We start from the raw sequence: 56,528 nt of genomic DNA, 5'->3' as shown, positions 1-56,528 counted from the left end.
CCTCGGGAGTCAGCGGCCCTTCCTTGCGCAGCAACCGCGTGGGCACGCCCAGCTTCCCCACGTCGTGCAGGATCCCGGCGAAGCGCAGCACTTCCACCCGCGAGTCGTCCATGCCCAGCTCGCGCGCGATCATCATCGACGCCTGCCCCACCCGTTCACTGTGCCCGCGGGTGTACCCGTCCTTGATGTCGACGGCCTGGACGAGGGCACGGATCGTCGCCTGATGCGCGGCACGCTCCTGGTGGTACTGCGCGAACACCCACCAGGACACCCCCATCGGCAACAGCACGAGCAACGCGGCGACGGGGCCGTAGGGACTGCGCCACAGGACGGCCATCATCAGCCCGGCGAGCCCGTGCACGCCGATCGGCGCCAGGGACCGTAGGAACAGCCCTCGCCAGGCCCGTCGTACAGGCATCCGCTCGGCCAGCGCGAGGATCCCGCCGTCGAGGACGGTCAGGACCAGGCAGAAGGCGAGGACGGCGGCCAGAGCGGGCACCAGCGCATACGGGAAGTCGGACGCGACGACCGCGTTCCGGCCGCCCAGCGCCCAGTGCACCTGCCCGGCCGCCCAGACGCCGAGCGCGAGCTGCGCGGCCCGCCAGCTCCGCCGCAGCCAGGGCGAGCCCTGTTCGACGCGGGAGAGCAGCGCCCCCGGCAGCGGTACGAGCGCGGCGGCGGGCGGGGGCAGGAGAAAGGCCGCGGCGAGCAGCACCGGGTAGAAGGTGCCGGCGAACCGGCGCCGGGCGATCTGCTCGCAGCCGGCGTAGAGGGCGGCCAACAGCGCGACCGCCCACCAGGGTGCGTGGACGGTCGGCAGCGGAAGCAGGCAGAACAGTGCGCCGAGGGCGACACAGACGACGTACGCACGTGCCCGTGCCGGTGTCGCCTCCATGACTGACGCCCTTCCCCCCGACCATGCCTGTCCAGGCCGAGGAGCCTAGGGCGGTCGGGGGAGGGCTGCGGGCGTATCAGCCGCGGATTAGCACGTTCGAGTGACGACAGCCCGTTCCCCGAAGGGACTCGGGGGTTCCGGGGTCAGGACTCCTGCGGAGTGGCCGTCACGTCGTGCTCGGGCACGGCCTGTCCCGACCGGATCATCTCCAGTCGTCCCATGACCTTGGAGCGCAGGTCCGACGGCACGTCGTCCTGCCCGCAGCACCGCTTGACGAGCTTCTTCACGGCCTGCTCAAGGCCGTACTTCTCCAGGCACGGCGAGCACTCCTCGAAGTGCACCTCGAACTTGGTGCAGTCCGCGTCCGGCATCTCCCGGTCCAGGAACTCGTAGAGATGGTCGAGGACCTCACTGCAGTCCGTCTCGTGCGGCTCTCCGCAGCTCATGAGCCCGAGCCTTTCGCTTCGTCCGACTCTCCGGCACCGGCCGGGACCAGTCCGCGGTCACGCGCGTAGTCCTCAAGCATGCCGCGCAGTTGACGGCGGCCCCGGTGCAGTCGGGACATCACCGTGCCGATGGGTGTCCCCATGATGTCCGCGATCTCCTTGTACGCAAAGCCCTCTACGTCCGCGAGATAGACGGCGATGCGGAATTCCTCGGGGATCGCCTGGAGTGCTTCCTTCACGTCCGAGTCGGGCAGATGGTCGAGCGCCTGCGACTCCGCGGAGCGCAGACCGGTCGACATGTGCGACTCGGCACGGGCGAGCTGCCAGTCCTCGATCTCCTCGGCCGCGGAGCGCTGGGGTTCACGCTGCTTCTTGCGGTACGAGTTGATGAACGTGTTGGTGAGGATCCGGTACAGCCACGCCTTGAGGTTGGTGCCCTCGCGGAACTGGTGGAAGGACGCGTACGCCTTGGCGTACGTCTCCTGCACCAGGTCCTCGGCGTCGGCCGGATTGCGCGTCATACGCAGCGCGGCCGAATACATCTGGTCGAGGAATTCGAGCGCGTCCCGTTCGAAGCGCGCACTGCGCTCCGCCGTGGACTCCGTGCTCGTGCCCTGGCCCTCGGGCTGCTCCGCCTGGCCGTGTTCGGTCCCTGCGTCGGTACCGGGAACCGGACCCACCTCCTCAAGATTCCGGGCAGCACCGAAGCCGGTACCACCAGAATCGGAGGATAGACGACGATCCGGTCCGCCCGCCGCCCCAATAGGGGTGGCCTTGGCCGCGTGCAGCACCGACCAGTCCAGGTCGGAGCGGCTGCTACGGGCCGGGCAGAAGGTCGAACCCATGCGGAGGACTTCCTTTCTACGACTCTCTATGTCCGCCACAACAGTGGTACGGGCCCCGGCATTCCCCCCTTTACCCAAGTGTTCGAGTCCACTCGACCACGCTCCCCGTGATGATCTCCAGGGCCGCCTCCTGCCCGATCTCCGCCCGCTTCGGCACCGCGAACCCGTGATCGCCGTACGGCACCTCGACCAGCTCGTAGTCGCCCTGCGGGAACTCCGCCGGTTTCCCGAAGGGGTCGTTCCCGCCCTGCACGACGAGCGTGGGCACCCCGGCCCCGAGCAGTTCGTCGGCCCGCGACTTCTCCGGCTTGCCCGGCGGATGCAGCGGGAAACTCAGGGCGAGGACGGCGGCGGCACCCAGCTCCGTCGCCGTACGACAGGCCACGCGGGCTCCGGCGCTACGGCCCCCGGAGATCACCGGCAACCCCGGCTTCGCCACGGCCGCCCAGATCCCCCGCCACCCCACGTCGAGCGTCTTCGGCGCGGGCGCGACCTTCTTCCCTGCGACCCGCCAGGGCTGCTCGACGAGCGCGACGGAGACGCCGTGCCCGGGAAGTACGGCGGCAAGGGCCCGCAGATCCCGGGCGTCGATGCCGCCCCCGGCGCCATGGCTGACGGCGAGGACGAGCCGCGCCTTCTTGGCCGTGTGCCAGGCGATGCGGGCCGCACCCGCATCGGTCTCAATGATCTCGCTCACATCAGAAGCCACAACAGGAGTCACGTCAGAAGTCACATCAGAAAAGTGTGCCTTCTTCGGGACCTTCCAGTTCCTTCAGCAGCTCCGGTCCGTTGTTGCGGACGTTGCTGACGGCCGTGGACACCGGGTAGGCGCGCAACAGCCCGGCGGGCGGCGGGTCGAGTAGCTCGCGCAGGTCGTCGGGGTCCGTGCGGGAGGGGTCGAGCCAGGAGTCCCAGCGGTCCGGAGTGAGCATCAGGGGCATCCGCGGATGGATGTCGGCCAGCGCGTACGGCCCCTCGTCCGGCGCGACCGCCAGCGGGGTCGTCTCCGCCTCGGTCGTGATCACCGAGCAGGTGACCCACCAGGCCAGCGGATGGTCGTCGGGCAGCGTCCGGTCCCGCCAGAACTCGTACAGCCCGGCCATCGCGAACACCGACCCGTCGGCGGGAAGCACGAAATACGGCTGCTTGCGCTGCCGCTTCTTCTTCCCCTCGACCTCCAGCTCCCGCTCGTCCTTGGCGGTGACCCACTCGTAGTAGCCGTCGGCCGGGATGATGCAGCGCCGGGCGGCGAAGGCACGGCGGTACGACGGCTTCTCGTGCACGGTCTCGGCGCGGGCGTTGATCATCCGGGCGCCGCCCTCGGGGGTCTTCGACCAGCTCGGCACGAGCCCCCACTTGAGCTTGCGCAGCTGGCGAACCGGCTTCGCGCTGTCCGCGTCCTTAAGTGGACGGTCGAGGACTGCATAGACCTCTTTGGTCGGGGCCACGTTGTAGTCGGGAGCCAAAGCCTCCTCGGGCTCCCACTTCTCGATCTCAAAGACTCCTGCGAGATCCTCGGGTCCACGACTCGCTGCATACCGTCCGCACATACGTGTCACACTGCCAGATTCGACGACCACCACGGGAGCCTCCGCCACCAATGGACAGCACCGCAATCGCCTCGATACCCGCCCTCTGGGACGAGGTCTTCGGCAGCCAGCCCGACCCGGATCTCTGGGTGGTGATCGCCACCATGGTCGCCGCACTGGCCGTGGTGGTCCCGCACAACGTGTGGCGCCTCTCCCGCAACGCCATCACCATCGCCCACGAGGGCGGCCACGGCCTGGTGGCCCTCCTCACCGGCCGCCAGCTCACCGGCATCCGCCTGCACTCCGACACCAGCGGCCTCACGGTCAGCCGCGGCAAGCCGCACGGCCTCGGCATGATCCTCACGGCGGCCGCCGGCTACACCGCTCCCCCACTCCTGGGCCTGGGCGGCGCGGCCCTCCTGGGCGCCGGCCACATCACGCTCCTCCTCTGGCTGTCGACCGTCCTCCTGATAGCCATGCTGGTGATGATCCGCAACGCCTACGGCGCCCTCACGGTCATCCTCAGCGGCGCAGCCTTCCTGCTCGTGTCCTGGCTGACGGGCCCCCAGGTGCAGGCTGCGTTCGCGTACGCGGTGGTGTGGTTCTTGTTGCTGGGGGGAGTCCGCCCAGCGTTCGAACTCCAGGCGAAGAGGTCCAGGGGCGGCGCAGGCGACTCGGACGCAGACCAGTTGGCGCGACTGACGCACGTACCAGCGGGTCTATGGCTGTTCCTGTTCCACCTGGTATCCCTGTGCTCGCTCATAGGCGGCGGCAGGTGGCTACTGGAGCTATGACGCGCCCCGAAGGGGCAGGCGTCAGGGGCGCGGGGCTGTATCTATTTGCGGCTCCGCCGCGCGGGCGCGACCAGCCCCAACAGCGCGGCACTCGACAGACGGCCTACTTATACAGTGGGGCCATGGCCCCGAACGACTCACAAACCGCCCTCTGGCCCGCCCCCACCGCCGCCGGAGCCGTCGACGCGACGGTCCACGTCCCGGGGTCCAAGTCCGTCACCAACCGCGCCCTCGTCCTCGCCGCCCTCGCCAGCGAACCGGGTTGGCTGCGCCGTCCCCTCCGCTCCCGGGACACCCTCCTCATGGCCGGCGCCCTGCGCGCGATGGGCGTAGGCATCGAGGAGGGCGTAGGCACGGAGAAGGGCTCCGGAGAGTTCTGGCGGGTCATCCCGTCCGGCCTGCACGGCCCGGCCACGATCGACGTCGGCAACGCGGGCACCGTGATGCGCTTCCTGCCCCCCGTCGCCGCCCTGGCCGACGGCCCCATCCGGTTCGACGGCGACCCGCGGTCGTACGAACGCCCCCTGCACGGCGTGATCGACGCCCTGCGCGTCCTCGGTGCCCGGATCGACGACGACGGCCGGGGCGCGCTGCCCCTGACGGTGCACGGCGGGGGCGCGCTGGACGGCGGCCCGGTGGAGATCGACGCCTCGTCCTCGTCCCAGTTCGTGTCGGCCCTGCTCCTCTCCGGCCCGCGCTTCAACCAGGGCGTAGAGGTCCGCCACACCGGCTCCTCCCTCCCCTCCATGCCGCACATCCGCATGACGGTCGACATGCTGCGCGCGGTCGGCGCCCAGGTGGACACCCCGGAGTCGGGCGGCGAGCCCAACGTCTGGCGGGTGACCCCGGGCGCGCTGCTCGGCCGCGACCTGACCGTGGAGCCGGATCTGTCGAACGCCCAGCCCTTCCTCGCGGCAGCGCTCGTCGCCGGCGGCAAGGTCGTCGTACCGGACTGGCCGGCCCGTACCACCCAGCCCGGTGACCGGCTGCGGGAGATCTTCACCGAGATGGGCGGTTCCTGCGAACTGACCGAGTACGGGCTGGAGTTCACCGGTTCGGGTGCGATCCACGGCATCGACGTGGACCTGGGCGAGGTCGGCGAACTGACCCCCGGCATCGCGGCGGTCGCCGCCCTCGCGGACTCACCGTCCACCCTCCGGGGCGTCTCCCACCTGCGCCTGCACGAGACGGACCGGCTCGCCGCGCTCACCAAGGAGATCAACGAGCTGGGCGGTGACGTGACCGAGACCGCCGACGGTCTGCACATCCGCCCGCGCCGCCTGCACGGCGGGATCTTCCACACCTACGAGGACCACCGCATGGCCACCGCGGGCGCGATCATCGGCCTCGCGGTCGAGGGCGTGCAGATCGAGAACGTGGCGACGACGGCGAAAACCCTTCCGGACTTCCCCGACCTGTGGACCGGGATGCTCGGGAGCGACGGGGCGTAGGGGACACACGCCATGCGTCGCTACGGCAAGAACACCGACGAGGACGACATCCGCCAGCGCCCGAACCGCAAGGGCAACCGGCCGCGTACGAACATCCGCCCCAAGCACGAGGAAGCGGTCGAGGGCATGGTCCTCACCGTCGACCGGGGCCGGCTGACCTGTCTGGTCGAGGACCGGGTCGTGATGGCGGTCAAGGCCCGCGAACTGGGCCGGAAGGCGGCGGTGGTCGGCGACCGGGTCGGCATCATCGGCGACCTGTCCGGCGACAAGGACACCCTCGCCCGCATCATCCGCATCGAGCCACGCACCTCCGTACTGCGCCGCACGGCCGACGACGACGACCCGTACGAGCGCGTCGTCGTCGCCAACGCCGACCAGCTCGCCATCGTCACCGCCCTCGCCGACCCCGAGCCGCGCCCCCGCCTCATCGACCGCTGCCTGGTCGCCGCCTACGACGGCGGCCTCGACCCACTCCTCGTCCTGACCAAGTCAGACCTGGCGTCACCGGACCAACTCCTGGAGATGTACGGCGCGTTGGGCGTCCCCTACGTCGTCACGAGCCGCGAGGAGCTGGAGAACGGCACGGCGGTGGAGCGGGTCCGCAAGCAACTCGACGGCAAGATCACCGCGTTCGTCGGCCACTCCGGCGTCGGCAAGACGACCCTGGTCAACGCGCTGGTCTCGCTGGAGCGGCGGCGCAGCACCGGCATCGTCAACGCCGTCACCGGCCGCGGCCGGCACACCACGACCTCGGCACGCGCGATCCCGCTGCCGGACGACTCCGGCTGGGTCGTGGACACCCCGGGCGTCCGTTCCTTCGGCCTGCACCACGTGGACCCGTCCCGGGTGATCAAGGCCTTCCCCGACCTGGAGCCGGGCACGGAGAACTGCCCGCGCGCGTGCAGCCACGACGAGCCGGACTGCGCCCTGGACCAGTGGGTGGCCGACGGTCACGCCGACCCGCAGCGGCTGTACTCGCTACGGCGGCTGCTGGCCACCCGTGAGCGCACAGAAGGCGACTGATCATCGTCTGACCACCGCGTGTTTGTGGGGACTCAAGTTCGGTAAGTGCATAATCGCACCGAGCCGGACAAACGGGAGGACAGCACATGGCGTGGCTGCTGGTTGTCGTGGCCGGAATTCTGGAGACCGGGTTCGCCGTGTGCCTGAAGCTGTCCCACGGCTTCACGCGCCTGTGGCCCACGGTCGCCTTCTGCACCTTCGCCCTGGGCAGCTTCGGCCTGCTCACCCTCTCCCTGAAGAAACTCGACGTGGGTCCCGCCTACGCCGTGTGGACCGGCATCGGCGCGGCCGGCACCGCGATCTACGGGATGGCCTTCCTGGGCGACCTGGTGTCGACGCTGAAGCTCGTGTCGATCAGCTTCGTCATCGTCGGCGTGATCGGACTCCAACTGTCCGGTTCCGCACACTGACCACCCGTGTCATTTAGCTGGGCCCAGCGCGCCGCGCACCAGTTCGCCGACCCCGCCCTCCCCCGGCGGCGCCGCCACGCAGGACAGGGCGAGGCGGACGACGAGTTCGCAGGAGCGGGCCAGGTCGGCGGTGTCCGGCTTGACGGCACCGGGCCCGGCCAGCGCCGCTACGGCACGGTCGCGGACGACGGCCACGAAGTCGCCGGGCGAGGGCAGCGGCCCGTCGGCCCGGCGCTGTGCCGGTACGGCGGAGGAGGACGGCACCGCGGACAGGGTGGGTGAGGGCAGCCGTTCGCTCCAGCAGCCGGTGAGCATGGCTCGTACCAGCGCGTTCTCGCGGGCCGCTGACGTGGTCCACTCGGCGGTCGCGGTCAGCCGCTCGCGGGCGTCGGCATGGGCGCCGAGGGCCCGGTCGACGCCGACGAGATACCCGTCGGCCTCCCTTCTGACCAGCGCCCGCGCGAGCCCCTCCTTGCTCCCGAACTCGTTGTACAGCGTCTGCCGGGACACTCCGGCGGCAGCGGCCACGTCCACCATCCGTACGGTGGACCACGACCGGCGCGCCAGTGCCGTATAGGCGGCGTCCAGCAGGGATTCCCGCGCTGCAGGCATCATTCGCCTCCCGGGGCGAGCGGCTCTGCGCCCAGATTTGACGCGCACGGGAGCACTGTCAAGGGTTCGCGGCGGCGCCGGGGGGCGCACTTCGGCCATTGCGCGCGGGAGTTGACGGAAGAGTGCCGCTCAGGGAAGGGGCACGACGGTCCCCCACCTCACGTTTCGCCCACCGGACCCTGTAGCCCCGGCGCAACCCCTGAAGATACGGTTCACGCATGGCCGACTATCACGATGACCTGCGCCTCGCCCACGTCCTCGCGGACGCCGCCGACGCCGCGACGACCGCACGGTTCAAGGCGCTCGATCTCAAGGTCGAGACCAAGCCGGACATGACTCCGGTGACCGAGGCGGACAAGGCTGCCGAGGACCTGATCCGCGGCCATCTGCAGCGCGCCCGCCCGCGCGACGCGGTCCTCGGCGAGGAGTACGGCATCGAGGGCACCGGCCCCCGCCGCTGGGTGATCGACCCGATCGACGGCACCAAGAACTACGTACGCGGCGTTCCCGTCTGGGCCACGCTCATCTCCCTCACGGAGGCGGCGGAGGGCGGTTACCAGCCCGTCGTCGGCCTGGTCTCCGCGCCCGCGCTCGGCCGCCGCTGGTGGGCCGCGAAGGGCCACGGCGCCTACACCGGCCGCAGCCTCTCCTCCGCCTCCCGGCTGCGCGTCTCCCAGGTCTCGAAGCTGACCGACGCCTCCTTCGCGTACTCCTCGCTCACCGGCTGGGAGGACCAGGGCCGCCTGGGCGGCTTCCTCGACCTGACCCGCGAGGTGTGGCGCACACGCGCGTACGGCGACTTCTGGTCCTACATGATGGTCGCCGAGGGCTCGGTCGACATCTGCGCCGAACCGGAGCTTTCGCTCTGGGACATGGCGGCGACCGCGATCATCGTCACCGAGGCAGGCGGCACCTTCACGGGCCTCGACGGCCGCCCGGGCCCGCACAGCGGCAACGCGGCGGCGTCGAACGGCATCCTGCACGACGAGTTCCTGGGGTATCTCAACATGCGCTACTGAGCCCCACGAGACGCCCACACACGCCCCCAACCGGCCGTGCGCGCCCTCTTGTTGACCCGTGCTTTGCCTGCGACTCTGAGAGTCCCCCCACTTGTGAACTTGTGAATCCGGTAACTATCGGACCCGGATTCCCTAGGAGGTGGCCTCATCCCATGCTGGTCCGCGACGCCATGAGCACGGTGGTTCTCACCATCGGCCCCGCCCACACCCTCCGCCAGGCAGCCGCCCTGATGTCCTCACGCCGCGTCGGCGCGGCCGTGGTCCTCGATCCGGACGCCGGCGGCATCGGCATCCTCACCGAACGCGACATCCTCAACTCGCTCGGCCGGGGCCAGAACCCGGACACCGAGCGCGCCCACGCCCACACCACCACCGACGTCGTCTTCGCCACCCCGGACTGGACCCTGGAAGACGCGGCCAGCGCGATGACCCACGGCGGCTTCCGCCACCTCATCGTCCTCGACCGCGCCGAGCCCGCCGGCATCGTCTCGGTCCGCGACATCATCCGCTGCTGGGCACCCGCACGACAGCAGGTTCCCGCCTGACGGCCACCCGGGCAAACGGTTGGACTGAGTCCAATTCCAGCCCCCCTCCAAAGTCACACCTATTCGGAAACTGGTCACCCTGCTGTTAAGCTGGCTCGCATGAGTGACCTCCTGGAGCGGCTGCGCGGACGCGGATGGCGGATGACCGCACAGCGGCGCGTCGTGGCCGAAGTGCTCGACGGCGACCACGTCCACATGACCGCCGACGAGGTCCACTCCCGCGCCGTGGCCAAGCTGCCCGAGATCTCCCGGGCGACGGTCTACAACACGCTGGGCGAGCTGGTCTCGCTCGGCGAGGTCCTGGAAGTCTCCACGGACAAGCGAGCCAAGCGCTACGACCCGAACGCGCACCGGCCCCACCACCACCTGGTCTGCGCCCAGTGCGGCCAGATCCGCGACGTCCACCCGGGCGGCAACCCCCTCGCCGACCTCCCCGACTCGGAGCGCTTCGGCTTCACGGTCTCGGACGTCGAGGTGACGTACCGCGGACTGTGCCCGAACTGCACGAGCGCATAGCGGTCCTCCAACGACCCGTCCACAAAGCCCCGGCACCGCATCCCGCGGACGCCGGGGCTTTGTACTGCGCAAGCCCCTGGGAGGCATGCCCTGAAGATCGACGCGTCGGTTGCGTGTCACCGTAGAAACACCGAGGGCCGGAACCCTTTCGGATTCCGGCCCTCGGCCTTCAGTAGCGGGGACAGGATTTGAACCTGCGACCTCTGGGTTATGAGCCCAGCGAGCTACCGAGCTGCTCCACCCCGCGTCGATGAATGCAACATTACGTCAGGCGGGCGGAAAGAAGCAAATCGCTTATCAACCCAGGTCAGCTCCCGTCAGCCCGTCCGGCGTTTGAGGACGAGGCCCCTTCAGGGCCGAAGCGGGGGTCTGGGGGCGGCAGCCCCCAGGGACGGGACGGGTAGGGGCGGCGGGGGCGAAAAACCCCCACCGCTACGCCGTCAGCTCCTGCCGCAACGCATCCCGCAACCGAGCCGCCCGCTCAGAAACCTCCCCCGGCCCCAACGTCACCGCCCGATCAGCCCACCGCTGCCCCTCGGCCAGCTCGCCGCGACGCGCGTAAACCAGAGCCAGTCGCAACGCCGCCCGCCCATGCCCCGCATCCGCGGCCCGAGCCCACCACACCGCCGCCTCAGGCTCACTCCCCTCCCGAGCCAGCAACAGCCCGAGGTTGAAAGCACCGTTGCGGGACCCGGCCTCGGCAGCCTCCCGGTACCACCGAGCCGCCTCGACGACATCCCCGCGCGCGGCGGCGAGCATCCCGACCCGCACCTGAGCCCGCCGATGCCCCTGAGACGCCGCCCGCTCGTACCACTCCTCGCACTCGGTCTTCTCGTGCACCTGCTCGCCCAACTCGTGCGCGGGCGCGGGCGGTCGCCGCGCGTCGAGCACCGAGGCCAGCCGGTACGCCGCCTCCGCGCTCCCCCCGCCGGCGGCGCACCGCAGATGCCGTTCGGCCTCCCGCTCGTCCCCGTCCCGCAGCCGGGCGATCCCGACCTGCAACGCCGCTTCCGTGTGCCCGGCAGCCGCCGCCCGCTCGTACCAGGGCAGCGCGACCGTCTCCTCGCCGCGCCCGGCGAAGAGAATCCCCAGGTTGAAGGCGGCGTCCACGCTGCCCGCCTCCGCGGCCTTGGAGAACCACGGCTCGGCACCGGTCGCGTCGCCGCCCTGGAGCAGCAGCACGGCCAGCGCGTTCGCCGCCTCGCGGTGTCCGGCGTAGGCCGCCCGCCGGTACCACTGCTCGGCCTGCGCGGTACGCGTCTGCTCGGCGCAGAGCAGCCCGAGGTTGTACGCGCCGTTCACGTCACCGGCGTCCATCGCAGCTCGGTACCACCGCTCGGCGGTCTGTGTCTCGCCGCGCTCGGCGTGCAGCGCGCCCAGCGCGTTGGCCGCGTTGCCGTCGCCGTCCTGGGCGGCGCGGAGCCACCACACGGCGGCGCTCTCGGTGTCGCCGGCGTCGCGCAGCAGGAACCCGAGCGCGCAGGCGGCCCGCGCCTCCCCGTCCTTGGCGGACGTCAGATACCAGCGCCCGGCCTCCTTGAGCTCGCCCCGCTTCTCCAGGATCGCCCCGAGTTGCAGCGCGGCCCGCTGGTGCCCGCGCGCGGCGGCCTGCCGGTACCACTGCTCGGCCTCGTTCCCGGGGTCCCCCGACGCGTCGGGGGCTCCAGGCGCCGATGCGACACCGTTGTCAGTCCCGCCCTCGTCCTCGTGCGGCGCCCGGCGATCAAGCGCCCGCGCCAGCCGGTACGCGGCCTCGCGGTGCCCGCGCTCGGCGGCGGAGCGCATCCACTGCTCGGCCGCGGTGTCCCCGCGGTGCTCCAGCAGATCGGCGAGCGCGTAGGCGCCCAGCGCGTGGCCCTGTTCGGCGGACTGGCGCAGCCAGTACTCGGCGGCGGGCTCGTCGCCGCGCTCGCGGTGGTACCGGCCGAGCGCGTGCGCGGCCGCGGCGGAGCCGGCCACTGCGGCGATCCGCCACCATCCGGCGGCCTCGTCGGTGTAGCCGCGCTGGTGCAGGAGGACACCCAGGTTGTTGGCCGCGGCCCGGTCGCCCTCGGCGGTGGCGGCACGCAGCAGAGGCTCGGCTCCGTCGAGATCACCGCGGCGCAGCAGCATCGCTCCGAGGACACTCGTCGCCTCGACGTCGCCGGCCTGCGCGGCGAGCCGTGTACGTGCCTCGTCGACAGCCTCCCCGTCACCGGTCTCGTCCCGGTCGGAAGGCTGCACAAAACGCCCTGTATCCAACAGAGTTGCCTTGTCCCCCATAACGTCCATCGTCGCACCACCTGCAACCTGGGTACACCTGGTATACCGCAGCCAGTGAGGTCTCTACAGCGTTTTGTCGACATGCCCACAGAGAGACAAGCGAAACACGGTTTCACCAAGTCCCCCCGGCGGCACGGCCGTCACCCTCGTCGGCACATGCGTTCGCACAGCGCGAAGGCCCGGATCCTTGGAGGATCCGGGCCTTCGCGATCAGTAGCGGGGACAGGATTTGAACCTGCGACCTCTGGGTTATGAGCCCAGCGAGCTACCGAGCTGCTCCACCCCGCGCCGTTGTGTTGCAACCGTACCACGGGCGCGAGGTGGGCTTTTACCTATCCGCTGCTGGGGCTGCTGCTCGGACTCGGACTACTGGTGCTCTTGCCGCTGCCCTTGCTCTTGTCGGCCGCGGCCTGCGCGTCCTCGGCCCGCTTGAGCGCGGACTGGAGATCCTTCTGCGCCTGCCCGTACGCCACCCAGTCGCCCTTCTTCAGGGCCGCCTGCCCTGCGTCGAAGGCCTTCTGGGCGTCGCTCAACGCCGCCTGGACCGTTGGATTACTGGACGTCGGCGGACTCGTGCTCGTATCCGGTGGCTGGGTCGTCGTACTCTCCGCCCCGAAGACCTTGTTGAGACCCTCGTCCAGCGTGTCCTCGAAGGCGGTCTTGTTCCCGTAGGCCACCAACACCTTGCGCAGGAGCGGGTACTTGAGTCCACCACCGCGTACGTAGACCGGCTCCACGTAGAGCAGTCCTCCGTCGAGCGGCACCGTCAGCAGGTTGCCGTACTCGATGTCGGAGTCGCCGCCCTTGAGCAGCTTGATGGACTCGGCGATGTCCTGTTGCGAGTTGAAGGCGCTCTGCACCTGTTTAGGCCCGCCGACGGTCGTGCTGGTCGGCAGCTTCAGGATTCTGATCTTGCCGTAATCGCTCGTGCCGGCCTCGGAGTCGACCGCCATGAAGGCGCTGAGGTTGTCTCTTCCGTTCGGTGTGAACGTCGTCGTCAGCGAGAACGCCTGCGCGGACTGGTCCGGCATCTTCATGCTCAGGTAGTACGGCGGCACCGCGCTGCCCGACTTGTTGGTCGGGTCGTCCGGCACCTGCCACACCTCGCTGCCGCTGAGGAACGTCTGCGCGTCCGTCACGTGGTAGCGGGTGAGCAGCTCGCGCTGGACCTTGAACAGGTCCTGCGGGTACCGGAGATGGGCCATCAGCGAGGACGAGATGTCCTTCCTCGGCTCGACCGTGTTCGGGAACGCCTTCATCCAGGTCTTCAGGACCGGGTCCTCGGTGTCCCACTGGTAGAGCTTGACGGCACCGGTGTACGCGTCGACGGTCGCCTTCACCGAGTTGCGGATGTAGTTGACCTGGTTCTGCTGGGCCACCACCGCACGGTTGTTGTTCGTCGCCGTCAGCGAGTCGGCCGTCGTATCGCCGAGGGTCGTACGTGAGGCGTACGGGTATCCGTTGCTCGTCGTGTACGCGTCGACGATCCACTGGATACGGCCGTCCACGACCGCCGGGTAGGCGTCGCCGTCGATGGTCAGCCAGGGCGCCACCGCTTCGACGCGCTCCTTGGGCGTGCGGTTGTACAGGATCCGCGAACCCTCGCCGATCGCACCGGAGTAGAGGATCTGCGGCTCGTTGAACGCCACCGCGTACGCGGCCCGGTTGAGCGGGTTGGAGAGGTTGACCCCGCTCTTGCCCGTGTAGCTGGTGGTCTTCTCGCCGCTGTCGTCGGAGTAGTCGATCTCCTTCTGGGGACCGCCGACGATCGAGTACGTGGTGGTCTTCTCGCCGTAGTAGATCTGCTGCTCGTACGTCCCGAGGTCACCCGTGGACGGCAGGTCGGACTCGGTGAAGACCGGGCGGCCCTCGGAGTCGACCTCGGTGCCCTTGGCGGCGACCACGCCGTAGCCGTGGGTGTAGCGGAAGTGGTCGTTGATCCAGTTGTTCTTCGGAATGCCGTTGAGGTTCAGCTCACGCAGACCGATGACCGTGTCCTGGTCCTTGCCGTCCTTGCTGTAGCGGTCGACATCCAGGTTGGTCGGGAACGCGTAGTAGTTCCTGATCTGCTGGAGCTGCTGGAACGTGGGCGACACGACGTTCGGGTCCACGATCCGGATGCTCGCCGTGGAGTCGACGTCGGAACGCAGCTTGGTCTTGTCCTTGGTCGTACTCGTCCCCGAGTACTCGGTGACCTTGGTGTCGTCGATCCCGTAGGCCTCGCGCGTCGCCTTGAGGTTCTTCTGGACGTACGGGGCTTCCTTGGCCTGTTCGTTCGGCTGGACCGTGAACTTCTGGACGATCGCCGGGTACAGGCCGCCGATGAGGATCGCGGAGAGCACCATCAGGCCGAAGCCGATGACGGGCAGCTGCCAGGTGCGCCGCCAGAGGGTGGCGAAGAACAGCAGCGCGCAGATGACGGCGATGCAGAACAGGATCGTCTTGGCCGGCAGATACGCGTTCGCGTCGACGTACCGAAGGCCCGTCCAGTCGCCCGTCGCCTTGAAGTCGCTGGATTTCACGGCGAGTCCGTACCGGTCGAGCCAGTAGGCCACCGCCTTGAGCGCGACGAAGATGCCGAGCAGCACCGACAGATGCCCGGTGGCCGCGGCCGTGGCGCGCGCGCCCGGGCTGGTGATGCGCAGGCCGCCGTACAGGTAGTGCGTCAGTGCGGCGGCGAGCAGCGAGAGGATCGCGGCGGCGAAGCCGAAGCCGAGCAGGAAGCGGTACCAGGGCAGGTCGAACGCGTAGAAGGAGACGTCTAGGTGGAACTGCGGGTCCTTCTGGTGGAAGGGCACGCCGTTGACCCACATCAGCCAGACCCGCCACTGACTGGACGCCGAGGCGCCCGCGATCAGCCCGACCAGGGCGGTGATCGCCAGAAGCAGCCACTTCTTGTACGGCGCGATGCCCATCCGGTACCGGTCGAGGCTCTGCTGCTCCATCGACATGGCGCTCAGCGGTGGGCGCAAGCGGTGCGCCAGCCAGATGTTCACACCGACCGCGGCCGCCATCAGCAGACCGAAGACGAAGAACAGCCCGATCTTGGTCGACAGGGTGGTGGTGAACACGGACGAGTAATGCACCGACCGGTACCAGAGCCAGTCCGTCCAGAAGCCCGCGAACATCGTGAACGCCATGCCGAGTACGGCAAGGACGCCCAGTGTCATGAGCAAAGTCCGGACTCGCCGGGACGGGCGGCCCACTCTGATCCGCGGCCCTGTCGGGCCTCCGCCGCGGTCCGGCATCTGGAAAGCCAAGGTGCGCACCTCGAAGTTCGCTGTTGGTCGCTGTCGTTGCGTCAGGTCCCCGGTTTCGGGGACCCTCCGTAGCCCCGCGTGATCACGGGCCCACACCTATGCAACTTACTCACCGTTTACTCGGTTCCCGATTCCGGCCATGAACGAGGCAGGATTGTGACCATGTCCAACACTCCCATGGCAGCGAACCCCCTCACCCGGGCCGTACTCGAGATCGACGAGTACGCCGCCGGGCTCGGCTGGGACCAGCCCGCTCGCCTCTTCGCCCTGGTAGACACCGCGCGACTGCGGGCCCAGGAACCCGGTCTCGCGGCCCAACTCGGCCTGCGGGACGAGCCCGAGACCACCGGTCTCACCCCGATCGAGCAGGAGGAGATCCCGGCCGGAAAGCCGCTGGACGAGTTCCTCGGCACGATCGCCTGGCCCGACGCGGTGGCCGGCTGCGCGCTCACCGTCGAGCGCCTGATGCTGCCGCCGTCCGCCGAGGCCTCGGTCCCGGACGGGCTGAGCGAGAAGAAGCTCACCCAGTGGGTGGCCCAGCACCCGGACCGCCAGGAGGTCCGGATGACGGTCGCGGTCCTGCGCGACGGCACCCGCGACTCGGCCCTGCGCCTGCGCGAGAAGGACTCCCCCACGGAGGTCCTCACGGGCGGCGCCCTGGTCCCCGGCCTGGCGGAGGCCCTGTCGGCGACCTTCGAGGACTGACGCCGTCTGCTACAACTCCGGTCCTCAGGTACGACTCCGGGGGCGCCCTCTGCCTGAGGGCGCCCCCGGAGTCGTACCTGAGGTCTTCTTAAGAAGGGGCTTGTTCAGCTCTTGGTGCTGCACTTCGGGAGGTCGTCGGTCTTGCCGCTGTTGATCAGCTTGAGGGAGCTGATCGCGTCCTTGATGGTGTTGACCTTGACGAGCCTGAGGCCCCCGGGGGTGTCCTTGGCGGCCTCGGCGCAGTTGTCGGCGGGGGTCAGGAAGTACTGGGCGCCCTTGCTGCGCGCGCCGACCGTCTTCATCGAGATGCCGCCGATCGGGCCGACCTTGCCGTTGTCGTCGATCGTGCCGGTGCCGGCGACGAACTTGCCGCCGGTGAGGTCGCCCGGGGTGAGCTTGTCGTAGATGCCGAGCGCGAACATCAGGCCGGCACTCGGTCCGCCGACGTCGGCGAGCTTGATGTCGATGGTGAACGGGAACGTGTGATCGGTTCCGGCCGAGATACCGACGATGGCGCGCTTCGCACCGGTGTCGTCGGAGGTCGCGGTGGTGATCGTGATCTTCTGCGTCGCGGTCGCCGTCCTGTTCGCCTTCACGGCGGCGGCCTGCTCCTTGGCGGGCACGATCGTGAACACGACGTTCTCGCCGGGCTTGTGCTTGGTGACCAGCTTCGCGACGTCGTCGGGCTGCTTCACCGTCGTGCCGTCGACGGCCTTGATCACGTCCCCGGCGTGCAGCTTGCCCTCGGCCGGGGAGTCCTTGACGACCGTCGAGACGATCACCCAGGACTTCACCGGGACGCCCAACTGGTCCAGGGCGGCGACCTTGGCGCTCTCCTGGGACTGGCTGAACTCCTCGGCGTTCTCCTGGGTCGACTGCTGCTCCGTCTTGCCGTCGGGGTACAGCGTGTCGTGCGGGACGACCTTGTCGTCGTGGGCCAGCCAGCCGTACACGGCCTCGATGAGGTTCATGTTGTAGTCGGCACTGGTGACCCGGACCGTCGTCATGTTCAGGTGACCGGTCGTCGGGTAGATCTTGCGCCCGGTGATCTGCAGCACCGGCTCGCCGTCGTGGTCCCCGAGGGTGTTCACCGTGGGGCCCGGTGACATCTCCGCATACGGGACGTTGATGAAGACTCCCGCGCACAGGAGCGCGATCAGCATCAGGGTGGAGGCGAGCATCGTCGCGGTGCGGCGTGGCATGGCACGACAGTACGGGACGCTTCTGTCAGCGCACCGTCAGGGCCGCCTTCCGATCACGTGCCGGAGTGGGACTTCTCCATGGCCTCGCGGAAGCGGGCATAGCCGTCCAGTTCCGGACCGTCGCTGCGTACCTTGCGGGTCCGGTTGGCCCAACTGCCCCACAGGCCGGCACCTATCGCAGCCACCAGCGGAATCAACAACCAGGCGAGTGCCGCCATGCCGACCTCCCAACCCCAGAGTCACCTCAACTGACTCATCAGCAGATTAGCCAGCCCCACTGACAACGCTCATGGCAGGGGGGCGGTTACGCAACCGGAGGGCGGGTGAGAAGTACGTGAGTGCGCATCAACAGGCGCAGTGAGTAGGCATCAGCAAGCGCCGACCCACTCCTCGGTGCCGTCGGAGAACTTCTGATGCTTCCAGATCGGCACCTCGTGCTTGAGGTCGTCGATCAGCTTCCGGCATGCCTCGAAGGCCTCGCCCCGGTGCGGACACGACACGCCGACGACGACCGCCAGGTCCCCGATGCTGAGATCCCCCACACGGTGGACGGCGGCCAGCGCCCGCACGGGATACTCCGCGACGACCTTCTCGGCGATGCGCCGCATCTCCGCCTCGGCACTGGGGTGGCACGAGTACCCCAGCTCGTCGACATCGGCCCCGCCGTCGTGATTCCGCACGGTCCCGACGAACAGCGCCATCCCACCGGCCGCGTCGTCCCCGACGGCCCGGAAGACCTCGTCCACGGACAGCGGCGTCTCCCGGATCCCGATCAGCTTGATGGGATCCTGCGCGGCCTGCTCACCGGGATGGTCGATCGTGGGTGCCATGCCTCCATCGTGCCCCACCCCGCCGACAGCGCGGAATAGCACTTTCACCAGGCACACGCGCGTGGAGACTTGGAGCCTTCTACAGGACGGCCGCGTCCCGACCGGGTCAGATCCGCCGCCGGGCCTTCCGTGCCCGCCGTACGACCGCCGCCGCGCCCAGCAGCGCGACCGTCGCGCCCGCGGCACCGGCCGCCGTCGCGTCCTTGCGGCCGAGCCGTCGCCCGACGACCGTGTGCCGCCCGGCGACCTCCTCCAGCAGCTCGGCAAGGACCTCCTCGTTGGTCCACTGCGGCCGCCAGCCCGCGTCGTGCAGCCGGCTTCCGCTCACGACCCAGGGGTACATCGTGTACGCGAGGTCGCCGGCCGGGGACGGGGTGAGCCCGATCCGGTGCAGCCGGGCCGCCGCGCCGAGCGCGACCGCGGACGGCAGCTCCATGCGGCGGATACCGCTGAGCTCCTCGACCTCCTCCTGCTCCAGCCATCCGTCACAGCCGACGGCCAGCTCCCCCTCGACCTTCTCCAGGACGGCGTACTCCAGGGCGCTGCACAGGTCCTCGACGTGGCAGAACTGCCAGGCGGGCCGCGACCCGGCCACCACCAGCAGCCGGGGCGACTCGAAGTACCTGGTCAGCGCGGTGTCGGTACCTCCGACGAGCACTCCGGGGCGGACGACGGTGACGTTCAGTCCGGGGTGCGCCCGGGGTGCGCGGCGCGCGAGGCGCTCGACCTCCAGGAGGTCGCCGACGCCGGTGGCCTCCGCCGTGGCGCGCAGTTCGGCGTCCTCCGAGAGCGGCAGTTCGTTGTCGGGCAGTGCTCCGTAGACCATCGCCGAGGTGCAGAGCACGACCCGGTGCACACCGGCGGCCGCGGCGGCGGTCAGCACGGTCTGCGTCCCCCGCACGTTGTACGCCGAACGGGCGGCCGGGTCGGTCTCCAGGTAGAGATCGAGCGCCAGATGGACGACGACGTCCGCGCCGCGCAGCTTCTCCGCGATGGCCGGATCCCGTACGTCGAGGATGTGCCACTGCGCCGCGGCGCACTCGCCGCGCCGCTCGTCGATGGCGATGACCTGCTTGATCTCCTCGGAGGCGGCGAGCCGCTCGGTGAGGAGCGCCCCGATCCCGGACGCGGCGCCGGTGACCGCGACGACGGGCCCGCGCACGGCGGGACTGGTTGAGTGGTTTCGCGCTGCGCGAACCTGCGGATCTGGGGAACTCACCGGGCGTCTCCAGCGGTTGTCTTCAGTACGGATGCGCGTGACGCGTCCGGACCAGGTGGCATCCATCCTGCCGCAGGCCGGGTCTCGGCGAAGCACTGAGGCCCGATCGGCCCGCGGTGTCTACGCTGGGTGGTGTTGAAGGGCAGTCGCGCCGTCGGAGAGAACCGGCGGCCTTAACAGCCGAGGAATCCCGTGAGTGACACCCCATTCGGATTCGGCCTTCCGCCGGAGGAGCCGGACGACGGCGACGAGGGCAAGAAGAAGGACCAGGAGAGCGGTGGTGGTCAGGGACCGGCCAACCCGTTCGGTTTTGGCGGGCTGCCCGGTGCCGGAGGCTTTGGCGGCCCCGGTGCGGACAATCCGCTCGCAGCCATGTTCGGCTCCCTGAACCCCAACGACCTGGGCGCCGCCTTCCAGCAGCTGGGCCAGATGCTCTCTTATGAGGGCGGCCCGGTGAACTGGGACATGGCCAAGCAGATCGCCCGCCAGACGGTCTCCCAGGGGACGCAGGACGGCACGAAGGACGCGAGTATCGGCCCCGCCGACCGCAGCGCGGTCGAGGAGGCCGTGCGGCTGGCGGACCTGTGGCTGGACGACGCGACCTCGCTGCCGTCCGGTGCCGGCTCCGCCGTGGCGTGGTCCCGCGCGGAGTGGGTCGAGGCGACCCTGCCTGCGTGGAAGGAGCTCGTGGACCCGGTCGCCGAGCGCGTCGGCGCGGCCATGGGTGACGTCCTGCCGGAGGAGATGCAGGCCATGGCGGGCCCGCTGATCGGCATGATGCGCTCGATGGGCGGCGCCATGTTCGGCACGCAGATCGGGCAGGCCGTGGGCGTGCTCGCGGGTGAGGTCGTCGGTTCGACGGACATCGGTCTGCCGCTCGGCCCGGTCGGCAAGGCCGCGCTGCTGCCGCTGAACATCGAGGCGTTCGGCAAGGACCTGGGCGTCCCGCAGGAGGAGGTGCGGCTCTACCTCGCCCTGCGCGAGGCCGCCCACCAGCGCCTGTTCGCCCACGTGCCGTGGCTGCGCTCGCACCTGTACGGCGCGGTCGACGGGTACGCGCGCGGGATCAAGGTCGACACCGCCAAGCTGGAGGACGTGGTCGGCCAGTTCGACCCGCAGAACCCGGAGCAGCTGCAGGACGCCCTCCAGCAGGGCATGTTCCAGCCGGAGGACACCCCGGAGCAGAAGGCCGCGCTGGCCCGTCTGGAGACGGCTCTGGCGCTCGTCGAGGGCTGGGTGGACGCGGTGGTCCACGCCGCGGCGAAGCCGCGTCTGACGTCCGCGGACGCGCTCCGTGAGACCCTGCGCCGCCGTCGCGCGACGGGCGGTCCCGCCGAGCAGACGTTCGCGACGCTGATCGGCCTGGAGCTGCGTCCGCGCCGGCTGCGCGACGCCTCCCGCCTCTGGGCCTCGCTCACGGACGCGCGCGGTGTCGACGGCCGTGACGGCCTGTGGGCCCACCCGGACATGCTGCCGACGGCCTCCGACCTGGACGACCCGGACGGCTTCGTGCACCGCGAGCAGCTGGACTTCTCCGAGCTGGACAAGATGCTCGGCGAGGCGGCGAACGGCACCGCGGAGAAGCCGAACCTGACGAAGGACGAGGACTCCAAGGACGACGACACCGAGTGAGCCTGTACGACGACGCGGTCCTCGTACTGAAGAGCTACGAGGACCAGACGGACCTGCGCCAGACCTACCTGGATCACCTGGCCGCCCATCCGGACGGCATGTGGAAGTCCTGCCATGCCGGCCACGTGACGGCGAGCGCCCTGGTGATCGACCCGGAGCACGGCAGGGTCCTGCTGACCCTGCACAAGAAGCTGCGGATGTGGCTCCAGATGGGCGGCCACTGCGAGCCGGAGGACACCTCCCTGAAGGTGGCTGCCCTGCGCGAGGCCACGGAGGAGTCCGGCATCACCGGACTGACCCTGCTCCCGGGCGGCCCGGTCCGCCTCGACCTCCATCCCATCCCGGCACCGTGCCACTTCCACTACGACGTCCAGTACGCCGTCGTGGCACCTCCCGGCGCCGTCCAGGAGATCAGCGACGAGTCCCTCGACCTGCGCTGGTTCGCCTACGACGAGGTGACGGGCGTAGCGGACGAGTCGGTCGTGCGGCTGCTGGAGGCGACGCGCGCCAGGCTGTGAGCCCTGGGCACTGGTAAGGGGCGCTCGCAATGGCGGGCGCCCCTTACGTTCGTTTTCCGGACGTTCAGCTCCAGACGTTGCCCTGGTTCTGTACGTGTGCGCCGTGCTGGCCCATGCCGAACTGGGCGGCGACGCCCTGGCCGATCGCGGCGTTCTGCGGGGGCAGCAGCTCGCTGGGCTGGACGAGCGCGTAGCCGCTGCCCATGAAGCTCAGCTCCCAGCCCTCACCGGTGTTGCCGCGACGGCGCCACACCCCGGAGGAGTGCGTCTGGGCCTGCATCTGAACGCGCAGGCCGGTGGACCAGGCGACGATCGCGTCGGCGTCGCAGTTGACGTACTTGTCGGGCGTGACCTGCATCATCAGCGGCGCGCCCGAGGTCATCAGGGCGACCTTGCCGCGGCCGGTGATGTTGAGCTGGTACTTCCCCGAGCCGGAGATGCCGTACAGGCTGTCGACGGCGATGACCTCGTGATGCAGCGAGGAGTCCATCGCCAGGACGTAGCTGCTGTCGACGGTCAGGCCGTCCTGTTCCACGTCCACCACATGGACGTGCTGGGCGAGGTTGGCGAGGAAGACCGTGCCCTGCCCGTGGCAGCGCATCAGGTTGAGGCCCTCGCCGGTGTAGGCACGCGCGCGTCCCTGCTGGTTGCTCTGGTACTCGGCGTCGAACTCGACGAGCCCCTGGTAGGCGACCATGGTGCCCTTGCGGGCGAGGATGTCGTCGTGGCCCTCCAGGACGACGCGCAGCATCTGCTTGTTCTGCAGGCTGTAGCGGTCCTGGGACTGCGAGTCGTTGAACGCGAAAAGCGGGCTCTGCATGGTGTCGTGTTCCCCCTCAGCCCCGGAACCGGAGTCGGTCGGTGCTGTCCTCGCTGGGCTGGACGACGACGATGCCCGTCCCGGAGAAGGCCATCTGGTAGGCCTCGCCGCTGCCGCGGCCGATCAGCGACTGCGCCTTGAAGCTGCGCTTGCCCTTCACCTTGAGGTTCGGGGACCAGGCGACGAGCGCGTCCGGGTCGACGTAGGTCTCGTCGTCGCCGCCACCGCAGTCGACGACGATCGGCTTGCCGCGGGAGGTGAGCGCGACCCAGCCCTGGCCGGTGATCTTGGTGTTCCACAGGCCCTGTCCGGCGAACTTCGCCAGCCCCTTGACCCGCTCCACGCCCCAGGTGAGGTGGGCGTCGAAGGCGAGCAGGTTGGTGGCGTTGACGGAGATCCCGTCGCCGTTGAGGTTGATGACGACGACGTCCGCGCCGTAGTCGGCGAGGTAGAGCAGTCCGTCCCCGGAGCACTTCATCAGGGGCGCGCCCTCGCCGGTCATCCAGTCGCGCGCGATCTGGCGCACGGCCGGCGGGTTGGGTTCGTACTGGATGAAGCCCTCGTAGGCGATCATCGAGCCCACGCGCGCGAAGAGGTCGCTTCCGGTCTGCATGGCGACCTTCAGCATGTTGTTGCCGTGGTTCTCCATGCGGGCGGCGACGGGTACGGGGGCGTAGCCCGCGAGCGGCTGGTTCATGACGGGCTCCCTCAGACCTCGTACGGCTGGACGACGATGAAGTTGCCGGGGGCGGCCCGGAACTGCAGGTTGACGCTCTCCCCGGTGTCGCCCGGGTAGGCGTTGCGGCGCATCCGGACCTGGCTGGAGACGATCACCTGGGCGGCGGCGGACCAGGCGACGACCGCGTTGCAGTCGGCGAACGTGGTCGGCGTGACCGGCAGGACGACGGGCGAACCGTGGGTCTTCACGACGATGGTGCCGGTCCCCTGGAACTGCATCGTGAACAGCGCGCCCCCGGGGATGCCGTGTCCCTCGATGCGCCGGACCTCGTACTGGAGGCTCTCGTCGAAGGCGAGGACATTCTCCGCGGAGACACAGATCGCGTCCCCCTGGAGCTCGACGGGGTGGAGGTGCGTGGAGTTCTCGGCGAGGAACACCTGGCCCTGGCCGGTGCAGCGCATCAACTGCATCTCCTGGCCGGTCGCGTTGCCCACGATCCGACCGGCGAACCCGGCGCCCTTGTAGCCGAAGTCGACCTTGCCCTGGTAGAGCACCATGCTGCCCTGGCGGGCCAGCACGGGCTGGCCGCCGATGCCGAGGTCGACGCGGACGAGCTTCTTGTTCTGCTGCGTCCAGCGCTGCCCGGTGGGCGTCTCCTTGAACTTCTCCAGCGCGGCCGACACACCGGCGCCCTGGGGAGCGCCCGAGGGCACCCCGTAGGCGGCCGCCTGGCCGGGGACCTGCCCGAAAGGAGGCTGCTGCTGCCCGTAGCCGGGAGGCGTGGGCGGCTGGCCGTAGCCGGGCGGGGGCGGCGGTGCCTGGGGCGGTTGGCCGTAGCCCGGAGGCAGCGGCGCGGTCTGGCCCGGGGCCTGCTGTCCGTACGGCTGCTGCGGCTGGCCGTAGGGCGCGGGGGCGGGTGCCGGGGGCGGCACGGTGCCACCGCCGGGCGGGGTCATCGGCGCGATGATGGTCGGCGCGGCGTGCACGGAGGGTGCGGGCGCCGGGGCCGGCGGGGGTGTGAAGCCCTGCGCGGCGGGCTGAGGGGCCGGCGCGGACGGGGCGCCGAACGCGGGCGGCGCGGAGGTCTGCGGGGGCGGGGCGAAGCCCGGGGCGGCGCCGGACTGCGGCTGCTGCGCCGCGGGCGCCTCCTCTTCCGCGACCTCGCCGCCGAAGTTCTTCAGCAGCGCTTCGAGGCCGCCGTCGAAGCCCTGGCCGACGGCGGCGAACCGCCAGACGTCCTTCAGGTAGAAGTCACCCAGCATCACGGCCCGCTCGGTGGTGAACTCCGAACCGTTGAACGAGTAGCGGGCCACCTCCTCGCCACCCGCGACGATACGGACGTATCCGGGGGCGATCTGCGACATCTGCCCGGCGCCGTCGAGCGTCGCTGTGAAGGCCAGTTTGTGGATCTGCGGCGGGATCCTGTCGAGCGTGATCCGGAAGGACTCCGAGTCGCCCGCCTGGGCACCCAGGAGCTGGATGGACTCTTCCGGGGACTTCGGCTGGTTGAAGAACACGAAGTACCGGTCGTCCGAAAGCCGTTCCTCGGCGTCGAGTCCGAAGCAGCTGATGTCGAAGGTCAGTCCGGGGCCGGTGATCTGCACACCTACGTACAGATCCGTGCCCGCGGTGAGGTCACTGATCCTGGCCTTGTGGCCGCGTTGGAATTCCCTGGCCATGCGTAACGACCGTCCCCCATCCCGATGCGAGTGCGTCGCGCAAGGCTAACGGCAATCTCTGACACCGGAGGAAGTCGGTACAGACCCGGTACACAATTCCCCGCAAGGGGTCGTCATTCGTCGTGGGCGCCCGGAAGATGGGGCAGCCGGTCCGCCGCGACGACACCTTCGAGGTAGCCCTTGGCACGCTCGGTACGCGGGTAGGCCTCCAGGAGCCGCCAGAAACGCGGCCCGTGTCCGGGCACCAGGAGATGCGCGAGTTCGTGCAGCAGCACGTAGTCGACGACGTACTCGGGCATGCCCTGCAGCCGGTGGGAGAGGCGGATGCTGCCCTCGGAGGGCGTGCACGAGCCCCAGCGCGTGTTCTGGTTGGTGACCCAGCGCACGGAGGTGGGCCGGGCGCGGCCGTCGAAGTACTGGGCCGACAGGCGCTCGGCGCGCTCGGCCAACTCTGTGTCACCGAGCACGCGTTTGCTTTCCTGGGCGGCCAGCTTGTCGAGCATGACGGTGACCCAGCGCTTCTCCTCCGCCTCGGACATGCGGGCGGGGATGAGCACGACGGTGCGATCGCCCTCGCGGTACGCGGAGACCGTTCTGCGCCGACGCGCACTCCTGCGGACCTCGATCGCGCTCGCCCCCGAGCCGCTTGGCGGCTGGCTCGTCGTACTGCGCTGTGGTTTTCCGGCGCTGTGCAGTGGGTCGGCGGGCACGCCCCGACGTTACCCTCTGCACACGCGGGAAGTCCCGACTCCGGGACGGTTCGGTGTCGATACCCCACCGTCCGTTTGATTTGTACGACGAATCCCCACCGCCTGTGGACAACTTTCGGCACCCGACGGCCGGGCCGGGCAGGCTTGCATTGCCGACGGAGCACCGACCCGTTCCACCGGCACACGGGACGTACTTCCTAGGGCTACGGGGGCCTGTCATGCATCCGATGGTGAAGCCCGCGCTGCGGCGCGGCTGGCGCGATCTCAACACCGTGCAGTTCGGGATGACACCGGCGCACGCGATGACGCTCGGCCCGATGGACAGGGCGACGGACAGTTTCCTGGAGCTCCTCAACGGCACGCGCGGGCTGCCGCTCCTGCGTGAAGAGGGTCACCGGATGGATCTGCCCGAGGGCCATGTCGACCGGTTGGTGGAGGGGCTGACGCACGCGGGCCTGCTCGACGACGCGAAAGGGGGCGGACCCGCGGCCGACGCCCTCCGTGCGAAGAAGGACGTCCTCGACCGGCTGCGCCCGGACCTCGCATCGCTCTCTCTGATCACCGGCGAGCCGGGCGCGGCGATGGGCCGTCTGGCGGCGCGTCGCGGACTGCGTGTCCAGGTGAGAGGTGCGGGCCGGGTGGGCGCGGTGCTGGCCACGCTGCTGTCGGGCGCGGGCGTCGGTGAGATCGACGTACGCGACGGCGGTCACACCGAGCCCTGGGACGTCGCGCCGGGCGGGCTGCCCGGCGAGGCCGTCGGTGAGCGCAGGGACGAGGCGGCGCGCCGCGCGGTACGCCGGGCGGCACCGGGCCGCCCACCGCGCCGGACCTCACGGGCCGCGCCGGAGGAGAGCGACCCCGGCTTCTCCCTGGTGATCCTCGCCCCGCGCGACGACGTCGCCGTGCACGCGCCCGACCCGACCGCCGCCGCTGACCTGATCGCCTCGGGAACCCCTCATCTGTACGCGGGTGTCGTGGAGGGCACGGGAGTCGTGGGCCCGCTGGTCCTGCCCGGCGAGTCGGCCTGCGCGGGCTGTCTGCACCATGGGCGCACCGACCGGGACCCGACCTGGCCCCGTCTGGTCGCGCAGTGGCGCTCCGGCAAGCAGCCCCCGGTGCGGCCGTGCGACCTGACGCTGGCCACGACCGTCGCCGGGCTGGGGGCCGCGCACGCGCTGGCCTTCCTGGACGGGCAGTCGCCGTCGAGCGCGGGCGCGCGGTGGGAGGTCTCGCTACCCGGTCTGCACTGGCACGCGCGGCCGGTCTGGGCGCATTCCGCCTGCCCGTGCGGAGCCGCGGAGAAGGGTACGAAGAAAGGTAAGGAGGGACACACCTCTACGGACGAGGATCGACACGCGACAATGGGAGGGGACCGGCCGTCGAGGGATGTGCGCCGTAAGGCAGACTCGGCCCGGCCGGCCGGGACTTGGAGGGCGCATGTCTGATCTTCCCCGCAAGGCGGTCACCCGCACCGCCAAGCTCGCCGCGCTCCCGCTCGGCTTCGCCGGGAGAGCGACGTGGGGGCTCGGGAAACGGATCGTGGGCGAGTCCGCGGAGATCGTCGGCCGCGAGCTGCAGCAGCGCACGGCGGAGCAGCTGTTCAAGGTGCTCGGCGAGCTCAAGGGCGGTGCGATGAAGTTCGGGCAGGCGCTGTCCGTCTTCGAATCGGCGCTGCCCGAGGAGGTCGCCGGCCCCTACCGTGTCGCGCTGACCAAGCTCCAGGAGGCGGCGCCACCGATGCCGACGCGCACCGTGCACGGTGTGCTGACGGAGCGGCTCGGCGAGGACTGGCGCGAGCTGTTCCTGGAGTTCGAGGACAAGCCGTCGGCCGCGGCGTCGATCGGCCAGGTGCACCGGGCTGTGTGGCACGACGGCCGCGAGGTCGCGGTCAAGGTGCAGTACCCGGGCGCCGGTGAGGCCCTTCTGTCCGACCTGACCCAACTGAGCCGTTTCGCCCGCCTGTTGGGCCCGCTCATCCCTGGGATGGACATCAAGCCCCTCATCGCCGAGCTCCGCGACCGGGTCTCCGAGGAGCTGGACTACGGCCTGGAGGCGCAGGCCCAGCAGGCGCACGCGGAGGAGTTCGAGGACGACCCTGACGTCGTGGTGCCCGCCGTGGTCCACCAGTGCGACCAGGTCCTGGTCACGGAGTGGATCGACGGGATTCCGCTGTCGGAAGTGATCGCCGACGGCACCCAGGAACAGCGCGACCGGGCAGGCCAGCTCCTGGCCCGCTTCCTCTTCTCCGGACCGGCCCGCACCGGCCTTCTCCACGCCGACCCGCATCCGGGCAACTTCCGCCTGCTGCCCGCCGACCCGGACGGCAAGGGCGACTGGCGCCTGGGTGTCCTGGACTTCGGCACGGTCGACCGGCTCCCCGGCGGCCTGCCGACCCCCATCGGCGACTCCCTGCGTATGACGCTCGACGGCGACGCCGAGGCGGTCTACGAGCTGCTGTGCACGGAGGGCTTCGTCAAGGAGTCGATAGAGCTGGACCCGGACGCCGTCCTCGACTACCTCGTGCCGATCATCGAGCCGGCCCAGGTCGACGCGTTCACCTTCAGCCGCGGCTGGATGCGCAGCCAGGCCGCCCGCATCGCCGACCCCCGCTCCCCCGCCCACCAGTTGGGCAAGCAGCTCAACCTGCCTCCGGCGTATCTCCTGATACATCGAGTGACATTGAGCACAATCGGCGTCCTGTGCCAGTTGGGCGCGACGGTACGGCTGCGCGAGGAGCTGGAGGAGTGGCTGCCGGGGTTCCTGCCGGAGGAGTACGAGGAGTTCCTGGACGAGGAGGAACCCGCGGCGGAGGCGTGAGCCGGGCCTCGGCCGGCGCGGACGGCACTACCACCAGGCCGAGTCCAGCCGTCCCTCGATCGCCCTGAGGTTCTCCCTGGAACAACTGTCGCAGAAGTAGTGGCGGGTTCCGTTCTCGACGGAGCAGATCCAGGTGGGCTGTGGGCCTTCGGACCGAGTGCCGCAGCGGGCGCACACGAGGGGCTGGGGCTCCGCGGTGGAGGCGCTGTTGTCGCTGCCTCCGGGAAGACTCGTCACGCCGCGACGATATCGCCGGGGCCGGGAATCGGCGGGCAGAACGCACCGCGGGGGCCGGTCCGTTCGGACGGACCGGCCCCCGCGGGGAGCTTTCGCCTCCCGAGGTAGGGAGGCCACCGCTTCAGGTGTGATCGATTACTGCATGACGGCCAGGGCGAGCGCACGGCGGGCGCGCATCGAGGCGCGCTCGGCCCGGCGCTGCATCCGGCGGGCGGCCGCCAGGCTCAAGGCCCGGCGTTCCCGCTCGGCCTCGTGCAGGCGCTCGTGCATATGCGCACGGGCCAGGGCTTCTGGGATGAGTTGCATCTCTCGGGTCCTGTTCTGGCGCGACTCGGTCGCACCCGGGGTGGTGAAGTCTGGGATCGCTGAGCCCACGGGCTCGCTGGGAGTGGACGGCTTCATCGGGGCCTGCTTCTTGGGGTCGAGCGTGAGGGGGCGGTCGATCGTTCCGAGGGTGATGTTCATGCCGTGACCGGGTTCTTGCGCGGACGGCCACGCGGCCGCTTGCGGGCCACGACGACACCCTGGACGAAGAGCTCGCCACCCCAGACGCCCCAGGGCTCACGCCGCTCCTTGGCGCCGGCGAGGCAGGCCTCGATCAGCGGGCAGGTGCGGCAGAGGGACTTGGCGTACTCGACATCGGCCGGCGACTCGGCGAAGAAGACCTCCGGGTCGTAGGAACGGCAGGGGACGGGCACGCCGAGGTTCTCGATGGCGTCGTCGAGCGCGGTGAGCGCAGTGAGCGGAGTCAAGGTGGAGTCCTCCGTGAGGCCGGGCGGGGGGATCGTTTCGGAAGGCGGTACGGACGGGGCGTGCGCTTCGAGTTGCACGGTTGTTCTTCCTCGTCTGGTCGGTCCGGCCCTGTTGGGCCGGGTGTCGGCTTGGTACCGGGTTCTGTTCTTGTCCCGAGGCCCCTTCGCTCCGTCATCCCCGTTCGGGGAAAACAGAAGGGCCGCGGATCCCGGGTGGGGTTCCGCGGCCCTGAAGGCGCCGGCCTGATCGATCAGGCTGGATCACTCCAGGGTTCTGGCCCACGGAAGGCCCACATCTGGTGGTGCTGCGTCGTCGTCTGCTTCCGGCCTCCGGCACCGGCCGCAAAGGCATAGGCCTGCGCCTGTGCCGCTACTGCTTCCAGTGCCTTGGTCGGTCGCTCATTGCGCTCACGGACGGGAAGGACCGCGAGAGACACGGGGGACGCCGGACGGGCGGCAGAAATGCCGGACAGACCGGTGCCCAGGTTCGAAACGCCGAGCATGCACAGGGAGACGACCGAGGGATCGGTCATTTTCACGGTGCTGGTGGAGCTGGTGTTGATGCTGATCACTGGAATCGCCTCCTCTCGGCGTCTCGGGGGACCGGGGGTGAACCCGGTCCTTCGGATATGCAAGTACAACACGGAATCAGGGCCTCCGAGAAGGCCCCCTGTTCCCGTGCCTAAGAACCTATGGGGATTGCTGGGGCATGCGCAAACTATTTTCTCGACGAGTTTCCATCAGTCCCCCGCGTCCCCCTCCGCAGGCTCCTGACCGCCGCAGATGGCCAGCACATCGGCCCCGTAGCGGTTGAGCTTGCGCACTCCGACGCCGGGGATCCGCGCGAGTTCGCCGTCGTCGTCGGGGACGGTCTCGGCGATGGCCATCAGCGTCTTGTCGGTGAAGACGCAGAAGGCGGGCTGGCCGCTGCGCTGCGCCTGGATCTCCCGCCACTCGCGCAACCGCTCGTAGAGACCCTCGTCCATGTCGGAGGGGCAGTCCTCGCAGCGCATCAGCTTCATCTCGCCGGCGTCGGTGAGCGTGCGGCCGCAGACCCGGCAGCGGGCCACGGTGCGTTGCGTCCGGCGCGGTACGGCTTTGGGCGTGCCCGTGAAGCCGCGCTCGATGCCTCCAGGAGCCACCGTGCCGGGTCTGCCCGCGACGCCGGTCGAGCCGGGACGCAGGCCGTCCAGGAAACGGCTGGGGCGGCGGTTGGGGCGGCCGCCGGGCGAGCGGGAGAGGGCCCAGGAGACGTAGAGCCGCTCTCTGGCGCGGGTGACTCCGACGTAGAGGAGGCGGCGCTCCTCCTCGATCTGTTCGTCGGTCTTCGCGTAGGTGATCGGCATCATGCCCTCGGCGACGCCGACCAGGAAGACGACGTCCCACTCCAGGCCCTTGGACAAGTGCAGGGAGGCGAGGGTGACGCCCTGGACGGTCGGGGCGTGCTGGGCGTTGGCCCGCTCGTCGAGTTCGGCGACCAGGTCGGCGAGGGTGGCTCCGGGTCTGGCCGCGGCGAAGTCCTGGGCGAGGTTGACCAGGGCCGCGAGGGACTCCCAGCGCTCTCTGACGGCGCCGGAGCCGGCCGGGGGCTCGGTGGTCCACCCCTCGCCCGAGAGGACGGCACGGACCTGGGAGGGCAGGTCGATGACGTCGTCGAGGAGGGAGTCGTTGCCGCCGAAGCGGGCCGCGCCGCGCAGGGCGACGCCGGCCTTGCGGACCTCGGGGCGGTCGAAGAACCGCTCGGCGCCGCGCAGTTGGTAGGGGACTCCGGCGTCTGCGAGGGCCTGTTCGTAGGTCTCGGACTGGGAGTTCGTGCGGACCAGGATCGCGATCTCGCTCGCCGGGACGCCCGCGTCCATGAGGTGACGGATGCGTCGGGCGGCGCCCTCGGCCTCGGCGGGTTCGTCGGTGTAATCGGCGTAGACGGGCTCGGGCCCCGCGGCGCGCTGGGAGATCAGCTCCAGTCGGTGGTCGGCGGCCCGGCCGCGGGCTTGGGAGAGCAGCCCATTGGCGAGGTGGACGACCTGGGGTGTGGAGCGGTAGTCCCGGACCAGCTTGACGACGGTGGCGCCGGGGTGGCGGGTGCGGAAGTCGAGGAGGTGGTCCGGTGTCGCTCCGGTGAAGGAGTAGATCGTCTGGCTGGCGTCCCCGACGACGCACAGGCTGTCGCGGTCGCCCAGCCACAGCTCCAGGAGGCGCTGCTGGAGCGGGCTGACGTCCTGGTACTCGTCGACCACGAAGTGCTGGTACTGCGAGCGGACCTGTTCGGCGATGTCGTGCCGGTCCTGGAGGACGGCGACGGTCAGCAGGAGGACGTCCTCGAAGTCGATGACCGCGCGGTCGCGTTTGACGTCCTCGTAGGTGGCGTAGAGCTGGGCGATCTCGGCGGGGGCGCGGGGGACGTCACGGCCTGCTTTGGCCGCCGCCGCCGCGTAGTCGGAGGGAACGGTCTGGGTGACCTTGGACCACTCGATCTCCGCGGTGACGTCCCGCAGTTCGCCGCGGTCGAGGCGGATGCGGCAGGCGGCCGCCGCGTCGGCGACGAGCTGGATCTTGCGGTCGACGAGCCGGGGCATGCTGCCGCCGATCGCTTTCGGCCAGAAGTACTGGAGCTGGCGCAGGGCGGCCGAGTGGAACGTGCGTGCCTGGACTCCGGTGGCGCCGAGCTGGCGCAGCCGGCCGCGCATCTCGCCGGCGGCGCGGTTGGTGAAGGTGACGGCCAGCACGCTGGAGGACTGCAGGACCCCGGCGCGCACTCCGTAGGCGATGCGGTGGGTGATCGCCCGAGTCTTGCCCGTGCCGGCGCCCGCCAGCACGCACACCGGACCGCGCAGGGCGGTCGCCACCTCGCGTTGCTCGGGGTCGAGCCCTTCGAGCACCGCGTCGGCCGAGTCCGGTACCTGCGGGAAGAGGGTGGAGTGCGTTGCTGCTGTCACACAGCCATGCTGCCAGGTCGCCGGAGACGGGTGAGCCGGTTGTCCACAGGGAGGCGCCTGCAGTCGTACTAATGCGGCAGGCGTCACGTGCGGTGGCATACCCCCGGCGGGAATGGCCGCTGCGTCGCGTACGTTTCCACTTCTGCGAGGACCCATCCCCTGAGCTGTTGAGGAGCGCGAGAGAATGTCGGGCACTGTGACGATGTACAGCACGACCTGGTGCGGTTACTGCCGTCGGCTGAAGAGCCAGATGGACCGCGAGGGCATCGCGTACAACGAGGTCAACATCGAGCACGACCCGGATTCCGCGGCGTTCGTCGAGAAGGCGAATGGCGGGAATCAGACGGTCCCGACTTTGCTCTTCGCGGATGGTTCGACGCTCACGAACCCTTCGCTGGCGCAGGTCAAGCAGAAGGTCGGCGCCTGAACGACGGTCGGCGCGCGCAGCTCTGCGGAAGGCGGTCCCTGATGTGTCAGGGGCCGCCTTCTTGTCGTTCGCCGCACGCTTGTCGTTCGCCGCACGCGACCGGCTTGTCCCACACGGCTACGTAGCGCCACAGAAGCCGTCGCCGGAACCGGGCCCCGGGCAGGAGGCGCCGGACGTCCCTGCGGACCTCTCCCCAGCACATGGCCGAGTCCTCGACAGGCATGCCGACCGGTCCGAGTTTCCCGCCGTGTCGTCGCGCCAGGAACCGGCTCACGGGCAGCCCGCAGCCGCTGATCACCCAGTCCAGGAACGTGCGGTTGTACGCCAGGCCGACGATCACCAGTCGGCCGCCGGGTGCCAGCAGACTCACGAGCCGTCTCACGGCGTCCTCGAACTCCGTGTGGTGGACGACGGCGACCGCGCTGACGAAGTCGTACTTGCCTTCGTCGAGTGAGGTGCCGTCGAGGTAGTCCGCCTCCACGAAGGTGACGTTCTCCGGCACGTCGGCTCGGGCGAGCCGGATCATCTGCGGCGAGCGGTCCACGCCCGTCACCGATCCGGCCCTGCTCGCCAGCTTGCGAGCGAGCAGGCCGTCCCCGCAGCCGATGTCGAGGGCCGCACGGCAGCCGTCGGGCACAACGTCCACCACCACGGGGTGGTAGTGGACGTTGTGGTTCCAGTACGGGTCGGTCATCCGCGAACCCCCACCCACGTCCCCCCGGTCGCCTCAGACGAAGGTCCGCGTCGGCAGCGGCTTGCCATACCAGAGCTCGATCAGACGGGCCGCGATCGAGATGCCGTACGGGGGCAGCACCTCTTCGGACTCGAAGGCCGCCCGCAGTTCCTCGCGGGAAAACCAGCGGGCCTCGTGGATCTCGTCGCCGTCGACGTTGATGTCGGTCGAGGTGGCGCGGGCCATGAAGCCCAGCATCAAGCTGGACGGGAAGGGCCAGGGCTGGCTGGCCACGTATTCGACGTGCCCGACGGTGATGCCGGCCTCTTCGAAGACCTCGCGGCGCACCGACTGCTCGATGGACTCGCCGGGCTCCACGAAGCCGGCGAGCGTCGAGAAGCGGCCCTCGGGCCAGTGGACCTGGCGGCCGAGCAGGATGCGGTCCTCGTCGTCGGTGACCGCCATGATCACGGCGGGGTCGGTGCGCGGGTAGTGCTCGGCGCCACAGGCAGGGCAGCGGCGGATGTGGCCGGCCGCGGCGATCACCGTGCGCTCGCCGCAGCGGGAGCAGAAGCGGTGCAGGCGCTGCCAGTTCTCCAGGGCGACCGCGTGCACCATCAGGCCCACGTCCCGGGGCGACAGCAGCAGGCCGGCCTCGCGCAGTCCCGCGGCGCGCGCCGACTGGTCGATACGGCCGGGGAGGGCGTCCTTCTGGAGGGCGAAGTAGCTGACGCCGTCGTCGTCGGTGCCCAAGAAGTAGCGGTGCGCCTCGGTGAGGGGGGCCTCGAAGGACGGGGTCATGACGAGTTCGGTCTTGCCGTCGGGTGTCTCGTCGATGAGGACCTGGCCGCCGGAGACCACGAAGCAGCGGGTGGTGGGGTGGCTCCACGCCGCCGCGAGCCAGGCCTCGTCGAGCCGGTGGTGGGCGGCTCGATCGATGCCGCTCGGGGCGGTGAGTGAGATGGGTCGGTCGGCTGTGTGGTCGGTCCAGGTGGTCACGGGTGCTTCCAACTCCCCCGGCAATGCGGATTGTTTCGGCGGGCGGTTCAGCGGGACGTACGGGCAGGAGGCGACCGGGTCCGGCGGGGACGGGGTGTGCGGGGCGGTTCTTCCAGTGTGCCCCGCGCGCGTGGCCGTTCCGGTTCGCACGGGTTCGTCAGGGCGCGTGGCGCCAGGTGTCGGCGAGGTCTCCCCACAGGTGAGCGGTGGTTTCGACGCCCTTCAGGAGGAGGTCCAGTTCGACCTTCTCGTTCGGGGCGTGCCAGCCGTCGGAGGGGACGGAGATGCCCAGGAAGAGGACGGGTGCCCCGAGGACTTCCTGGAGGTCGGCGGCCGGTCCCGAGCCGCCCTCGCGGGTGAAGAGGACCGGCTTGTCGAAGGCGCGGCCCATGGCGCGGACGACGGACTGCAGGGCCGGGTGGTCCAGGGGCGTCAGGCACGGGCGCGTGGCCGCGCTGAAGGTGATCTCCTGCCGGATTCCTTCGGGTACCTGCTGGGCGGCCCAGGCTCGGACGGCCTTCTCGATGTGGTCGGGGTCCTGTCCCGCGACCAGCCGGAAGGAGAGCTTCACCATGGCCGAGGACGGGATGATCGTCTTGCTGCCGGGGCCCTGGTAACCACCGCCGATGCCGTTGACCTCGGCGGTGGGGCGGGCCCAGATGCGCTCCAGGGTCGTGTGTCCGGCCTCTCCGTGGGTGGCGTACGACTTGGCTGTGCGCAGCCACTCCTTCTCGTCGAAGGGCAGCTCCGCGAGAAGCTCACGCTCCTGGTCGGTGAGTTCGACGATGCCGTCGTAGAAGCCCGGGACGGCCACGCGTGCGTGCTCGTCGTGGAGTGCGGCGACGAGGCGGGCGGCGGCGGTCGCCGGGTTCGGCACGGCGCCGCCGAAGGAGCCGGAGTGGATGTCCTGGTCGGGGCCCTGCAGCCGGATCTCGCACTCGGCGAGACCACGCATACCGGTGCACACCGTGGGGGTGTCCTCGGACCACATGCCGGTGTCGGAGACGATCACGGCGTCGGCGGCGAGCCGGTCGGCGTGCTGCTCGACGAGCGCCCGGAAGTGCGGGGAGCCGGACTCCTCCTCGCCCTCGACGAGCAGCTTCAGGTGCACGGCCGGGGCGGTGCGGCCGGTGGCGGCGAGGTGGGCGCGGACGCCGAGTGTGTGGAAGAACACCTGGCCCTTGTCGTCGGCCGCCCCGCGCGCATAGAGGCGGTTCTCGCGGACGACGGGCTCGAAGGGCTCGCTGTCCCAGCCGTCCTCGCGGGCGGCGGGCTGTACGTCGTGATGGCCGTAGACGAGGACCGTGGGTGCCTCGGGGTCGTCGGAGGGCCACTCGGCGAAGACGGCGGGGGCGCCCGGGGTCGGCCAGACCTCGGCGGTCGGGAAGCCGGTCTCCCGGAGCTTGGCGGCGAGCCAGTCCGCGCTGCGTCGGACGTCGGGCGCGTGGTCGGGCTGCGCCGACACGGACGGGATGCGCAGCCACTCGGCGAGGTCGTCGAGGAAGGCGGCGCGGTGCTGCTCGATGTACGTGCGGACCGCGCTGACGGCACTGTCAACGGTGTGGCTCATGGTCACGAGCCTATCGGCCCGCACTGACATCCTCGGTGGGCGGTTCCTCACAGTTTGCTTGCGCGCCCGGCTCTTCCAGGAGCAGCCGCTCCAGTGCGGCCCGGTCGGGGAGGCCCTCCGGCCGTACGACCTCGCCGCCGCGCACGTACAGGAACGCGGCCGTGACCGCCTCCAGGGGCACGCCCTGCCGCTCGGCCCAGGCGAGCCGGTAGATCGCGAGCTGGAGCGGGTCGGCGGTGCGGGTGCGGCTGGTCTTCCAGTCGAGGATCTCGTACGTCGCCCCGTCGCCCTCGCCCTGCTTGTAGACGGCGTCGATACGGCCCCGTACGACGCGGCCGGCGATCACGAGCTGGAAGGGGCTCTCGACGCGGTAGGGCGTGCGCCGGGCGTACTCGGTGCGTTCGAAAGCGTCCTTGAGGGCTTCCAGGTCGCGTTCGTCGGCGATCTCTGCCTCGCTGCCGGGCAGTTCGTCCGGTTCCAGCATGGGCAGGGTCAGCTCTTCGAAGCGTGATTCCACCCAGGCGTGGAAGCGGGTGCCTCGGCGTGCGGCGGGTTGCGGGGGGCGTGGCATGGGGCGGGCGAGTTCCTGCGCGAGCCCGTCCGGGTCGGCGGCCAGGAGCATCAGCTGGGTGGCGGTCAGGGAGGCCGGCAGGGGGACGTCGGTGACGCTCCGGCGGGCGCGCAGGAGTTCGCCGGTGAGGGCGTCGAGGTCGCGGTCCCAGGAGGCGATGGCGCGGGCTTCCTCGGGGGTGAGGGGCGTGCCGGGCGGTTCCGTGGGGTGCGGGCGTGCGCCCCCTGGCGCACTGGAGTGTTCGGCGGGGTCCGGGGGCGCCGCCTGGTGCGGGACGGTCGGTCGGTCCGTGGTCCAGGCGTCCCAGTCGGCGGGGTCGTCCTCCGGGAGGCCGCCTTCGGCGTCGGGGGGGGCTGCTTCCTCATGAGGAGGCTCGTCGTAGGGAGGTTCGTCGTCCTCCGGTGGCGGGGGCCAGTCCGGGTCGTCGTGGGCGTTCGGGTCGTGGGTGGCCGCGGGGTGGCCCTCGTCGTGGGAGGCGAGGTACTCCAAGTGGTTCATGACCAGCTTGGCGGCCTTGTGGCGGTGGGCCATCGCCGTGTCGTCCAGGGGCAGCGGCCAGGCCTGGTCGGCGGTGGCCGTGTGCAGGGCGGGGTTCTCCTCGTCCGGCTCGGGTGGGTCCGCCCAGGCCTCGATCTCGCCGTACCCGGCCGCGCAGTGGTCGTACAGGGCCTGCAGGAAGTCGGAGGGGCCGCGGGGCTTCTTCTGGGTGGGGCCCCACCAGTGGCCGGAGCCGAGGAGCAAGGAGCGGGGGCGGGTGAAGGTGACGTAGCCGAGGCGGAGTTCCTCGGTGTGCTGGTGGTCCTTCATCGCCTCGTTGAAGGCCTTCATGCCTTTGGCGTCCCAGGAGGCGATGTCGGGCAGGGTGGCCGTGTCGCCGCGCAGCGCGTGCGGCAGGACCTTGCCCTGGGCGGTCCACTTCTCGCGGCCCTGGCTGCTGGGAAAGGTCCCGGTGACCAGACCGGGGACGGCCACGACGTCCCACTCAAGGCCCTTGGACTTGTGCGCGGTGAGCACCTTGACGGTGTTCTCGCCGCCGGGCAGGGCGTTGTCGAGGCCCTTCTCGTACTGGGCGGCGGTGCGCAGGAAGCCGAGGAAGGCGAGGAGGGTCGCCTCGCCGTCTCCCGCGGCGAAGGAGGCGGCGACGTCCAGGAAGTTCGACAGGGTCTCGCGGCGGCGGGCGGCCAGGGCGTGCGGGGATGCCGCGAGTTCGACCTCCAGGCCGGTGACGGCGAGGACGCGGTGCAGGACGTCCATCAGGGGGTCGGACAGCGAGCGGCGCAGGTCGCGCAGTTCGGTGGCCAGGCGGGCGAAGCGCACGCGTGCGTCCGGTGAGAAGGGCAGCCCGTCGTCGTCCCTGTCGCGGTCGGCGCCGTACAGGGGTGTCTCCAGGAACGTGTCGAGGGCATCGGCGAGCGATATCACCTCGGAGGGGTCGACCCCCTCGACGGCCTCGGCGAGCCGGCGGTCGGGGTCGTCGTCGGCCCCCACGCGCGTGTGGGACACCAGGAGCCGGGCTCGCCGTCCCAGGAGGGCGAGGTCGCGCGGGCCGATGCGCCAGCGCGGGCCGGTCAGCAGCCGGACCAGGGAGGCGTTGGCGCCGGGGTCCTGGAGGACTTCGCAGACGGCGACGAGGTCGGCGACCTCGGGCAGGTGCAGCAGCCCGGAGAGCCCGACCACCTCGACCGGGACGTCGCGGGCGACGAGGGCGCCCTGGATCTCGGCGAAGTCGGTGGCCGTGCGGCACAGGACGGCGATCTCGCCGGGCGCCTTCCCGGTCCGTACGAGGTGGGCGATGGAGTCGGCGAGCCAGTCGATCTCCTCGGTGTGGGTGGGCAGCAGCGCGCAGCGCACCATGCCGTCGCGCTCGGCGCCGGGGGCCGGGCGGAGGGCTTCCACGCCCGCGTGCATGGCGCGCAGGGGTTCCGCGAGGTTGTTGGCGAGGTCGAGGAGGCGGCCGCCGCTGCGGCGGTTCTCGCTGAGCGACTGGCGGGCGGCGAGGCGGCCGTCGGCGTGCGCGAAGTGCTCCGGGAAGTCGTCGAGGTTGGCGACGGACGCGCCGCGCCAGCCGTAGATCGCCTGGCAGGGGTCGCCGACGGCGGTCACCGGGTGGCCCGTGCCGGCGCCGAACAGGCCTGCCAGGAGGATGCGTTGGGCGACCGAGGTGTCCTGGTACTCGTCGAGCAGCACCACCCGGAACTCGTCGCGCAGGATGTCACCGACCTCGGGGCGGGTGCGGGCCAGGGTCGCGGAGAGGGCGATCTGGTCGCCGAAGTCGAGCAGGTCGCGCTCGCGCTTGGCGGTGCGGTAGCGGCTCACCAGCTCCGTGAGTTCACGGCGGGCGGCGGCCGCCTCGGGGACCTTGCGGAGCTCGGGGTTGCTGAGCTTGCGGCCCTCCAGGTCGCGCAGCAGCTCGGCGTCGTACGCGCGCAACTCCTCGGGGCGTACGAGGTGCTCGGACAGCTCGCCGTCGAGGGTGAGGAGGTCGCTGACGAGGTCCGGGAAGGAACGGGTGAGTGCCGGGTAGGGGCCGGGGGCCTCGCGCAGCACGCGCGCGGCGAGCTGGAAGCGGGTGGCGTCGGCGAGCAGACGGGCAGTCGGTTCGAGCCCGATGCGCAGACCGTGGTCGGTCAGGAGGCGGCCGGCGAAGGCGTGGTACGTCGAGATCACGGGCTCGCCCGGGGGGTTGTCCGGGTCGATGACGTCGGGGTCGGTGACGCCCGCCTTGATCAGCGCCTTGCGGACGCGCTCGGCGAGTTCACCGGCGGCCTTGTTGGTGAACGTCAGACCGAGGACCTGCTCGGGGGCGACCTGGCCGGTGCCGACCAGCCACACCACGCGGGCCGCCATCACCGTCGTCTTGCCCGATCCGGCTCCGGCCACGATCACCTGCGGGGCGGGCGGCGCGATGATGCAGGCCGTCTGCTCCGGGGTGAAGGGGATGCCGAGGAGCTCCTTGAGCTGATCGGGATCGGTGATACGGGCGGGCATGTCGGAGAGGCTAGCGGCGGCCACTGACAGTCGAGGACCAATCGCCCTCAGGGGCAGAAGAAGCGCAGGTCAGCACATGTGGTGCGATACGTCACGCGGGTTACTCGACGACGTGTCGTCCCTCGGGCCGCGCGCTGCACGAGGCCCGGAACGCGCAGTGCGTGCAGTGCTGCCCGGCCGTGGGCGTGAACCGTTCGTCGAGGACCTTGCCCGCGGCCGTGGCCAGCAGTTCACCGGCCCACTCCCCCTCCAGGGGCTTCTGGGCCTGCACCTTGGGCAGGGTCTCGCCGCCGTCCCGTTGGGCGGCGCCCTGGCGCAGCTGGACGAGTTCGGCGCCACCCGGCTCGGGGCGCACTCCGTCGAAGGCCTCGTCGACCGCACCCTCATGGACAGCCAACTGGTAGACGGCGAGCTGAGGATGGCGCTCCACCTCGCGGGCGGTCGGCGTCTGCTTGCCGGTCTTGAAGTCGACGACGTAGGCGCGTCCCTCGCCGTCCGTCTCGACGCGGTCCATGGAGCCGCGGATGCGCACTTCGTAGTCGCCCGCTTCGAGGGTGACGTCGAAGTCGTGCTCACTGGCGACGGATGTGCGGCCTGCACGGAGGCTGTTGGAGTCGACGTGCCACTTCAGGAAGCGTTCGAGCGCCACGCGCGCGTTGTCCTTCTCCTGGGCCGACTTCCAGGGCGCGTCGAAGGCCAGGGCGTTCCACACGGTGTCGAGGCGCTCCATGAGGACGGCGAGGTCGGCGGGGGTGCGTCCGGAGGCGACCTCGTCGGCCAGGACGTGCACCACGTTCCCGAAGCCCTGGGCGGCGGTCGAGGGCGCGTCGGCCTTCACCTCGCGGCCCAGGAACCATTGCAGGGCACAGGTGTTGGCGAGCTGGTCGAGGGCGCTTCCGGAGAGCACGACGGGCTGGTCGCGGTCGCGCAGCGGCACCTTGCTCTCGGTCGGGTCGTACATGCCCCACCAGCGGTACGGGTGCGCGGACGGGACCAGCGGGCGGCCGTCCTCGTCGCCGAGCGCGGCCAGCCGGGCCAGCCTGCGCGCGGCGGCCTCCCTGAGGGTGTCGGACACGCGCGGGTCGACGGTCGTGGCGCGCAGCTCGGCGACCAGCGCGGCGACCGACAGCGGGCGGCGCGGGCGGCCGGTGACGTCCTTGGGCTCGACGCCGAGTTCGGTGAGGAAGCGGGACGGCTGATCGCCGTCGTCCGCGGGTGCCTTCACCGCGGTGACGACGAGGCGCTCACGCGCGCGTGTCGCGGCGACGTAGAACAGGCGGCGTTCCTCGGCGAGCAGAGCCCCCGGGGTGAGTGGTTCGGCGAGTCCGTCGCGGCCGATGCGGTCGGCCTCCAGGAGGGAGCCGCGTCGACGCAGGTCCGGCCACAGGCCCTCCTGGACGCCTGCCACGACGACCAGGCGCCACTCCAGGCCCTTGGAGCGGTGCGCGGTCATCAGGCGTACGGCGTCGGGGCGTACCGCACGCCGCGTGAGCGTGTCCGCGGCGATGTCCTCGGCGTCGATCTCCTCCAGGAAGTTCAGGGCGCCCCGGCCGCCGGTGCGTTCCTCGGCGCGGGCCGCGGTCGCGAACAGTGCGCAGACGGCATCCAGGTCACGGTCCGCGTTGCGCCCGGCCGCGCCGCCGCGCCGGGCGGCCCGTTCCAGGCGCCCGGGCCACGGTGTGCCCTGCCAGAGGTCCCACAGCGCCTCCTCGGCCGTACCGCCGCCCGCCAGGCGCTCCCGTGCCTTGCGCAGCAGCGCGCCCAGGCGCTGGGCTCCCCGCGCGTACGTGGGGTCGTGCGCGACCAGCCGCTCCGGCTCGGCGAGCGCCCGCGTGAGCAGCTCGTCCGAGGGCGGCGGCACGGGGTTGCCACCGGCCCGCTCCTCCTCGCGCAGGGCCCGGCCCAGGCGGCGCAGGTCGGCGGCGTCCATGGCGGCGAGGGGGGAGGCGAGCAGGCTGAGGGCGGTTTCGGTGTCGAGCCAGGAGGTGTCCGTGGGACTCTCGCCGGGCGCGTCGGAGTCGGAGTCGTCCGCTTCGGCCGGGGCGCCCCCCGATGCCTCCGCGACCGCCACCGCCCGCAATGCCGTCAGCAAGGGTGCCACCGCCGGTTCGTGGCGCAGGGGCAGGTCGTCGCCGTCGATGTCGAGGGGGACGCCCGCCGCCGTGAGGGCGCGTCGGACCGTGGGGATCGTCCGGGAGCCGGCGCGTACCAGGACGGCCATGTCGCTCCAGGGGACGCCGTCCTCCAGGTGCGCCCTGCGGAGGATGTCGGCGATGTTGTCCAGCTCCGTGCCGGGTGTCGGGTACGTGTACACCTCGACGCGGCCACCGTCCCGTACCGGGGACAGCTCGCGGTGGGCGCGCACCTTCTGCGCCGGGAGGCGGGTCAGGGGCATGCGCTGGGTCAGCAGGCGCGTGGCGGTCAGGAGGGCGGCTCCGGAGCGGCGGGAGGTCCGGAGCACCTCTACGGGGGCCGGAGTGCCGTCCGCGCGCGGGAAGGCGCTCGGGAAGTCCAGGATGCCGTTCACGTCGGCGCCCCTGAACGTGTAGATCGACTGGTCGGGGTCGCCGAAGGCGACGAGGGTGCGACCGCCGCCTGCCAGGGCGTGCAGCAGTCGTACCTGGGCCGGGTCGGTGTCCTGGTACTCGTCCACGAACACGGCGTCGTACTGCGCGGCGAGCCGTTCGGCCACCTCGGGGCGGTGGGCGAGGAGCACCGCGCGGTGGACCAGTTCCGCGTAGTCGAGCACTCCTTGGAGGTCGAGTACGTCGAGGTACTCGGCGAGGAAGGCGGCGGCGGCGCGCCAGTCGGGGCGGCCGATGCGGTGGGCGAAGGCGTCCAGAGCGCCGGGATCCAGGCCGAGTTCGCGGCTGCGGGCGAGGACCGCGCGGACCTCGTCGGCGAAGCCGCGGGTGGTGAGGCAGGCCCGCAGTTCGTCGGGCCAGCGCACATGCGCGAGGCCGAGCCGCTCCAGGTCTGGCTGGCCGGCGAGCAGTCCGCGTACGGCGACGTCCTGTTCGGGGCCGGACAGCAGCCGGAGGGGCTCGACGAACAGGTCGCTGTCCTGGTGGGCGCGGACCAGGGCGTAGCAGAACGAGTGGAAGGTGGTCGCCCGGGGCGCGCGGGCGGCTCCGATGCGCAGCGCCATGCGGTCGCGCAGTTCGACGGCGGCCTTGCGGCTGAACGTCAGCACGAGGATCCGCGCGGGGTCACCTCCTCGGGCGATCCGTGCCGCGACGGACTCCACGAGAGTGGTGGTCTTGCCGGTGCCCGGACCTGCGAGGACGAGGAGCGGACCGGCCTCGTGGTCAACCACGGAGCGCTGTGGCGCGTCCAGGTGAGGGGGAGCCGGTCGGGTCGGCGGGGTACGCACCAGTCGGTAAGCGCCACTGTTCCCCTGTCGCACCTGGGGGTGCGACAGGGGCCTGGTGGAGAAAGAGGAGCTCACGTGGTTCGCCGGTCCTGGTGGGTGTGCTGGTTGCCTGACCGCCGCGCGTGGAGTGCGGTGGTCGCGGGATGAAGGGGACAGGTGCAGCCGACGCTACGCCGACGGGTCGTACGGGAGCAGGTCTTCCGCTTCTTCCCTCACGGCTCGCGCGACCCTCGCGTCCCTCACCCCTCGAACGTACGGCATGCCACGGACGTGTCGGGTTTCCCCCGTACGGACCGCAGGTCGCCCCGGGGCGCGTCCGATGGCGGAAGCTGTCAGGTGTGACCGTCCGCGCGCTCGCCGCCGTCCCATCGCGCCCGTTTCATGTCGACGCGCGGCAGGTGGCCCTCGGCGGCTCTGCTCGCCTCTTTAAGAGGAGTGCTCTCTGTGCGGTAGCGATCGAGCGCCTCCAGTTCGTGGCCGGGGAGCAGCACGCCGTCCGCGCGGACGACCCGCCACCACGGAACGGCTCCTCCGTAGAGGGCCATCACGCGGCCGACCTGGCGCGGGCCGCCCTCCTCCAGCCATTCGGCGACGTCCCCGTACGTCATGACGCGCCCGGGCGGAATCCGTTCGGCGACGTCGAGGACCCGCTCCGCGTAGTCGGGCAGCGCGTCCGCGTGCTCCGGGCCGGTGTCGTCCGGAAGGCTCTCCTCGCTCATCCGCCCCATCCTGCCGCACCCCACCGACAACGCGACGCGCTGGCGACTGTGTGTATCCCTCGCCCCGGAGCGGCGCGTGGGGCAGACTGTGCGCCCCCGCATTTGCACCCTGATGCCCCCGTGTGTCGGTGGGGCATGCCACCATCGTGCGGGCGGTGACCGGTGATACGAGATCAAGAAGAGACGATGAAGCAGCAGGGTGTGCACCCCGAAGACGCGGAGGGCACCTCTGACGCTGCGTCGCGCCCGGACACCGCCGACGCCAGTGAGCAGGGCCCCTCGGAGGGGCCCGCCGAGACACCCACGCCCGGCCCCGCGCCCGGCCTCGACGACTGCGGTGACGGCACGCACGCCGAAGAGGTCGAGGGCGACGAACCGCTGCTCCCCGCGCGCGTGCACCGCCCTTCCGATCTCATGCGCCTCCTGGTGGGCTTTCTTGCGATCGTCGTACTGCTCGCGATCGCCGCGTTCGCGCACGGCACGACCTCGGGGCTCGAACAGGACATCAACAAGGGCACCGGACAGGCGCCCGACCTGCTGATCAAGATCGCGGGGCTGGCGTCCAGCATCGCCATCCTGTTGGTGCCGGTCGCCTTCGCGATCGAGCGGCTGATCAAGCGGGACGGGCTGCGTATCGCCGACGGCGTGCTCGCGGCGGTCCTCGCGCACGGAGTGACACTCGCCACGGACCTGTGGGTCGCCAAGGCCGCCCCGGGCTCCATCCAGGAGGCGCTCACCCAGCCCTCCCCCGGCGACATCCACGCCCTCACCGACCCGGTGCACGGCTATCTGGCGCCCGTCATCGCCTACATGACGGCCGTAGGCATGTCCCGGAGGCCGCGCTGGCGCTCCGTGCTGTGGATCGTGCTGCTGCTCGACGCCTTCTCGATGCTGGTCACCGGGTACACGACGCCGTTCTCGATCATCCTGACGGTGCTCATCGGCTGGACCGTGGCCTACGGGACGCTGTACGCGGTGGGCTCCCCGAACGTCCGCCCCACCGGACGGACGCTGATGGCGGGCCTGCGGACGGTCGGCTTCCACCCGGTGGGCGCGGCCCGCGAGGAGGCCGTCGACACGGAGAACGGCGACCGCGGCCGACGCTACTTCGTCACCCTGGAGGACGGCCCACCGCTGGACGTCACCGTGGTCGACCGGGAGCAGCAGGCCCAGGGCTTCTTCTACCGTGCGTGGCGCAATCTGACGCTGCGCGGCTTCGCGACCCGCAGCAGTCTGCAGTCGCTGCGCCAGGCGCTGGAGCAGGAGGCCCTGCTGGCGTACGCGGCGATCGCGGCCGGGGCCAACGCCCCGAAGCTGATCGCGACCTCGGAGCTCGGCCCCGACGCCGTGATGCTCGTCTACGAGCACACCGGCGGACGCACGCTCGACTCGCTCGCGGACGAGGAGATCACCGACGATCTGCTGCGCCTGACCTGGCACCAGGTGCAGGCGCTGCAGTCGCGGCGCATCGCCCACCGCAGGCTCGCCGGTGACGCGATTCTGGTGGATCGTTCCGGCACCGTGATCCTCACGGACCTGCGCGGCGGTGAGATCGCGGCCGGTGAGCTGCTGTTGCGCATGGACGTCGCCCAGTTGGTCACGACGATCGGTCTACGGGTGGGTGCCGAGCGCGCGGTGGCCTCGGCGGTCGACGTCCTCGGCCCCGACGCCGTGGCCGACTGTCTGCCGATGCTCCAGCCCATCGCACTGACGCGCTCCACGCGCGCGACCCTGCGTCGGCTGTCCCGGGAGCGGGCCCAGCGGGAGCGCGACGCGATCCTGGAAGCGTCACGGCAGACCAGGCTGGCTCACGCGGAGCAGTCCTCGGAGGGCTCCACGCCCGTACTGGAGAAGCCCGACAAGAAGGCCGTACGCGCGGAGCAGCGGGCCGAGAAGCGGGCCATCGACGAGGCGTTGGACGAGGCGCGCGAGGAGGATCTGCTCACCCAGATCCGCCATCAGGTGCTGCTGATCAGGCCGCAGGCTCCGGTCGAGCCGGCCCGGCTTGAGCGGGTCCGGCCGCGCACGCTGATCAGTTTCATGGCGGGCGCGATCGGCGCGTACTTCCTGCTGACGCAGCTCACGCACATCGAGTTCGGTCCGCTCGTCGCCAACGCCCAGTGGGGCTGGGTGGCCGCGGCCGTGCTGTTCTCGGCGCTGAGCTACTTCGCGGCGGCGATGGCCCTCCTGGGGTTCGTGCCGGAGCGCGTGCCGTTCCTGCGGGCCGTGGCGGCGCAGGTCGCCGGGTCGTTCGTGAAGATCGTGGCACCGGCCGCGGTCGGCGGTGTCGCCCTGAACACGCGCTTCCTGCAGCGTGCCGGGGTGCGGCCCGGGCTCGCGGTGGCGAGTGTCGGCGCGTCGCAGCTGTTCGGTCTTGGCTGCCACATCCTGATGCTGCTGTCGTTCGGCTATCTGACCGGCACCGAGAAGACGCCGTCGCTGTCGCCGTCCCGGACGGTCATCGCCGGTCTGTTGACGGTGGCGGTGCTCGTCCTCGTGGTGACCTCGGTGCCGTTCCTGCGGAAGTTCCTCGTCACGCGCGTGCGGTCGCTTTTCGCGGGCGTCATCCCGCGCATGCTCGACGTGCTGCAGCGACCGCAGAAGCTGATCACCGGCATCGGCGGCATGCTGCTGCTGACGGCCTGCTTCGTGATGTGCCTGGACGCGTCGATCCGGGCTTTCGGCGACGAATCGACGTCACTCAGCCTGGCCAGCGTCGCGGTCGTCTTCCTCGCGGGCAACGCGCTCGGTTCAGCGGCCCCGACCCCGGGCGGTGTGGGCGCCGTAGAGGCGACTCTGACGGTCGGTCTGATCGCCGTGGGCCTCCCCAAGGAGGTAGCAGCCCCGGCGGTGCTGCTGTACCGGCTGCTGACGCTGTGGATCCCGGTGCTGCCGGGCTGGCTCTTCTTCAACCACCTGTCCCGCAAGGGCTCCCTGTAGAGCACGCCCACGCACGCGCGTAGGGCACGCACGCGTGCGTACCTCGTACGGCCCGCGCCCCGAGCGCACCGCCGCGTACGACCCCAGGATGGGAGCATGCCGAACCCCTCCCGGCTGCGTGCCGCTGCCCTGACCGCCACTGTCGTCCTGCTGTCCGCCACGCTGGTGGGCTGCGGAGGCGACTCCAAGGACGAGGATCCGTCGGCCCAGAAGCTGAGCTGGAAGGACTGCCCGGCCCCGTCCGAGTCGGAGGGCGGCGGCTCCGCGCCGTCACCGCTGCCGAACGGCACCAAGTGGCAGTGCGCCACCATGAAGGCGCCGCTCGACTGGAGCAAGCCCAAGGGCGACACGATCGGACTCGCCCTGGTGCGGGCGAAGGCCAGCGGCGACAAGAGCAAGCGGATCGGCTCGCTCGTCTTCAACTTCGGCGGCCCCGGCGGATCGGGCGTCACCACGCTGCCCGCGTTCGGCGAGGACTACGCGACCCTGCGCACCCGTTACGACCTGGTCAGCTTCGACCCGCGCGGAGTGGGCCGCAGCGCCGGCGTCGAGTGCGAGAGCGACTCCCAGCTCGACCAGTACTTCCAGCAGGACGCGACCCCGGACGACACGGCCGAGCGGACCAAGCTCCTGGCCAACACCAAGCAGTTCAACGCGGCCTGCGAGAAGAACTCCAAGAAGATGCTCCCCCAGGTGCGCACCACCGACGCGGCCCGCGACATGGACCTGATGCGCCAGGTCCTCGGCGACGACAAGCTGCACTACTTCGGCATCTCCTACGGCACCGAACTCGGCGGCGTCTACGCCCACTTGTTCCCCAAGCACGTGGGCCGCGCCGTCTTCGACGCGGTCGTCGACCCCACCCAGAACTCCGAACAGGGCTCCCTGGGACAGGCCAAGGGCTTCCAGCTCGCGCTCGACAACTTCGCCGACGACTGCACGTCGAAGACCACGGACTGCCCGGTCGGCGACACCGCGCAGGACGTCAAGGACCGCATCGCCAAACTGCTCAAGGACCTCGACAGCAAGCCGATCCAGGGCATCTTCCCCCGCCAGTTGACCCAGACGGCCGCGACGAACGGCATCGCGCAGGCGCTGTACTCGAAGGACTTCTGGGAGTTCCTCACCGAGGCACTCGAACAGGCCTACAGCGGCGACGGCAAGGACCTCATGCTGCTGTCCGACTCGATGAACGGGCGCAGCGAGAACGGCGAGTACAGCAACATCACCGCGGCGAACGTCGCCATCAACTGCGCCGACGACAAGCCGAGATACACCGCCGACTACGTGGAGCAGAAGCTGCCCGAGTTCCGGGCCGCCTCTCCCCTCTTCGGCGACTTCCTGGCCTGGGGCATGGTCAGCTGCACCGACTGGGCCGTGCCGGGCGCGGCCGACCATCCCGACGTGAGCGCGGCCGGTTCGGCGCCGATCCTCGTCGTGGGCAACACCGGTGACCCGGCCACACCGTACGAGGGCGCGCGGAAGATGGTGGACGCGCTGGGCAAGGGCGTCGCGGTCGAGCTGACGTACAAGGGCCAGGGGCACGGGGCCTACGACAGCAAGAACAAGTGCGTGCAGAGCGCGGTGAACGGCTATCTCCTGAACGGGAAAGTCCCGGCGGCCGGTACCGTCTGCTCCTGAGCACACCCCCGAAAACCGAGCAAAAGCGCAGGTCAAAAGGTTATCCACAGGCTGTCACGGGCTCGGCTCGCGCCGCCTACTATGGCCTGACCGCCATCCGCGGCGTGACGCGGACGGCCTGCGAGGGGGGAACGCACATGGCGCGATTCGTACGGTGGACGGCTCTGATGGCCGCCGCCGCACTGCTGACGGCCGGCTGTAGCGGCGGCTCGTCCGACGACGGCAAGGGCGGTGCGGGGACGGACACCGCCAAGCCGTCGACGGCCGACTCCACTTCTACGGCCACGACAGCCGCGGTGCCCGCGGCGCTGACCGCGCAGAAGCTCGGCTGGGGGCGCTGCAAGGCCACCGCCGACTCGGCCGCCCCCAGCAGTGACTGGCAGTGCGCGACGCTCAAGGTGCCGCTGGACTGGGCGAAGCCGGACGGCTCCACGATCGGGCTCGCGCTGATCCGCTCCAAGGCGACGGGCGGCGACCGCATCGGCTCTCTGCTGTTCAACTTCGGCGGCCCCGGCGGCTCGGGCGTGGACTACATGCCGGCGTACGCCACCACCGTGTCCGCGCTGCACGAGCACTACGACCTGGTGAGCTGGGACCCGCGCGGAGTCGCCGCCAGCGAGGGCATCCGCTGCCGCAGCGACAAGGCGATCCAGGCCTCCGAGGACGTGGACGCCACACCGGACACACCCGCCGAGGAGAAGGCGTACTTCCAGGACGCCGTCGACTTCGGCAAGGGCTGCGAGAAGGCCGCCGGGAAGCTGATGGCACATGTGTCGACGACCGACACTGCCCGCGACATGGACCTGATGCGCCAGGTCCTCGGTGACACGAAGATGCACTACTTCGGCATCTCTTACGGCACCGAACTCGGCGGTGTCTACGCCCACTTGTTCCCGAAGAACGTGGGGCGGCTGATCCTCGACGCGGTCGTCGACCCGAGCGCCGACTCGGTGGGCCACGCCCTGAACCAGACCCGGGGCTTCCAGCGCGCGCTGGACGACTACCTCAAGTCGACGGACCAGGACCCGGATCAGGGCTCGCAGAAGATCGCCGCCCTGCTGAAGCGCATCGACGCCAAGCCTCTCGCGACCTCGACCGGGCGGAAGCTGACCCAGACGCTCGCGCTGACCGGCATCGTCCTTCCGCTGTACAGCAAGGAGAGCTGGCCCACCCTGACCAGCGCCCTGAACTCCGCGGAGGAGGGGGACGGTTCGGAGCTGCTGGCGCTGGCCGACGGCTACAACGACCGTGACAGTGCGGGGCACTACGGCACGACGACCCACTCCCAACGGGTCATATCGTGCTTGGACGACAAGCAGCGGCCGACGCCCGCGCAGACGCAGAAGCTGCTGCCCGAGTTCGAGAAGATCTCCCCCGTGTTCGGCGACTTCCTGGGCTGGGACACGGCCGGGTGGTGCCACGACTGGCCGGTCGCCGGGCAGTACGAGACGCCGGAGGTCAGCGCGCCCGGTGCGGCGCCGATCCTGGTGGTCGGCAACACCGGGGACCCGGCGACGCCGTACGAGGGCGCCCGCAAGATGGTCGACGAGCTGGGCAAGGGCGTCGGTGTGGAGCTCACCTGGAAGGGCGAGGGACACGGTGCGTACGGGAGTGGGAGCGACTGTGTCGACTCGACGGTGGACGCGTATCTGCTGAAGGGGACGGTGCCCAAGGACGGGAAGGTCTGCGCCTCGTAGCCGGAACGGTCGGGGCGGTCGGGGCGGTCGGGGCGGTCGGGGCGACGGGCGCAACGGAAAGGGGCCCGGCACGTGTGGTGCCGAGCCCCTCCCGGGAAGGTGTGCGTCTAGTAGACGGGCTTGTCGGGCTCGATCTGGTTGACCCAGCCGATCACGCCGCCGCCGACGTGGACCGCGTCCGCGAAGCCGGCCGACTTGAGGACGGCGAGGACTTCCGCACTGCGGACACCCGTCTTGCAGTGCAGGACGATCTTCTTGTCCTGCGGGAGCGTCTCCAGGGCGGTGCCCATGAGGAACTCGTTCTTGGGGATCAGCTTGGCGCCGGGGATCGAGACGATCTCGTACTCGTTGACCTCGCGGACATCGATGATCTCGATGTTCTCGCCGTCGTCGATCCACTCCTTGAGCTGCTTGGGAGTGATCGTCGAGCCGGCGGCCGCCTGCTGGGCCTCCTCGGAGACGACGCCGCAGAAGGCCTCGTAGTCGATGAGCTCGGTGACGGTCGCGTTCGGGCCGCACACCGCGCAGTTGGGGTCCTTGCGGACCTTGACCTGGCGGTACTGCATCTCCAGGGCGTCGTAGATCATCAGGCGGCCGACGAGCGGGTCGCCGACGCCGGTCAGGACCTTGATCGCCTCGGTGACCTGGATGGAGCCGATGGACGCGCACAGCACGCCCAGGACGCCGCCCTCGGCGCAGGAGGGAACCATGCCGGGGGGCGGGGGCTCCGGGTAGAGGCAGCGGTAGCAGGGGCCGTGCTCGGACCAGAAGACGGAGGCCTGGCCGTCGAAGCGGTAGATCGAACCCCACACGTACGGCTTGTTCAGCAGTACGGCGGCGTCGTTGACCAGGTAGCGGGTCGCGAAGTTGTCCGTGCCGTCGACGATCAGGTCGTACTGGCTGAAGATGTCCATCACGTTCTCGGCCTCAAGCCGCTCTTCGTGGAGGATCACGTTCACGTACGGGTTGATGCCCAGCACGGAGTCGCGCGCCGACTCGGCCTTGGAGCGGCCGATGTCCGCCTGGCTGTGGATGATCTGGCGCTGCAGGTTCGACTCGTCGACCTCGTCGAACTCCACGATGCCGAGCGTGCCCACGCCCGCCGCGGCCAGGTACATCAGCGCCGGCGAGCCCAGACCCCCGGCGCCCACACAGAGCACCTTGGCGTTCTTCAGCCGCTTCTGCCCGTCCATGCCCACGTCGGGGATGATCAGGTGGCGGGAGTACCTGCGGACCTCGTCTACGGTGAGCTCAGCAGCTGGCTCGACCAGGGGTGGCAGCGACACGGGGACTCCGTTGGTCGGTCAATCACTACAGTTGTTCTCCCCGTAACACTGCCATGGCCCTCTTCATTCCGAGACACCCGTTCCGATCCGCGAGACGATCTCGTCCCAGTAGCCGGGCATCGTCTCCCACGGGTCGGTGCGGCCGCCGTGATCGGTGCGGTCGGTGAAGTAGATGGTCGAGGCGCCCTGCCAGCGGGCGATGCGCAGCGCCTCGTCGAGATGGCCGCGCGGGACGCCGTGCACGAAGTGGCAGAAGCGCTCGGGCGAGTAGTCGGCGGTCCACTCGGCCACCTGCGACCAGCGGTAGTCGCTCCAGGAGCCGGAGAAGGTCACCAACTGGTCGGCGCACTCGGCGTATCCGGGGTGCGGGTGGGTTCCGTGCCCCAGGACGACATGGGCGCCGTCGCGGGTCTCGCGGAGCGCGGTGACCGTGCGGCGGATCTCGGGGAGCGCGGCGCGTTCGGTGGGGCAGCGGTCCAGGAGGAAGCCGTCGACCCGGTACCAGTCGCGATAGCGGTGCGCCTCGGAGACCAGGTCACCGAAGGCGCGGGCGCCGTGCGCGGCGTCCAGGTGGCCGAGGACCCGGACGCCGGCGTTGCTGAGCCGGCCTGCCGCCTCCAGGCAGTGCGGGTCGGGGCGGGCCCCCGGGCCGGAGGAGACGTTCAGGACGACCCAGTGCAAGGGGGTGCCGGGGCGGGTGAGTTCGCCCCATTCGGTGGGCGCGACCAGGGGGTGTGCGTAGCCGGGGATACCGAAGCCGGTACGGACGCCGGTGCTGGCGGTGCCCAGGGGCGTGCTGGTCAGATGCGGCATGCCGCCTCCATCCAGATGTCGGCCAGGGACTCCTCCAGGTTGATCCGGGGCCGCCAGCCGAGCCGGTCGCGCGCGGTGCGCACATCGGCCTGCTGCCAGCTGCCGCAACCGTCCGGGTACGGGTACGCGGCCGGGGCCGCGTGGTCGGGGTCGGTGCGGGGGTGGCCGATGGCGGCCCGCAGCGGTCCGGGCGGGCCGTCGAGTTCGTGCAGCGCGCCGCCGTATCCGGCCACGCGGGCGAGGACGGCGGCGGCGTCGCGCAGTCGGACCGCGCGGCCCGAGCCGATGTTGATGACGCCCTGCGCGGCGGAGAGCGAGGCGGCGTGGACGGCACGGGCCACGTCCCGTACGTCGACGAAGTCGCGTTGCGCGCCCAGGCCGCCGAGTTTGAGTTCGCCGTCGCCGGACTGCATGGCCCGGCGCATGGCCTCGGCGAGCCGGCCGAGCGGGGAGCCGGCGGGCGTGCCGGGTCCGGCGGGCGAGAAGACGCGCAGGACGACGGCGTCGAGGCCGGAGCCCAGGACCAGTTCGGTGGCGGCGAGTTTGCTGACGCCGTACGGGCCGCCGGGGCGGGGCACGGCGTCCTCGGCCGTCGAGGAACCGGGCTGGCTGGGACCGTACTCGGCGCCGCAGCCGATCTGCACGAGCCGGGCGCCGCAGCCGCTGCGGCGCAGGGCCTCGCAGACGGTGGCGACGGCGACGGTGTTGTGCCGGGTGAGTTCGCGGGCGCCGCCGCGGGTGGCGCCCGCGCAGTTGATGACGACTCCGGGATGGACGGCGTCGAGGAAGCGGGTGAGCGCGCCGGGGCTGCCGGATGCGAGGTCGAAGCGGACGTCGGCGTCGTCGCCGCGGCCGAGCGCGGTGAGCTGGACGGCCGGGTCGGCGAGCAGGCGGTCGGCGACGAAGCGGCCGAGATAGCCGTTGGCTCCGATCAGCAGGACCCTCATCGGACGGCTCCCGGGGCCGACTCTCCGGATCGGGAGGTGATCATCTGGTGTTCTCCTTCACAGGGTGATGCGGTTGCCTCCGGCGGTGGGGCCGGGCGCCTGCGGCTGGGTGACGGGACTGGTTGGCAGGGGGCCATGCCGGTGTCACCGCGGCTCGTCCGCCGGCGCGTGCGCCGAGGCTCTGGTCAAGGTGCGGGTGGTGTGGAACAGAAGGGTCAGGGCGGCTGCCCCGCAGGCCAGGGCCGGGATGCTGCCCGGGCCCCAGGAGTCCATGAGGGTTTCGACAGGGGTGGCCAGGAAGCCGCAGCCGGGGAGCCGGCCGATGAGGTCCAGAGCCAGGGCCAGGGCCTCCGTCGCGGCCGTCGCACCGAGGGCGACGGTCGGGGCGTGGGTGAAGCCGTGGACGGTGAGGAGGCGGGCGAGCAGCAGGAGGGCGCCCAGGGTGACGGCCTGGGCGTACCCGGCGGGCTCGCCCAGGGCCGCGCCGCAGAGGGCGAGGAGGGCGGTCAGAGCGCACAGGAACAGGGCGAACGTGCCGAGCAGCAGCGGTTGTACGGAGTCGGCGAAATCCTCCAGGCCGCGGCTGGTCGCGAGCTTGCGCCGGGCGCGCACGGCGAAGTGGTGGGCGCACCAGGCCGCGGGGACGCAGGCCAGGGCGAGGGCCAGGACGGGTGCGGTCGCCGTGGGCCAGGGGCCGCCCGCTGTGCCGGTCGGCAGGCCGTCGGGGCCGCCGTCGTCAGCGGCGCGGAGCAGACCGTCGCCGAGGAGGGCGTAGGCGAGCAGCCAGCAGGTCCACAGGCGGGTGCCTGGCGGCGTGCGCCACGCGTGTGTGCCGGGCGGGGTGCTCAGCGGGCCGCGGCTGAGGGCCACGCGCACGCCGAGGGCCACGGCGAGGACGCCGACGAGGGCGATCGTCAGTCGCATCCGGCCGTCCGTGAGCCGGACGCCGGTCACGGCGGCGGCGCAGAGGACTCCGGGCAGGAGGGCGAGTACGGCCCAGTCGGCGCGGGGTGCCTGCGCGGCCACGGCGTCGGAGTGCGGGGCCGCCGCGTCGTCGCGGGGCACGCGGGCGTACATCTCCTCGGCGAGCGAGAAGACGTCCCGGTGCCGGAACCGGGCGGCGGTCCGGTCGGTGACGCCGTGCGCCTCAAGGCCCGCCGCGATCTCCAGCGGGTCGACGGCCCGCTCGCACAGCTCGCGGTGACGGTGCATCAGCGCCTTCACGGGGTCGGCGGCACCGCGGCGGGCGGGGCCCGGCCTGCGGTCGGTCGCGCGGGGGGTCTGTTCGGGCGCCGTACGGGCGCCTGGCGGGTCGGCATCGGCTTCAGGGCGGGCGTCGCGGGGAGCGGGCACGGGGGCGGGGGTGGCGGCGATACGGGCCTCGTAGGTGTCCTGATCGGCGACCGGTGTGTCCTCGTCGTAGGCGCCCGGTTCGCGCCTCCTGCTCGGTGTGCCCTCCCCCTGATCTCCCTCTCCCGGGCCGCCCGGCACTGTCTCCGCCGCCGTCTCCTCCTCCGACTTCTCCCGTCCCCCGAGCCACTCCTCCGACCGCGCGTCCCACGCCCTCGCGCCGCCGGGCATCCCGGGGCGGTCGAGTTCGCCGAGGCCGCTCATCGGGCTGCCTCCGTCGCCGGCAAGGGAGTTGTGGCCCGCACCGGCGTTCCCGTAGCCCAGGTGGGTCCGCCGCGGGCGACGACGCGGGCCATGGGGCCGGTCCAGCGGCCGGGGACGTGGGCCTCGGCGGGGGCGGCGAACGGGAGGGGTTCGCCGGTGTCGTCGAGGACGACGCGGCGGACCGGGGAGTGCGAGACGATCTCCAGGTAAATGCCGTGAAATGCCGTGATGTTCTGCTCGACGGTGAACAGTTCGAGTGCGCGGGCGCGTGCGGCGGCGCCCAGGCGCTCACGGCGCTCGGGGTCGCGCAACAGGGTCACGCACGCCTCTGCGAGCGCCCGCGGATTGCGCGGGGGTACGACAAGTCCGGTCCCGCCGATGACCTCGACCACCGCACCGACGTCGGTGGACACCGTGGCCCGGCCGCAGAACATGGCCTCGACCAGGCTGAGCGGGAAGCCCTCGACGACGCTGGAGAGGACGATCACCGTGCCGGCCGCGTACGCCTCGGCGAGCGTGGGGGCTTCCGGGCCGCCGATCTCCTCGAAGGACACCGGGTTGTCGCCCACCGCGTGGACGCCTTCGGCCTCGTCGGGGAAGAGCTGTGCGGCCAGCGCCCGGCAGTGACCCAGATAGGCCGCGCCCTCGCTGCCGGAGGGCGCGCCGACGATCCGCAGGCGCGCTTTGGGCTCCTCCTTGCGGATCTCCGCGAAGGCGTGGAGCAGGGAGATCAGGTCCTTCGCGGGTTCGATACGGCCGACCCACACGAGGGTGTCCGGGTCCGCGCAGTCGGGCGCGTCGCCCACCGCGGCGAAGCGGGACGCCTCCATGCCCGGGTAGACCGTGCGGAGTTTCGTACGGTCGGCGCCGCAGCGTTCCTGCCAGCGCCGGGTGTGGGTGTTGCCGGGTGTGATCAGCTCGGCCCGCCGGTAGACCTCGGCGGCCAGCCTGCCGTGGAAGGCGGCGAGCAGGGCCCGTACGGCGGGCGGGGCGTCCGCGGAGGCCAGGTAGTGCGTCCGCAGCTGTACGCCGTACTCGGTCACCAGCAGCGGTACGCCGGCGAAGTGCCGGGCGAGCAGGCCGGGCAGGGCCGCGGTGCCGCCGGCCGTCGCGTGGCAGAGGTCGACGGAGCCGAGGGCGTCGTCCTCGTACCAGTCGAGCGAGAGGGGGCGCAGGGCGCGTTCGAGGTGCGCGGCGACGGTGAGGAGATCGGGTACGCGCGCCTCGCGGGCCGTGCGGAGTGCGCCGGGCGCACGACAGGCGCGTTCGAGTGCACGCACGGCGCGTTCGGAGCGGAGTGCGCCCACGAGTCCGCCCTCGTCGCGGGCGAGTTCCGCGAGCCCGTACAGCGCGTTGGCGAAACGGTCCGCCAGATCGGCGGAGGCCGCCCCCGGCTCGCCCGGCGCCCCTTCTGCCACCTCCGGGACCTGCCCGTCCCCCGCGCACAGCACGGCCGCCAGTTCCTCGTAGCACTCGCCGAACCGCCGGCGTGCGCGGCGCCCGAGAGTCGGCCCGTCGTCCTCGGCGGTCCACAGCGGCGCGGTGCGCACCCGGCTGACCTGAGCCGGCAGTTCGAGCCAGCCCTCGTCCTCCTGGCGCTCGCTGCGGCTGAGCGCGTAGATGTCGAACTCGTGCTGCCCGAGCCCGCGCACGAGCCGGTCGCACCAGAGCCTGGCGTCACCGCTCACATATGGATAGCCACCCTCCGTAACCAGTCCTATGCGCACGACCACACCCCCGATCTCCCGTATGGGGAGCCACCGTTGAACCGGCGGCTCGCAGCGGGACGAACGTATGCGGACATGGCGGTGGCGCGATGGACGGTTGTCCATTGAAGACCATCATGAACAGGGCCATGACGCGGCCTCGCATGGCCGGGTCGGTGCCCATCTGGACGGCGGTGTTGGCCGTGACGTTGACCGTCAGG

General features: G+C 70.9%; 48 protein-coding genes and 2 tRNA genes (1 of these 50 running past the window's edge). 16 read left to right on the top strand and 34 right to left on the bottom strand.

What is annotated here, in order from left to right:
- The 5 genes from AB0I69_RS38515 to AB0I69_RS38495 form a co-directional block, all read right to left on the bottom strand.
- Positions 1-895, bottom strand: partial view of an HD domain-containing phosphohydrolase gene (locus tag AB0I69_RS38515; RefSeq protein ID WP_363100408.1) — the 5' portion only. The gene continues 413 nt to the left of window position 1, outside the view; the window shows 895 of its 1,308 coding nt (coding positions 1-895); it begins with the start codon at positions 893-895; its stop codon lies beyond the left edge, outside the window.
- A 143-nt stretch (positions 896-1,038) separates the two neighbouring features.
- Positions 1,039-1,341, bottom strand: coding sequence for a mycothiol system anti-sigma-R factor (gene rsrA / locus AB0I69_RS38510; protein WP_363100407.1), 303 nt, complete (start codon positions 1,339-1,341; stop codon positions 1,039-1,041).
- Positions 1,338-2,021, bottom strand: a complete 684-nt coding sequence (gene sigR / locus AB0I69_RS38505; protein WP_363100519.1) for an RNA polymerase sigma factor SigR — start codon at positions 2,019-2,021, stop codon at positions 1,338-1,340. Before sigR ends, rsrA begins: the two co-directional genes overlap by 4 nt.
- A 235-nt stretch (positions 2,022-2,256) precedes the next feature.
- Positions 2,257-2,883, bottom strand: a complete 627-nt coding sequence (locus AB0I69_RS38500; protein WP_363100406.1) for an alpha/beta family hydrolase — start codon at positions 2,881-2,883, stop codon at positions 2,257-2,259.
- A 37-nt stretch (positions 2,884-2,920) separates the two neighbouring features.
- Positions 2,921-3,736, bottom strand: a complete 816-nt coding sequence (locus AB0I69_RS38495; RefSeq protein WP_363100405.1) for an SOS response-associated peptidase — start codon at positions 3,734-3,736, stop codon at positions 2,921-2,923.
- Positions 3,737-3,786: 50 nt separating this feature from the next.
- On the opposite strand from AB0I69_RS38495, the gene AB0I69_RS38490 reads away from it, so the two are divergent.
- The 4 genes from AB0I69_RS38490 to AB0I69_RS38475 all read left to right on the top strand — a co-directional run bounded on the left by AB0I69_RS38490 (position 3,787) and on the right by AB0I69_RS38475 (position 7,393).
- Complete coding sequence (locus AB0I69_RS38490) at positions 3,787-4,509, top strand: M50 family metallopeptidase (RefSeq protein WP_363100404.1); 723 nt, start codon at positions 3,787-3,789, stop codon at positions 4,507-4,509.
- 122 nt (positions 4,510-4,631) lie between these two features.
- Positions 4,632-5,960, top strand: coding sequence for a 3-phosphoshikimate 1-carboxyvinyltransferase (aroA, locus tag AB0I69_RS38485; RefSeq protein ID WP_363100403.1), 1,329 nt, complete (start codon positions 4,632-4,634; stop codon positions 5,958-5,960).
- Between the two features lie 12 nt (positions 5,961-5,972).
- Positions 5,973-6,983, top strand: coding sequence for a ribosome small subunit-dependent GTPase A (gene rsgA, locus AB0I69_RS38480; RefSeq protein WP_019058314.1), 1,011 nt, complete (start codon positions 5,973-5,975; stop codon positions 6,981-6,983).
- 86 nt (positions 6,984-7,069) lie between these two features.
- Positions 7,070-7,393 carry a multidrug efflux SMR transporter gene (locus tag AB0I69_RS38475; protein ID WP_019072143.1) on the top strand — a complete coding sequence of 108 codons (324 nt, stop codon included), beginning with the start codon at positions 7,070-7,072 and terminating at the stop codon, positions 7,391-7,393.
- Positions 7,394-7,402: 9 nt separating this feature from the next.
- Here the strand turns inward: AB0I69_RS38475 and AB0I69_RS38470 are convergent, their stop codons facing one another.
- Positions 7,403-8,008 (bottom strand): TetR/AcrR family transcriptional regulator, encoded by a 606-nt coding sequence (locus AB0I69_RS38470; protein ID WP_363100402.1) that lies wholly within the window; start codon positions 8,006-8,008, stop codon positions 7,403-7,405.
- Between the two features lie 215 nt (positions 8,009-8,223).
- Here AB0I69_RS38470 and hisN point away from each other — a divergent pair, with 215 nt between their 5' ends.
- From hisN to AB0I69_RS38455, 3 genes are all read left to right on the top strand, one after another.
- Complete coding sequence (gene hisN, locus AB0I69_RS38465) at positions 8,224-9,024, top strand: histidinol-phosphatase (RefSeq protein ID WP_363100401.1); 801 nt, start codon at positions 8,224-8,226, stop codon at positions 9,022-9,024.
- Positions 9,025-9,176: 152 nt separating this feature from the next.
- Positions 9,177-9,569 (top strand): CBS domain-containing protein, encoded by a 393-nt coding sequence (locus AB0I69_RS38460; RefSeq protein ID WP_363100400.1) that lies wholly within the window; start codon positions 9,177-9,179, stop codon positions 9,567-9,569.
- 99 nt (positions 9,570-9,668) lie between these two features.
- On the top strand, positions 9,669-10,085 hold the full coding sequence (locus tag AB0I69_RS38455) for a Fur family transcriptional regulator (protein WP_363100399.1): 417 nt from the start codon (positions 9,669-9,671) through the stop codon (positions 10,083-10,085).
- Positions 10,086-10,258: 173 nt separating this feature from the next.
- Here AB0I69_RS38455 and AB0I69_RS38450 read toward each other — a convergent pair.
- From AB0I69_RS38450 to AB0I69_RS38435, 4 genes are all read right to left on the bottom strand, one after another.
- Positions 10,259-10,332: transfer RNA gene (locus AB0I69_RS38450), tRNA-Met, on the bottom strand.
- 185 nt (positions 10,333-10,517) lie between these two features.
- A complete protein-coding gene (locus AB0I69_RS38445; RefSeq protein WP_363100398.1) occupies positions 10,518-12,356 on the bottom strand; it encodes a tetratricopeptide repeat protein in 1,839 nt (612 codons plus the stop codon).
- A 205-nt stretch (positions 12,357-12,561) separates the two neighbouring features.
- Positions 12,562-12,635: transfer RNA gene (locus AB0I69_RS38440), tRNA-Met, on the bottom strand.
- A gap of 44 nt (positions 12,636-12,679) precedes the next feature.
- Complete coding sequence (locus AB0I69_RS38435) at positions 12,680-15,595, bottom strand: UPF0182 family protein (protein WP_363100518.1); 2,916 nt, start codon at positions 15,593-15,595, stop codon at positions 12,680-12,682.
- A 174-nt stretch (positions 15,596-15,769) separates the two neighbouring features.
- Here AB0I69_RS38435 and AB0I69_RS38430 point away from each other — a divergent pair, with 174 nt between their 5' ends.
- On the top strand, positions 15,770-16,312 hold the full coding sequence (locus AB0I69_RS38430) for a PPA1309 family protein (RefSeq protein ID WP_363100397.1): 543 nt from the start codon (positions 15,770-15,772) through the stop codon (positions 16,310-16,312).
- 104 nt (positions 16,313-16,416) lie between these two features.
- Here the strand turns inward: AB0I69_RS38430 and AB0I69_RS38425 are convergent, their stop codons facing one another.
- From AB0I69_RS38425 to AB0I69_RS38410, 4 genes are all read right to left on the bottom strand, one after another.
- Complete coding sequence (locus AB0I69_RS38425) at positions 16,417-17,514, bottom strand: PDZ domain-containing protein (RefSeq protein WP_363100396.1); 1,098 nt, start codon at positions 17,512-17,514, stop codon at positions 16,417-16,419.
- 53 nt (positions 17,515-17,567) lie between these two features.
- Positions 17,568-17,732 carry a hypothetical protein gene (locus AB0I69_RS38420; protein WP_169389425.1) on the bottom strand — a complete coding sequence of 55 codons (165 nt, stop codon included), beginning with the start codon at positions 17,730-17,732 and terminating at the stop codon, positions 17,568-17,570.
- 150 nt (positions 17,733-17,882) lie between these two features.
- Entirely contained in the window at positions 17,883-18,344 is a 462-nt protein-coding gene (locus AB0I69_RS38415) for a molybdenum cofactor biosynthesis protein MoaE (RefSeq protein WP_363100395.1), read from the bottom strand.
- Between the two features lie 106 nt (positions 18,345-18,450).
- Positions 18,451-19,563, bottom strand: coding sequence for an SDR family oxidoreductase (locus AB0I69_RS38410; RefSeq protein ID WP_363100394.1), 1,113 nt, complete (start codon positions 19,561-19,563; stop codon positions 18,451-18,453).
- A gap of 192 nt (positions 19,564-19,755) precedes the next feature.
- Between AB0I69_RS38410 and AB0I69_RS38405 the strand changes: the two genes are divergently transcribed.
- Together AB0I69_RS38405 and AB0I69_RS38400 are read left to right on the top strand one after the other, a co-directional pair.
- Positions 19,756-21,195, top strand: a complete 1,440-nt coding sequence (locus AB0I69_RS38405; protein ID WP_363100393.1) for a zinc-dependent metalloprotease — start codon at positions 19,756-19,758, stop codon at positions 21,193-21,195.
- Entirely contained in the window at positions 21,192-21,713 is a 522-nt protein-coding gene (locus AB0I69_RS38400; RefSeq protein ID WP_363100392.1) for an NUDIX hydrolase, read from the top strand. The genes AB0I69_RS38405 and AB0I69_RS38400 overlap by 4 nt, the downstream gene beginning before the upstream one ends.
- Before the next feature lie 64 nt (positions 21,714-21,777).
- On the opposite strand, the gene AB0I69_RS38395 is transcribed toward AB0I69_RS38400, so the two are convergent.
- From AB0I69_RS38395 to AB0I69_RS38380, 4 genes are all read right to left on the bottom strand, one after another.
- Positions 21,778-22,533: an AIM24 family protein gene (locus AB0I69_RS38395; RefSeq protein ID WP_363100391.1), complete on the bottom strand. Its 756-nt coding sequence runs from the start codon at positions 22,531-22,533 to the stop codon at positions 21,778-21,780.
- Positions 22,534-22,549: 16 nt separating this feature from the next.
- Positions 22,550-23,230: an AIM24 family protein gene (locus AB0I69_RS38390; protein ID WP_363100390.1), complete on the bottom strand. Its 681-nt coding sequence runs from the start codon at positions 23,228-23,230 to the stop codon at positions 22,550-22,552.
- Positions 23,231-23,241: 11 nt separating this feature from the next.
- A complete protein-coding gene (locus AB0I69_RS38385; protein ID WP_363100389.1) occupies positions 23,242-24,891 on the bottom strand; it encodes a TerD family protein in 1,650 nt (549 codons plus the stop codon).
- Positions 24,892-25,004: 113 nt separating this feature from the next.
- The gene (locus AB0I69_RS38380) at positions 25,005-25,601 is read right to left on the bottom strand and encodes a M48 family metallopeptidase (protein WP_363100388.1); all 597 of its coding nucleotides are present in this window, start codon (positions 25,599-25,601) and stop codon (positions 25,005-25,007) included.
- 218 nt (positions 25,602-25,819) lie between these two features.
- Here AB0I69_RS38380 and AB0I69_RS38375 point away from each other — a divergent pair, with 218 nt between their 5' ends.
- Both AB0I69_RS38375 and AB0I69_RS38370 read left to right on the top strand, forming a co-directional pair.
- Positions 25,820-27,046, top strand: coding sequence for a TOMM precursor leader peptide-binding protein (locus tag AB0I69_RS38375; protein ID WP_363100387.1), 1,227 nt, complete (start codon positions 25,820-25,822; stop codon positions 27,044-27,046).
- Positions 27,039-28,418, top strand: a complete 1,380-nt coding sequence (locus tag AB0I69_RS38370) for an AarF/ABC1/UbiB kinase family protein (RefSeq protein WP_363100386.1) — start codon at positions 27,039-27,041, stop codon at positions 28,416-28,418. Before AB0I69_RS38375 ends, AB0I69_RS38370 begins: the two co-directional genes overlap by 8 nt.
- Positions 28,419-28,445: 27 nt before the next feature.
- Here AB0I69_RS38370 and AB0I69_RS38365 read toward each other — a convergent pair whose 3' ends face one another.
- The 5 genes from AB0I69_RS38365 to AB0I69_RS38345 all read right to left on the bottom strand — a co-directional run bounded on the left by AB0I69_RS38365 (position 28,446) and on the right by AB0I69_RS38345 (position 32,442).
- Positions 28,446-28,655 carry a hypothetical protein gene (locus tag AB0I69_RS38365; protein ID WP_363100385.1) on the bottom strand — a complete coding sequence of 70 codons (210 nt, stop codon included), beginning with the start codon at positions 28,653-28,655 and terminating at the stop codon, positions 28,446-28,448.
- A 135-nt stretch (positions 28,656-28,790) separates the two neighbouring features.
- A complete protein-coding gene (locus AB0I69_RS38360; RefSeq protein WP_363100384.1) occupies positions 28,791-29,120 on the bottom strand; it encodes a hypothetical protein in 330 nt (109 codons plus the stop codon).
- On the bottom strand, positions 29,117-29,485 hold the full coding sequence (locus AB0I69_RS38355) for a WhiB family transcriptional regulator (RefSeq protein ID WP_019072119.1): 369 nt from the start codon (positions 29,483-29,485) through the stop codon (positions 29,117-29,119). The genes AB0I69_RS38360 and AB0I69_RS38355 overlap by 4 nt, the downstream gene beginning before the upstream one ends.
- A gap of 173 nt (positions 29,486-29,658) precedes the next feature.
- A complete protein-coding gene (locus tag AB0I69_RS38350; protein WP_363100383.1) occupies positions 29,659-29,979 on the bottom strand; it encodes a hypothetical protein in 321 nt (106 codons plus the stop codon).
- A gap of 168 nt (positions 29,980-30,147) precedes the next feature.
- Entirely contained in the window at positions 30,148-32,442 is a 2,295-nt protein-coding gene (locus tag AB0I69_RS38345; RefSeq protein WP_363100382.1) for an ATP-dependent DNA helicase UvrD2, read from the bottom strand.
- Between the two features lie 85 nt (positions 32,443-32,527).
- Between AB0I69_RS38345 and AB0I69_RS38340 the strand changes: the two genes are divergently transcribed.
- Positions 32,528-32,770 carry a mycoredoxin gene (locus AB0I69_RS38340; protein ID WP_363100381.1) on the top strand — a complete coding sequence of 81 codons (243 nt, stop codon included), beginning with the start codon at positions 32,528-32,530 and terminating at the stop codon, positions 32,768-32,770.
- Between the two features lie 46 nt (positions 32,771-32,816).
- On the opposite strand, the gene AB0I69_RS38335 is transcribed toward AB0I69_RS38340, so the two are convergent.
- From AB0I69_RS38335 to AB0I69_RS38310, 6 genes are all read right to left on the bottom strand, one after another.
- Entirely contained in the window at positions 32,817-33,464 is a 648-nt protein-coding gene (locus AB0I69_RS38335; RefSeq protein ID WP_363100380.1) for a class I SAM-dependent methyltransferase, read from the bottom strand.
- A 33-nt stretch (positions 33,465-33,497) separates the two neighbouring features.
- Entirely contained in the window at positions 33,498-34,442 is a 945-nt protein-coding gene (gene nudC / locus AB0I69_RS38330; RefSeq protein WP_363100379.1) for an NAD(+) diphosphatase, read from the bottom strand.
- 157 nt (positions 34,443-34,599) lie between these two features.
- Positions 34,600-36,012: a dipeptidase gene (locus tag AB0I69_RS38325; protein WP_363100378.1), complete on the bottom strand. Its 1,413-nt coding sequence runs from the start codon at positions 36,010-36,012 to the stop codon at positions 34,600-34,602.
- A 10-nt stretch (positions 36,013-36,022) separates the two neighbouring features.
- Positions 36,023-39,571, bottom strand: coding sequence for a UvrD-helicase domain-containing protein (locus AB0I69_RS38320; RefSeq protein WP_363100377.1), 3,549 nt, complete (start codon positions 39,569-39,571; stop codon positions 36,023-36,025).
- Between the two features lie 100 nt (positions 39,572-39,671).
- Complete coding sequence (locus tag AB0I69_RS38315; protein ID WP_363100376.1) at positions 39,672-43,019, bottom strand: ATP-dependent DNA helicase; 3,348 nt, start codon at positions 43,017-43,019, stop codon at positions 39,672-39,674.
- Positions 43,020-43,276: 257 nt separating this feature from the next.
- Entirely contained in the window at positions 43,277-43,663 is a 387-nt protein-coding gene (locus AB0I69_RS38310) for an MGMT family protein (protein ID WP_363100375.1), read from the bottom strand.
- A 186-nt stretch (positions 43,664-43,849) separates the two neighbouring features.
- Here AB0I69_RS38310 and AB0I69_RS38305 point away from each other — a divergent pair, with 186 nt between their 5' ends.
- The 3 genes from AB0I69_RS38305 (at position 43,850) to AB0I69_RS38295 (ending at position 49,941) form a co-directional block, all read left to right on the top strand.
- Positions 43,850-46,603: a lysylphosphatidylglycerol synthase transmembrane domain-containing protein gene (locus tag AB0I69_RS38305; protein WP_363100374.1), complete on the top strand. Its 2,754-nt coding sequence runs from the start codon at positions 43,850-43,852 to the stop codon at positions 46,601-46,603.
- Between the two features lie 96 nt (positions 46,604-46,699).
- Entirely contained in the window at positions 46,700-48,244 is a 1,545-nt protein-coding gene (locus AB0I69_RS38300) for an alpha/beta hydrolase (protein ID WP_363100373.1), read from the top strand.
- A gap of 137 nt (positions 48,245-48,381) precedes the next feature.
- Positions 48,382-49,941 carry an alpha/beta hydrolase gene (locus AB0I69_RS38295; RefSeq protein ID WP_363100372.1) on the top strand — a complete coding sequence of 520 codons (1,560 nt, stop codon included), beginning with the start codon at positions 48,382-48,384 and terminating at the stop codon, positions 49,939-49,941.
- Between the two features lie 107 nt (positions 49,942-50,048).
- On the opposite strand, the gene moeZ is transcribed toward AB0I69_RS38295, so the two are convergent.
- The 5 genes from moeZ to AB0I69_RS38270 form a co-directional block, all read right to left on the bottom strand.
- Positions 50,049-51,227 (bottom strand): adenylyltransferase/sulfurtransferase MoeZ, encoded by a 1,179-nt coding sequence (moeZ, locus tag AB0I69_RS38290; protein WP_363100371.1) that lies wholly within the window; start codon positions 51,225-51,227, stop codon positions 50,049-50,051.
- A 63-nt stretch (positions 51,228-51,290) separates the two neighbouring features.
- Complete coding sequence (locus AB0I69_RS38285) at positions 51,291-52,040, bottom strand: spherulation-specific family 4 protein (RefSeq protein ID WP_363100370.1); 750 nt, start codon at positions 52,038-52,040, stop codon at positions 51,291-51,293.
- A complete protein-coding gene (locus AB0I69_RS38280; protein ID WP_363100369.1) occupies positions 52,028-52,987 on the bottom strand; it encodes an NAD-dependent epimerase/dehydratase family protein in 960 nt (319 codons plus the stop codon). Before AB0I69_RS38280 ends, AB0I69_RS38285 begins: the two co-directional genes overlap by 13 nt.
- A 144-nt stretch (positions 52,988-53,131) precedes the next feature.
- The gene (locus tag AB0I69_RS38275; RefSeq protein WP_363100368.1) at positions 53,132-54,601 is read right to left on the bottom strand and encodes a hypothetical protein; all 1,470 of its coding nucleotides are present in this window, start codon (positions 54,599-54,601) and stop codon (positions 53,132-53,134) included.
- Positions 54,598-56,328 (bottom strand): DUF3492 domain-containing protein, encoded by a 1,731-nt coding sequence (locus AB0I69_RS38270; protein ID WP_363100367.1) that lies wholly within the window; start codon positions 56,326-56,328, stop codon positions 54,598-54,600. The genes AB0I69_RS38275 and AB0I69_RS38270 overlap by 4 nt, the downstream gene beginning before the upstream one ends.
- Positions 56,329-56,528 lie beyond the last annotated feature (200 nt).

Origin of the sequence: Streptomyces sp. NPDC050508 (assembly GCF_040655155.1) — a bacterium.
In the GTDB taxonomy this organism is placed as follows: Bacteria; Actinomycetota; Actinomycetes; order Streptomycetales; family Streptomycetaceae; genus Streptomyces.
This window is presented reverse-complemented; position numbering and strand designations above follow the sequence as displayed.

What these genes read in the sequence shown, in the direction of transcription:
- rsrA (WP_363100407.1), bottom strand. Translation starts at nt 1,341, where the DNA reads ATGAGCTGCGGAGAGCCGCACGAGACGGACTGCAGTGAGGTCCTCGAC.
- AB0I69_RS38495 (WP_363100405.1), bottom strand. Translation starts at nt 3,736, where the DNA reads ATGTGCGGACGGTATGCAGCGAGTCGTGGACCCGAGGATCTCGCAGGA.
- AB0I69_RS38490 (WP_363100404.1), top strand. Translation starts at nt 3,787, where the DNA reads ATGGACAGCACCGCAATCGCCTCGATACCCGCCCTCTGGGACGAGGTC.
- aroA (WP_363100403.1), top strand. Translation starts at nt 4,632, where the DNA reads ATGGCCCCGAACGACTCACAAACCGCCCTCTGGCCCGCCCCCACCGCC.
- rsgA (WP_019058314.1), top strand. Translation starts at nt 5,973, where the DNA reads ATGCGTCGCTACGGCAAGAACACCGACGAGGACGACATCCGCCAGCGC.
- AB0I69_RS38475 (WP_019072143.1), top strand. Translation starts at nt 7,070, where the DNA reads ATGGCGTGGCTGCTGGTTGTCGTGGCCGGAATTCTGGAGACCGGGTTC.
- AB0I69_RS38470 (WP_363100402.1), bottom strand. Translation starts at nt 8,008, where the DNA reads ATGATGCCTGCAGCGCGGGAATCCCTGCTGGACGCCGCCTATACGGCA.
- hisN (WP_363100401.1), top strand. Translation starts at nt 8,224, where the DNA reads ATGGCCGACTATCACGATGACCTGCGCCTCGCCCACGTCCTCGCGGAC.
- AB0I69_RS38460 (WP_363100400.1), top strand. Translation starts at nt 9,177, where the DNA reads ATGCTGGTCCGCGACGCCATGAGCACGGTGGTTCTCACCATCGGCCCC.
- AB0I69_RS38455 (WP_363100399.1), top strand. Translation starts at nt 9,669, where the DNA reads ATGAGTGACCTCCTGGAGCGGCTGCGCGGACGCGGATGGCGGATGACC.
- AB0I69_RS38445 (WP_363100398.1), bottom strand. Translation starts at nt 12,356, where the DNA reads ATGGACGTTATGGGGGACAAGGCAACTCTGTTGGATACAGGGCGTTTT.
- AB0I69_RS38435 (WP_363100518.1), bottom strand. Translation starts at nt 15,595, where the DNA reads ATGCCGGACCGCGGCGGAGGCCCGACAGGGCCGCGGATCAGAGTGGGC.
- AB0I69_RS38430 (WP_363100397.1), top strand. Translation starts at nt 15,770, where the DNA reads ATGTCCAACACTCCCATGGCAGCGAACCCCCTCACCCGGGCCGTACTC.
- AB0I69_RS38425 (WP_363100396.1), bottom strand. Translation starts at nt 17,514, where the DNA reads ATGCCACGCCGCACCGCGACGATGCTCGCCTCCACCCTGATGCTGATC.
- AB0I69_RS38420 (WP_169389425.1), bottom strand. Translation starts at nt 17,732, where the DNA reads ATGGCGGCACTCGCCTGGTTGTTGATTCCGCTGGTGGCTGCGATAGGT.
- AB0I69_RS38415 (WP_363100395.1), bottom strand. Translation starts at nt 18,344, where the DNA reads ATGGCACCCACGATCGACCATCCCGGTGAGCAGGCCGCGCAGGATCCC.
- AB0I69_RS38395 (WP_363100391.1), bottom strand. Translation starts at nt 22,533, where the DNA reads ATGCAGAGCCCGCTTTTCGCGTTCAACGACTCGCAGTCCCAGGACCGC.
- AB0I69_RS38390 (WP_363100390.1), bottom strand. Translation starts at nt 23,230, where the DNA reads ATGAACCAGCCGCTCGCGGGCTACGCCCCCGTACCCGTCGCCGCCCGC.
- AB0I69_RS38385 (WP_363100389.1), bottom strand. Translation starts at nt 24,891, where the DNA reads ATGGCCAGGGAATTCCAACGCGGCCACAAGGCCAGGATCAGTGACCTC.
- AB0I69_RS38375 (WP_363100387.1), top strand. Translation starts at nt 25,820, where the DNA reads ATGCATCCGATGGTGAAGCCCGCGCTGCGGCGCGGCTGGCGCGATCTC.
- AB0I69_RS38370 (WP_363100386.1), top strand. Translation starts at nt 27,039, where the DNA reads ATGTCTGATCTTCCCCGCAAGGCGGTCACCCGCACCGCCAAGCTCGCC.
- AB0I69_RS38360 (WP_363100384.1), bottom strand. Translation starts at nt 29,120, where the DNA reads ATGAACATCACCCTCGGAACGATCGACCGCCCCCTCACGCTCGACCCC.
- AB0I69_RS38345 (WP_363100382.1), bottom strand. Translation starts at nt 32,442, where the DNA reads ATGCCACCGCACGTGACGCCTGCCGCATTAGTACGACTGCAGGCGCCT.
- AB0I69_RS38340 (WP_363100381.1), top strand. Translation starts at nt 32,528, where the DNA reads ATGTCGGGCACTGTGACGATGTACAGCACGACCTGGTGCGGTTACTGC.
- AB0I69_RS38335 (WP_363100380.1), bottom strand. Translation starts at nt 33,464, where the DNA reads ATGACCGACCCGTACTGGAACCACAACGTCCACTACCACCCCGTGGTG.
- AB0I69_RS38325 (WP_363100378.1), bottom strand. Translation starts at nt 36,012, where the DNA reads ATGAGCCACACCGTTGACAGTGCCGTCAGCGCGGTCCGCACGTACATC.
- AB0I69_RS38320 (WP_363100377.1), bottom strand. Translation starts at nt 39,571, where the DNA reads ATGCCCGCCCGTATCACCGATCCCGATCAGCTCAAGGAGCTCCTCGGC.
- AB0I69_RS38310 (WP_363100375.1), bottom strand. Translation starts at nt 43,663, where the DNA reads ATGAGCGAGGAGAGCCTTCCGGACGACACCGGCCCGGAGCACGCGGAC.
- AB0I69_RS38305 (WP_363100374.1), top strand. Translation starts at nt 43,850, where the DNA reads ATGAAGCAGCAGGGTGTGCACCCCGAAGACGCGGAGGGCACCTCTGAC.
- AB0I69_RS38300 (WP_363100373.1), top strand. Translation starts at nt 46,700, where the DNA reads ATGCCGAACCCCTCCCGGCTGCGTGCCGCTGCCCTGACCGCCACTGTC.
- AB0I69_RS38295 (WP_363100372.1), top strand. Translation starts at nt 48,382, where the DNA reads ATGGCGCGATTCGTACGGTGGACGGCTCTGATGGCCGCCGCCGCACTG.
- AB0I69_RS38285 (WP_363100370.1), bottom strand. Translation starts at nt 52,040, where the DNA reads ATGCCGCATCTGACCAGCACGCCCCTGGGCACCGCCAGCACCGGCGTC.
- AB0I69_RS38280 (WP_363100369.1), bottom strand. Translation starts at nt 52,987, where the DNA reads ATGAGGGTCCTGCTGATCGGAGCCAACGGCTATCTCGGCCGCTTCGTC.
- AB0I69_RS38275 (WP_363100368.1), bottom strand. Translation starts at nt 54,601, where the DNA reads ATGAGCGGCCTCGGCGAACTCGACCGCCCCGGGATGCCCGGCGGCGCG.